Annotated in this window: 50 protein-coding genes, 2 tRNA genes and 3 rRNA genes (2 of these 55 cut by a window edge); 36 read left to right on the top strand and 19 right to left on the bottom strand. The window is 52.2% G+C overall.

What is annotated here, in order from left to right; translation table 11 throughout:
- The 3 genes in view from HVZ39_RS20440 to mtnN are tightly spaced (at most 37 nt apart) and all read right to left on the bottom strand, a layout consistent with a single transcriptional unit that may run on beyond the window.
- On the bottom strand, positions 1 to 352 hold the 5' portion of the coding sequence (locus HVZ39_RS20440) for a TRIC cation channel family protein (protein WP_046275349.1). The gene continues 272 nt to the left of window position 1, outside the view; only the first 352 of its 624 coding nucleotides appear in the window; it begins with the start codon at positions 350 to 352; its stop codon lies beyond the left edge, outside the window.
- 37 nt (positions 353 to 389) lie between these two features.
- Positions 390 to 1,190, bottom strand: a complete 801-nt coding sequence (btuF, locus tag HVZ39_RS20435; protein WP_016155723.1) for a vitamin B12 ABC transporter substrate-binding protein BtuF — start codon at positions 1,188 to 1,190, stop codon at positions 390 to 392.
- Positions 1,183 to 1,881, bottom strand: coding sequence for a 5'-methylthioadenosine/S-adenosylhomocysteine nucleosidase (gene mtnN / locus HVZ39_RS20430; RefSeq protein WP_016151752.1), 699 nt, complete (start codon positions 1,879 to 1,881; stop codon positions 1,183 to 1,185). Before mtnN ends, btuF begins: the two co-directional genes overlap by 8 nt.
- A gap of 83 nt (positions 1,882 to 1,964) precedes the next feature.
- Here mtnN and dgt point away from each other — a divergent pair, with 83 nt between their 5' ends.
- The 3 genes from dgt (at position 1,965) to cdaR (ending at position 6,351) form a co-directional block, all read left to right on the top strand.
- A complete protein-coding gene (gene dgt, locus HVZ39_RS20425) occupies positions 1,965 to 3,482 on the top strand; it encodes a dGTPase (RefSeq protein WP_181632900.1) in 1,518 nt (505 codons plus the stop codon).
- Positions 3,483 to 3,611: 129 nt separating this feature from the next.
- The gene (gene degP / locus HVZ39_RS20420) at positions 3,612 to 5,045 is read left to right on the top strand and encodes a serine endoprotease DegP (protein ID WP_016151754.1); all 1,434 of its coding nucleotides are present in this window, start codon (positions 3,612 to 3,614) and stop codon (positions 5,043 to 5,045) included.
- 148 nt (positions 5,046 to 5,193) lie between these two features.
- A complete protein-coding gene (cdaR, locus tag HVZ39_RS20415) occupies positions 5,194 to 6,351 on the top strand; it encodes a DNA-binding transcriptional regulator CdaR (protein WP_016151755.1) in 1,158 nt (385 codons plus the stop codon).
- Between the two features lie 42 nt (positions 6,352 to 6,393).
- On the opposite strand, the gene HVZ39_RS20410 is transcribed toward cdaR, so the two are convergent.
- From HVZ39_RS20410 to map, 4 genes are all read right to left on the bottom strand, one after another.
- Positions 6,394 to 6,780: a DUF3461 family protein gene (locus HVZ39_RS20410; protein ID WP_003018562.1), complete on the bottom strand. Its 387-nt coding sequence runs from the start codon at positions 6,778 to 6,780 to the stop codon at positions 6,394 to 6,396.
- A 109-nt stretch (positions 6,781 to 6,889) separates the two neighbouring features.
- Positions 6,890 to 7,714 carry a 2,3,4,5-tetrahydropyridine-2,6-dicarboxylate N-succinyltransferase gene (gene dapD / locus HVZ39_RS20405; protein WP_003829186.1) on the bottom strand — a complete coding sequence of 275 codons (825 nt, stop codon included), beginning with the start codon at positions 7,712 to 7,714 and terminating at the stop codon, positions 6,890 to 6,892.
- Between the two features lie 31 nt (positions 7,715 to 7,745).
- On the bottom strand, positions 7,746 to 10,418 hold the full coding sequence (gene glnD, locus HVZ39_RS20400) for a bifunctional uridylyltransferase/uridylyl-removing protein GlnD (RefSeq protein WP_094760747.1): 2,673 nt from the start codon (positions 10,416 to 10,418) through the stop codon (positions 7,746 to 7,748).
- 114 nt (positions 10,419 to 10,532) lie between these two features.
- Positions 10,533 to 11,327: a type I methionyl aminopeptidase gene (map, locus tag HVZ39_RS20395; RefSeq protein ID WP_016151757.1), complete on the bottom strand. Its 795-nt coding sequence runs from the start codon at positions 11,325 to 11,327 to the stop codon at positions 10,533 to 10,535.
- A 449-nt stretch (positions 11,328 to 11,776) separates the two neighbouring features.
- Between map and rpsB the strand changes: the two genes are divergently transcribed.
- The 20 genes from rpsB (at position 11,777) to tilS (ending at position 35,476) form a co-directional block, all read left to right on the top strand.
- Positions 11,777 to 12,502, top strand: coding sequence for a 30S ribosomal protein S2 (gene rpsB / locus HVZ39_RS20390; RefSeq protein ID WP_016151758.1), 726 nt, complete (start codon positions 11,777 to 11,779; stop codon positions 12,500 to 12,502).
- 134 nt (positions 12,503 to 12,636) lie between these two features.
- Positions 12,637 to 13,488: a translation elongation factor Ts gene (gene tsf / locus HVZ39_RS20385; protein WP_016151759.1), complete on the top strand. Its 852-nt coding sequence runs from the start codon at positions 12,637 to 12,639 to the stop codon at positions 13,486 to 13,488.
- A gap of 145 nt (positions 13,489 to 13,633) precedes the next feature.
- Positions 13,634 to 14,359 (top strand): UMP kinase, encoded by a 726-nt coding sequence (pyrH, locus tag HVZ39_RS20380; protein WP_005132114.1) that lies wholly within the window; start codon positions 13,634 to 13,636, stop codon positions 14,357 to 14,359.
- Between the two features lie 139 nt (positions 14,360 to 14,498).
- Entirely contained in the window at positions 14,499 to 15,056 is a 558-nt protein-coding gene (gene frr / locus HVZ39_RS20375; protein WP_016151760.1) for a ribosome recycling factor, read from the top strand.
- 218 nt (positions 15,057 to 15,274) lie between these two features.
- Positions 15,275 to 16,471 carry a 1-deoxy-D-xylulose-5-phosphate reductoisomerase gene (gene ispC / locus HVZ39_RS20370; protein ID WP_181632899.1) on the top strand — a complete coding sequence of 399 codons (1,197 nt, stop codon included), beginning with the start codon at positions 15,275 to 15,277 and terminating at the stop codon, positions 16,469 to 16,471.
- 312 nt (positions 16,472 to 16,783) lie between these two features.
- Positions 16,784 to 17,542, top strand: coding sequence for a (2E,6E)-farnesyl-diphosphate-specific ditrans,polycis-undecaprenyl-diphosphate synthase (ispU, locus tag HVZ39_RS20365; RefSeq protein WP_003018543.1), 759 nt, complete (start codon positions 16,784 to 16,786; stop codon positions 17,540 to 17,542).
- A 12-nt stretch (positions 17,543 to 17,554) separates the two neighbouring features.
- Entirely contained in the window at positions 17,555 to 18,412 is an 858-nt protein-coding gene (gene cdsA, locus HVZ39_RS20360; RefSeq protein ID WP_016151762.1) for a phosphatidate cytidylyltransferase, read from the top strand.
- An 11-nt stretch (positions 18,413 to 18,423) separates the two neighbouring features.
- A complete protein-coding gene (gene rseP / locus HVZ39_RS20355; protein ID WP_016151763.1) occupies positions 18,424 to 19,776 on the top strand; it encodes a sigma E protease regulator RseP in 1,353 nt (450 codons plus the stop codon).
- Between the two features lie 29 nt (positions 19,777 to 19,805).
- The gene (gene bamA / locus HVZ39_RS20350) at positions 19,806 to 22,220 is read left to right on the top strand and encodes an outer membrane protein assembly factor BamA (protein WP_151222945.1); all 2,415 of its coding nucleotides are present in this window, start codon (positions 19,806 to 19,808) and stop codon (positions 22,218 to 22,220) included.
- 122 nt (positions 22,221 to 22,342) lie between these two features.
- Positions 22,343 to 22,828: a molecular chaperone Skp gene (gene skp, locus HVZ39_RS20345; protein ID WP_016151765.1), complete on the top strand. Its 486-nt coding sequence runs from the start codon at positions 22,343 to 22,345 to the stop codon at positions 22,826 to 22,828.
- Positions 22,829 to 22,831: 3 nt separating this feature from the next.
- Positions 22,832 to 23,857: a UDP-3-O-(3-hydroxymyristoyl)glucosamine N-acyltransferase gene (gene lpxD / locus HVZ39_RS20340; protein WP_046275342.1), complete on the top strand. Its 1,026-nt coding sequence runs from the start codon at positions 22,832 to 22,834 to the stop codon at positions 23,855 to 23,857.
- Between the two features lie 103 nt (positions 23,858 to 23,960).
- Positions 23,961 to 24,416, top strand: a complete 456-nt coding sequence (gene fabZ, locus HVZ39_RS20335; RefSeq protein WP_003018528.1) for a 3-hydroxyacyl-ACP dehydratase FabZ — start codon at positions 23,961 to 23,963, stop codon at positions 24,414 to 24,416.
- Positions 24,417 to 24,419: 3 nt separating this feature from the next.
- A complete protein-coding gene (gene lpxA, locus HVZ39_RS20330; RefSeq protein ID WP_003018525.1) occupies positions 24,420 to 25,208 on the top strand; it encodes an acyl-ACP--UDP-N-acetylglucosamine O-acyltransferase in 789 nt (262 codons plus the stop codon).
- The gene (gene lpxB, locus HVZ39_RS20325; protein WP_003829168.1) at positions 25,208 to 26,356 is read left to right on the top strand and encodes a lipid-A-disaccharide synthase; all 1,149 of its coding nucleotides are present in this window, start codon (positions 25,208 to 25,210) and stop codon (positions 26,354 to 26,356) included. Before lpxA ends, lpxB begins: the two co-directional genes overlap by 1 nt.
- Complete coding sequence (gene rnhB, locus HVZ39_RS20320; protein ID WP_019078405.1) at positions 26,353 to 26,949, top strand: ribonuclease HII; 597 nt, start codon at positions 26,353 to 26,355, stop codon at positions 26,947 to 26,949. Before lpxB ends, rnhB begins: the two co-directional genes overlap by 4 nt.
- 24 nt (positions 26,950 to 26,973) lie before the next feature.
- Positions 26,974 to 30,456: a DNA polymerase III subunit alpha gene (dnaE, locus tag HVZ39_RS20315; RefSeq protein WP_016151769.1), complete on the top strand. Its 3,483-nt coding sequence runs from the start codon at positions 26,974 to 26,976 to the stop codon at positions 30,454 to 30,456.
- 12 nt (positions 30,457 to 30,468) lie between these two features.
- On the top strand, positions 30,469 to 31,428 hold the full coding sequence (gene accA, locus HVZ39_RS20310; RefSeq protein ID WP_003018513.1) for an acetyl-CoA carboxylase carboxyl transferase subunit alpha: 960 nt from the start codon (positions 30,469 to 30,471) through the stop codon (positions 31,426 to 31,428).
- Positions 31,429 to 31,527: 99 nt separating this feature from the next.
- A complete protein-coding gene (gene ldcC, locus HVZ39_RS20305; protein ID WP_016151770.1) occupies positions 31,528 to 33,666 on the top strand; it encodes a lysine decarboxylase LdcC in 2,139 nt (712 codons plus the stop codon).
- 66 nt (positions 33,667 to 33,732) lie between these two features.
- Entirely contained in the window at positions 33,733 to 34,122 is a 390-nt protein-coding gene (locus HVZ39_RS20300) for a VOC family protein (protein WP_016151771.1), read from the top strand.
- A 61-nt stretch (positions 34,123 to 34,183) separates the two neighbouring features.
- Entirely contained in the window at positions 34,184 to 35,476 is a 1,293-nt protein-coding gene (gene tilS, locus HVZ39_RS20295; RefSeq protein ID WP_181632898.1) for a tRNA lysidine(34) synthetase TilS, read from the top strand.
- A 54-nt stretch (positions 35,477 to 35,530) separates the two neighbouring features.
- Here tilS and rof read toward each other — a convergent pair whose 3' ends face one another.
- Together rof and HVZ39_RS20285 are read right to left on the bottom strand one after the other, a co-directional pair.
- Complete coding sequence (rof, locus tag HVZ39_RS20290; protein ID WP_016151773.1) at positions 35,531 to 35,791, bottom strand: Rho-binding antiterminator; 261 nt, start codon at positions 35,789 to 35,791, stop codon at positions 35,531 to 35,533.
- Complete coding sequence (locus HVZ39_RS20285) at positions 35,778 to 35,978, bottom strand: YaeP family protein (RefSeq protein WP_003018499.1); 201 nt, start codon at positions 35,976 to 35,978, stop codon at positions 35,778 to 35,780. The genes rof and HVZ39_RS20285 overlap by 14 nt, the downstream gene beginning before the upstream one ends.
- Before the next feature lie 188 nt (positions 35,979 to 36,166).
- Here HVZ39_RS20285 and HVZ39_RS20280 point away from each other — a divergent pair, with 188 nt between their 5' ends.
- Genes HVZ39_RS20280 through nlpE form a run of 3 tightly spaced genes read left to right on the top strand, consistent with a single transcriptional unit; the run spans position 36,167 to position 37,863 of the window.
- Positions 36,167 to 36,712 (top strand): YaeQ family protein, encoded by a 546-nt coding sequence (locus tag HVZ39_RS20280; RefSeq protein WP_046275338.1) that lies wholly within the window; start codon positions 36,167 to 36,169, stop codon positions 36,710 to 36,712.
- Positions 36,709 to 37,131 carry an alternative ribosome rescue aminoacyl-tRNA hydrolase ArfB gene (gene arfB, locus HVZ39_RS20275; RefSeq protein WP_016151775.1) on the top strand — a complete coding sequence of 141 codons (423 nt, stop codon included), beginning with the start codon at positions 36,709 to 36,711 and terminating at the stop codon, positions 37,129 to 37,131. The genes HVZ39_RS20280 and arfB overlap by 4 nt, the downstream gene beginning before the upstream one ends.
- Before the next feature lie 30 nt (positions 37,132 to 37,161).
- Positions 37,162 to 37,863, top strand: a complete 702-nt coding sequence (nlpE, locus tag HVZ39_RS20270) for an envelope stress response activation lipoprotein NlpE (protein ID WP_087121852.1) — start codon at positions 37,162 to 37,164, stop codon at positions 37,861 to 37,863.
- Positions 37,864 to 37,910: 47 nt separating this feature from the next.
- On the opposite strand, the gene HVZ39_RS20265 is transcribed toward nlpE, so the two are convergent.
- From HVZ39_RS20265 to metN, 7 genes are all read right to left on the bottom strand, one after another.
- Positions 37,911 to 38,735 carry a YaeF family permuted papain-like enzyme gene (locus tag HVZ39_RS20265; protein WP_181632897.1) on the bottom strand — a complete coding sequence of 275 codons (825 nt, stop codon included), beginning with the start codon at positions 38,733 to 38,735 and terminating at the stop codon, positions 37,911 to 37,913.
- Between the two features lie 52 nt (positions 38,736 to 38,787).
- Positions 38,788 to 40,506, bottom strand: coding sequence for a proline--tRNA ligase (gene proS, locus HVZ39_RS20260; RefSeq protein WP_016151778.1), 1,719 nt, complete (start codon positions 40,504 to 40,506; stop codon positions 38,788 to 38,790).
- Positions 40,507 to 40,619: 113 nt separating this feature from the next.
- Positions 40,620 to 41,327, bottom strand: coding sequence for a tRNA (N6-threonylcarbamoyladenosine(37)-N6)-methyltransferase TrmO (tsaA, locus tag HVZ39_RS20255; protein ID WP_016155737.1), 708 nt, complete (start codon positions 41,325 to 41,327; stop codon positions 40,620 to 40,622).
- Entirely contained in the window at positions 41,324 to 41,728 is a 405-nt protein-coding gene (rcsF, locus tag HVZ39_RS20250; RefSeq protein WP_016151780.1) for an Rcs stress response system protein RcsF, read from the bottom strand. The genes tsaA and rcsF overlap by 4 nt, the downstream gene beginning before the upstream one ends.
- Before the next feature lie 116 nt (positions 41,729 to 41,844).
- Positions 41,845 to 42,660 carry a methionine ABC transporter substrate-binding lipoprotein MetQ gene (gene metQ / locus HVZ39_RS20245; protein ID WP_047417107.1) on the bottom strand — a complete coding sequence of 272 codons (816 nt, stop codon included), beginning with the start codon at positions 42,658 to 42,660 and terminating at the stop codon, positions 41,845 to 41,847.
- Between the two features lie 44 nt (positions 42,661 to 42,704).
- Positions 42,705 to 43,358 (bottom strand): methionine ABC transporter permease MetI, encoded by a 654-nt coding sequence (locus HVZ39_RS20240; RefSeq protein ID WP_016151781.1) that lies wholly within the window; start codon positions 43,356 to 43,358, stop codon positions 42,705 to 42,707.
- Entirely contained in the window at positions 43,351 to 44,382 is a 1,032-nt protein-coding gene (metN, locus tag HVZ39_RS20235) for a methionine ABC transporter ATP-binding protein MetN (RefSeq protein ID WP_016151782.1), read from the bottom strand. The genes HVZ39_RS20240 and metN overlap by 8 nt, the downstream gene beginning before the upstream one ends.
- A 189-nt stretch (positions 44,383 to 44,571) precedes the next feature.
- Between metN and gmhB the strand changes: the two genes are divergently transcribed.
- The 7 genes from gmhB to dkgB all read left to right on the top strand — a co-directional run bounded on the left by gmhB (position 44,572) and on the right by dkgB (position 51,646).
- Positions 44,572 to 45,138, top strand: coding sequence for a D-glycero-beta-D-manno-heptose 1,7-bisphosphate 7-phosphatase (gene gmhB / locus HVZ39_RS20230; protein ID WP_016151783.1), 567 nt, complete (start codon positions 44,572 to 44,574; stop codon positions 45,136 to 45,138).
- A gap of 364 nt (positions 45,139 to 45,502) precedes the next feature.
- A 16S ribosomal RNA gene (locus HVZ39_RS20225) occupies positions 45,503 to 47,044 on the top strand.
- 85 nt (positions 47,045 to 47,129) lie between these two features.
- A tRNA-Glu gene (locus tag HVZ39_RS20220) sits at positions 47,130 to 47,205 on the top strand.
- A gap of 220 nt (positions 47,206 to 47,425) precedes the next feature.
- Positions 47,426 to 50,332 (top strand): 23S ribosomal RNA (locus HVZ39_RS20215).
- 98 nt (positions 50,333 to 50,430) lie between these two features.
- Positions 50,431 to 50,546: ribosomal RNA gene (rrf, locus tag HVZ39_RS20210) — 5S ribosomal RNA — on the top strand.
- The 16S, 23S and 5S rRNA genes sit together here with 2 tRNA genes alongside, the layout of an rRNA operon.
- Positions 50,547 to 50,601: 55 nt before the next feature.
- Positions 50,602 to 50,678 (top strand) — tRNA-Asp (locus tag HVZ39_RS20205).
- A gap of 164 nt (positions 50,679 to 50,842) precedes the next feature.
- A complete protein-coding gene (dkgB, locus tag HVZ39_RS20200; protein WP_181632896.1) occupies positions 50,843 to 51,646 on the top strand; it encodes a 2,5-didehydrogluconate reductase DkgB in 804 nt (267 codons plus the stop codon).
- A gap of 20 nt (positions 51,647 to 51,666) precedes the next feature.
- On the opposite strand, the gene yafC is transcribed toward dkgB, so the two are convergent.
- Complete coding sequence (gene yafC, locus HVZ39_RS20195; RefSeq protein WP_047357608.1) at positions 51,667 to 52,581, bottom strand: DNA-binding transcriptional regulator YafC; 915 nt, start codon at positions 52,579 to 52,581, stop codon at positions 51,667 to 51,669.
- 104 nt (positions 52,582 to 52,685) lie between these two features.
- On the opposite strand from yafC, the gene HVZ39_RS20190 reads away from it, so the two are divergent.
- The 3 genes from HVZ39_RS20190 (at position 52,686) to HVZ39_RS20180 (ending at position 55,640) form a co-directional block, all read left to right on the top strand.
- A complete protein-coding gene (locus HVZ39_RS20190) occupies positions 52,686 to 53,861 on the top strand; it encodes an MFS transporter (RefSeq protein WP_029139414.1) in 1,176 nt (391 codons plus the stop codon).
- Between the two features lie 131 nt (positions 53,862 to 53,992).
- Entirely contained in the window at positions 53,993 to 54,793 is an 801-nt protein-coding gene (locus tag HVZ39_RS20185; RefSeq protein WP_029139415.1) for an endonuclease/exonuclease/phosphatase family protein, read from the top strand.
- Between the two features lie 76 nt (positions 54,794 to 54,869).
- Positions 54,870 to 55,640, top strand: coding sequence for a class I SAM-dependent methyltransferase (locus tag HVZ39_RS20180; RefSeq protein ID WP_049271174.1), 771 nt, complete (start codon positions 54,870 to 54,872; stop codon positions 55,638 to 55,640).
- 49 nt (positions 55,641 to 55,689) lie between these two features.
- Here HVZ39_RS20180 and mltD read toward each other — a convergent pair whose 3' ends face one another.
- On the bottom strand, positions 55,690 to 57,048 hold the full coding sequence (mltD, locus tag HVZ39_RS20175) for a murein transglycosylase D (RefSeq protein WP_029139416.1): 1,359 nt from the start codon (positions 57,046 to 57,048) through the stop codon (positions 55,690 to 55,692).
- 71 nt (positions 57,049 to 57,119) lie between these two features.
- On the bottom strand, positions 57,120 to 57,671 hold the 3' portion of the coding sequence (gloB, locus tag HVZ39_RS20170; RefSeq protein WP_181632895.1) for a hydroxyacylglutathione hydrolase. 204 nt of this gene lie beyond the right edge of the window; only the last 552 of its 756 coding nucleotides appear in the window; the start codon falls outside the window, past its right edge; it ends in the stop codon at positions 57,120 to 57,122.

The raw sequence follows: 57,671 nt of genomic DNA, 5'->3' as shown, positions 1-57,671 counted from the left end.
CCAGGGGGCCCGTCCCGGCGAGAAATGCTTTATTGACGCCAATCCCCACGAACACCGCCAGGCCAACGGCATCCAGCACTGGAAGGATCCACTTCGGTAAACGTCGTGGCTGACGTATCAGCAGGATTGTCAGCATGCTGGTGATCATGGCCACCACCAGATCGGTGGGATCCTTAACCCAAAATACCGGCCCATGATCCAGCGCCATATCGCGGATCGTTCCGCCGCCAACGGCGGTAACCACCCCGAGGACCAGGACGCCAAACGGGTCCATACGCAATTTTCCGGCCAGTAAGACGCCAGAGATAGCAAATACCGCGGTGCCGACAATATCCAGCCAATAGACGAGCATTTTTAAATCCTCACAACAGACCTGGTGGGGGCAGGCGCTAATTTATCTGTGAAAGCGCATTACAGAGTTGTTTTGCGGCGAGGATAATACGCGGGCTCGCGCGTTCGAACCAGTCACTATTAAGTGTAATAATGGGTATTTTTAGCTGGTTTCCCCAGTATTGTTCAATTTTCAGAGTTTCGCCTGGCCCTCCGGTTGCAACAATAGCCTGGGGCGCTCGTGCCAGGACCTGCTCACGGCTAACCTGCGGCCAGGGGACCCGACTGCCGGCAAAGATGTTTTCTCCACCGCATACCTCAAGAACTTCGTGCTGAATGGAGCCTTTTCCACTAGTAAACAGAGGATTTGCGCCAAACTGGAGAAACACGCGTTTTTTCGGTTTGTTGGCATACCGAGATTTTAGTAAAGCATAGTCATCAAGCATGGTTTGCGCCGCCTGTTTAGCCTGCTCAGGCTTTGGGCTCCACGCTGCCAGCTGGCGGAGCGCATCGGCGACCTGCTCGATGGTTACGGCGTCCACCCAGATGACCTTAATTCCCAGGGCGGTCAGCTGATTCACCTGCCGCTCAGCATTTCCCCCGCGCCAGGCGACGACTAAATCCGGTTTAAGCGCCACAATGCGTTCAAGGTTCATACCTTGCCAGGTGGAAACCTCCTCGATATTTTTGGCCGCTGGCGGGTAGTTTGAGTAGCTACTGACGCCTACGGGTGTAATGCCGGCGGCAAAGGCGAGTTCGGTATTGGCAGGAGAAAGCGTCACAACACGCGGTGCGGCGTACAGGAACGCCGGAAGAGTGAATAGCAGGGCGACCAGCGCCCTGGAGAGTAATTTAGCCATGCGCCAGTTTCTGTACCAGCGTTTCAACCATCAGGCTTGACTGTTTCGCGGCAACAACCAGGAACTCGTCAAAGCTGAGATGGGACTGCTGATCGGCGACGTCAGAGATGGCGCGAACCACGACAAACGGCACATTGAAGTTATGGCAAACGTGCGCAATCGCGGTCGCTTCCATCTCAACGGCAATGGCCTGCGGGAAGTTATGCTTAATTTTAGCCAGACCCACGGAGCCATTAATGAAGGCATCGCCGCTGACGATAAGTCCGCGAACGGCGTTCAGATTGAGTTGTGCAATGCAGGATTCTGCTGCAGCAATCAGCGCAGGATCGGCTTTAAAACCAGCCGGGCAGCCCGGTAACTGACCAAATTCATAGCCAAAGGCGGTGACGTCGGCATCGTGATAGCGCGCTTCGTCAGAAACCACAATATCGCCGACTTTCAGCGTAGAGGCCAGGCCGCCCGCGGAACCGGTGTTAATGATGGCATCCGGCTTGCAGCGTTCAAGCAGCAGCGTAGCGCCCAGCGCCGCCGCCACTTTACCGATACCTGATTTCAGTAGCGCAACCTCTGTACCGTTCAGTTGGCCGGTGTAAATTTCACAACCGCCGAGAGAGAGGGTCTGACGGTTTTCGATTTTGTCACGCAGCAGCGTAACTTCTTCTTCCATTGCACCAATGATGCCGATTTTCATAGATTTACTCGCGATAAGCCAGATTTGAGGGCATAGTCTATCATGCGCTTAAGGGGTAGCGCATTTCTCAGGCGGGAGAGGATATGGTACAGATCGATTTCCGAAAAAAAATAAACTGGCATCGTCGTTACCGTTCGCCGCAGGGCGTGAAGACGGAGCATGAGATCCTGCGTATTTTCGAAAGCGATCGTGGACGTATTATCAATTCTCCGGCTATTCGCCGACTGCAACAAAAAACCCAGGTTTTTCCGCTGGAGCGTAACGCGGCGGTGCGCACGCGCCTGACGCACTCGATGGAAGTTCAGCAAGTTGGGCGCTATATCGCTAAAGAGATCCTCAGCCGACTGAAAGAACTAAAACTGCTGGAGCAGTATGGTCTGGATGAACTGACGGGACCGTTTGAGAGTATTGTCGAAATGTCGTGCCTGATGCATGACATCGGCAATCCGCCGTTTGGTCATTTTGGTGAAGCGGCGATTAATGACTGGTTCCGCCAGCGGCTGTATCCCGCCGACGCGGAAAGTCAGCCCCTCAGCGATGACCGCTGCCTGGTGGCGGCGTTACGTTTGCGCGAAGGCGAAGAGTCGCTGAATGATATTCGCCGTAAGGTGCGCCAGGACCTGTGCCATTTTGAAGGTAATGCCCAGGGGATTCGTCTGGTGCATACTTTGATGCGTATGAATCTTACCTGGGCCCAGGTTGGTGGTATTTTAAAATATACCCGTCCGGCGTGGTGGCGTGGAAGTACGCCTACGACGCATGACTATTTAATGAAGAAACCGGGCTATTACCTTTCTGAAGAACCGTATATTGAACGGTTACGTAAAGAATTATCATTAGCGCCCTACAGTCGCTTTCCATTAACCTGGATAATGGAGGCTGCCGATGATATCTCTTATTGCGTGGCCGACCTGGAAGATGCCGTTGAGAAAAGAATCTTTAGCGTCGAACAACTTTATCACCATCTGCATGAGGCGTGGGGGCATCACGAAAAAGGTTCCCTGTTTAGTCAGGTTGTTGAGAATGCCTGGGAGAAATCACGTTCAAATACATTAAGCCGGAGCACGGAAGATCAGTTCTTTATGTATTTACGCGTCAATACGCTGAATAAACTGGTGCCGTATGCAGCCCAGCGGTTTATTGATAATTTTCCGCAGGTTTTTGACGGCAGCTTTAATCACGCGCTGTTAGAAGATGCCAGTAGCTTTAGTCAGTTGCTGGGGGTCTATAAAAATGTGGCGGTAAAACACGTATTTAGTCATCCGGACGTTGAGCAGTTGGAATTGCAGGGGTATCGGGTGATCAGCGGGTTGCTGGAGATCTATCAGCCTTTATTAAAAATGTCCCAGTCAGATTTTACTGAGCTGGTCGACAATGAAAGAGTTAAACGTTTTCCTATCGAATCACGATTATTTCAGAAGTTGTCTACTCGCCATCGTCTTGCTTATGTCGAGGCGGTTAGTAAAATATCAACGGGTTGCGCTGAGTTTTCGGTAATGGAATATTATTATCGCTGCCGGCTGATTCAGGATTATATCAGCGGGATGACCGATCTGTATGCCTGGGATGAATATCGTCGCTTGATGGCCGTAGAACAATAAATACTCATTTGTAAAGACGGCCAATAAAATTTTACTTTTTCCTTAAACTCAATTCTGGAACTTAGCGCTATAAAACGACTCTGACGTATACAGCAATTTTGCGTTACCTGTTAATCGAGAACGAAACACATGAAAAAAACCACATTAGCAATGAGTGCACTGGCTCTGAGTTTAGGTTTGGCGTTGTCCCCCCTGTCTGCCACAGCGGCTGAGACGTCGTCTTCAGCAATGACCGCCCAACAGATGCCAAGCCTGGCCCCGATGCTCGAAAAAGTGATGCCATCGGTGGTAAGTATTAACGTCGAGGGGAGCACGACGGTAAATACGCCGCGTATGCCGCGTAATTTCCAGCAGTTCTTCGGTGATAATTCACCATTCTGCCAGGACGGTTCACCGTTCCAGAGTTCACCGTTCTGCCAGGGCGGCGCGCCGGGCGCTGACAACGGCGGCGGCCAGCAGCAGAAATTTATGGCGCTGGGTTCCGGCGTAATTATTGATGCCGCGAAAGGGTATGTCGTGACCAACAACCACGTGGTAGATAACGCCACGGTGATTAAGGTTCAGTTGAGCGATGGCCGTAAATTTGATGCGAAGATCGTGGGTAAAGATCCGCGCTCCGATATCGCGCTGATCCAAATTCAGGATCCGAAAAACCTGACGGCGATTAAGCTGGCTGATTCCGACGCGCTGCGTGTGGGTGATTACACCGTAGCAATTGGTAACCCGTTTGGCCTCGGTGAGACCGTGACCTCCGGTATTGTTTCTGCGCTGGGCCGTAGCGGCCTGAACGCGGAAAACTACGAAAACTTTATTCAGACGGATGCCGCGATCAACCGGGGTAACTCCGGTGGCGCACTGGTTAACCTGAACGGTGAGCTGATCGGTATTAACACCGCGATCCTTGCGCCGGACGGCGGCAACATCGGTATCGGCTTTGCAATCCCGAGCAACATGGTGAAAAACCTGACGTCGCAGATGGTTGAGTTTGGTCAGGTTAAACGCGGTGAGCTGGGTATTATGGGTACCGAGCTGAGCTCTGAGCTGGCGAAAGCGATGAAAGTTGATGCTCAGCGTGGCGCATTTGTCAGCCAGGTGATGCCGAACTCTTCCGCAGCGAAAGCAGGTATTAAAGCCGGGGATGTGATTACCTCCCTGAACGGTAAACCGATCAGCAGCTTCGCCGCCCTGCGTGCGCAGGTGGGTACGATGCCGGTAGGCAGCAAAATTAACCTTGGCCTGTTGCGTGACGGTAAGCCGGTCACTGTGAATCTGGAACTGCAGCAGAGCAGCCAGACTCAGGTTGATTCCAGCTCTATCTTCAAAGGCATTGAAGGGGCTGATATGAGCAACAAAGGCCAGGACAAAGGGGTCGTGGTCAGCGAGGTGAAAGCGAATTCTCCGGCTGCACGGATTGGCCTGAAGAAAGGGGATGTGATTATCGGTGCGAACCAGCAGCCGGTGAAAAATATCGCCGAACTTCGCAAAATCCTCGACAGCAAACCGGCTGTACTGGCGCTGAACATTCAGCGTGGTGACAGCTCCATCTATCTGTTGATGCAGTAATCTCCCTCAACCCCTTCCTGCACAGGAAGGGGTTTCTTTTTGTGATACTTCCCACAACTCCATACTTCTCCCTCTCGCTTTGTGCAGTTGCACAATGCCGCCGCTTATTATCTTCCCTATGCTTGAGCTCTGCTCACAGGAGGGGTTTATGGCTGGCTGGCATCTTGATACCAAAATGGCGCAGGATATCGTAGCGCGAACCATGCGCATCATTGATACCAATATCAACGTAATGGATGCCCGCGGGCGGATCATTGGCAGCGGCGATCGCGAACGAATTGGTGAATTGCACGAAGGCGCGCTGCTGGTGCTTTCGCAAGGTCGGGTGGTCGATATTGACGATGCGGTAGCCCGGCATTTACACGGTGTGCGTCAGGGGATAAACCTGCCGCTGCGTCTGGAAGGCGAAATCGTTGGCGTTATCGGTCTTACTGGCGAGCCGGAACATCTGCGCAAGTATGGCGAACTGGTGTGCATGACCGCCGAAATGATGCTGGAACAATCGCGTCTGATGCATCTGTTAGCGCAGGATAGCCGTCTGCGTGAAGAGCTGGTGATGAACCTGATTCAGGCTGAAGAGAATACCCCGGCGCTGATGGAATGGGCACAGCGATTGGGCATTGATTTGAACCAGCCGCGCGTGGTGGCGGTAGTGGAGGTCGACAGCGGTCAGCTTGGCGTTGATAGTGCGATGGCGGAGCTACAGCAATTGCAGAACGCGTTGACTACACCCGAACGTAATAATCTGATTGCGATTGTTTCTCTGACCGAGATGGTGGTGCTGAAACCAGCGCTCAATCAGTTTGGTCGCTGGGACGCTGAAGATCATCGCAAGCGCGTTGAGCAACTGATTGCCCGCATGAAAGAGAATGGACAACTGCGTTTTCGCGTGTCGCTGGGCAACTATTTTACCGGGCCAGGCAGCATTGCCCGTTCGTATCGTACGGCGCGCACCACCATGATGGTCGGCAAGCAGCGGATGCCGGAAAGCCGGAGCTATTTCTATCAGGACTTGATGCTGCCGGTGCTGCTGGACAGCCTGCGCGGCGGCTGGCAGGCCAATGAGCTAGCGCGCCCGCTGGTAAGGCTGAAAGCGATGGATAACAACGGTTTGCTGCGTCGAACATTATCGGCATGGTTTCGACATAACGTTCAGCCGCTGGCGACCTCAAAAGCATTGTTTATTCACCGCAATACGCTGGAGTATCGCCTGAACCGTATTTCAGAGCTGACCGGGCTGGATCTGGGGAATTTTGACGATCGACTGCTGCTGTATGTGGCGTTGCAGCTGGATGAGCAGCATTGATTAATTGCCTGATAAGCGTAGCGCTATCAGGCAACAATCGACTTATTTGCGCGTCAGTTTTTCCAGATCGGCTTCAATCTCGCTGATCTTGTTGGTCACGACGCTTTCCAGATGACGTAAATCATCGAGGATCTTGCGTTTAAGATCGACTTCGCTGCGATCTCGCTGGCAGATCTGATCCAGTTCGTCGATCACGTAGCGCAGGTTGGGACTGATCTCCTGCACTTCTTTGTAACCCTGGCCGACGCCATCGGCGACAACCGTTTTACGCTGACGGGGATATTTGAACTTCACGCTCTTGGCAAAAAACTCGCCTTTATCCTTCTGGAAATAGATTTTCAGGATATCGTTGTTGGCTTCTTGCCGCAGGCTGTAACGATCGATCTCTTCAGGATTAGTAATGCCCAGACTTTTCAGATTGTCATACATAGCGGTACCCTTAAGCTCACTATAACCATTGAATAATTAACGAAAAGCCTTGTTTATGCCACTCGCAGATGTAAAAAAAGCGGGCTAAGCCCGCTTTTTCAAATCGCTGTTAGTCGATGGTGCGTAACAGTTCGTTGATTCCCACTTTGCCACGCGTTTTGGCATCGACTTTCTTCACAATCACCGCGCAGTACAGGCTGTATTTGCCATCTTTCGACGGCAGGTTGCCGGAGACGACCACGGAGCCCGCCGGAACGCGGCCGTAATGCACTTCGCCGGTTTCGCGATCGTAAATACGGGTGCTCTGGCCGATATACACACCCATAGAGATGACGGAGCCTTCTTCGACGATCACGCCTTCAACCACTTCAGAGCGCGCGCCGATGAAGCAGTTGTCTTCGATGATGGTCGGGTTAGCCTGCAACGGTTCCAGTACGCCACCAATACCAACGCCACCGGACAGGTGTACGTTCTTACCGATTTGCGCACAGGAACCCACGGTCGCCCAGGTATCAACCATCGTACCTTCATCAACATAAGCGCCGATGTTCACGTAAGACGGCATCAGCACGGTGTTACGGGCGATAAACGCGCCCTGACGCACTGCCGCAGGCGGAACCACGCGGAAACCTTCTTTCTGGAAGCGCGCTTCGTCGTAGTTGGCGAATTTCATCGGCACTTTATCGAAGTAACGGCTTTCCGCACCCTCGATAACCTGATTATCGTTAATACGGAAAGAGAGCAGGACCGCCTTTTTCAGCCACTGATGCGTGACCCACTGACCCTCAATCTTTTCTGCGACGCGCAGTGCACCGGAATCCAGTAAAGAAATAACCTGATTCACCGCTTCGCGGGTTACGGTATCTACATTTGCCGGAGTAATGTCGGCACGGCGCTCGAAAGCGGACTCAATAACGTTCTGTAACTGCTGCATTGTTAAACTCTTTCCATAATAAATAAAAACATTACCCTTTATCGTTTGGATTGAGGGCCTCTGTCAACCGTTGATGCACTTCCTGCTGCAGCTCATTATTAAGGGCGCGCCGGTCGGCGGTGGCGATTATGAATAAATCTTCTACTCGCTCGCCAATAGTTGTAATTCGGGCGCCATGCAGCGAAATTCCCAGATCGGCAAAAATCTGCCCGACCCGCGCCAGCAGTCCTGGCTGGTCGAGAGCGATAAGCTCAAGAAATGATTTTCGGTCGGTATGGGTCGGCAGAAAAGTGACCTCGGTATCGACGGTAAAGTGACGTAATTTTGCCGGCTGGCGACGCGGTTGCGGCGGCTGCCAGCTACGCTGGGTGATCGCCTGTTCCAGCCCAAAACGGATCGCTTCGTGTCGGTCTGACGACAGCGGGCTACCGTCTGGTTCCAGCACAATGAACGTATCCATCGCCATCCCATCGCGGGTGGTGAAAATCTGCGCATCGTGGACGCTAAGGTTGCGCCTGTCCAGTTCGGCGCAGACGGCAGCAAACAGGTAAGGGCGGTCAGGGCTCCAGATGAAAATTTCCGTCCCGCCTCGCGTGGCCTGCGGGCTGAGCAGGATCAGCGGCTTGCTGAGATCGTGTTGCAGCAGATGACGTGCATGCCAGGCCAACTGATTTGGACTGTGACGTACAAAATAGTTGGCGCGACAGCGCGACCAGATATGGTGTAGCGCTTCTTCATCAATGTTGTCCATGCGCAGTAGCGCCAGCGCCTGAAGCTGATGATGACGTACGCGCTCACGCATATCCGGCGTGTTTTGCATCCCGCGACGTAACTGTTTTTCCGTCGCGAAGTACAGCTCGCGCAGCAGGCTTTGCTTCCAGCTATTCCACAGCGTTTCGTTGGTGGCGCAAATATCTGCGACGGTCAGGCACACCAAAAAGCGCAGACGATGTTCCGTTTGCACCTCTTCGGCGAATTGCTTAATGACTTCGGGATCCTGAATATCGCGGCGCTGAGCGGTAACCGACATCAGCAAATGCTGGCGCACCAGCCACACGATCAGTTGCGTTTCGCGGGAGTTCAGACCGTGCAGTTCGGCGAATTTGAACACATCCTGGGCGCCGAGAACCGAGTGATCGCCGCCGCGACCTTTGGCGATATCGTGGAACAGCGCGGCAATCAGAATCAGCTCCGGCTGTCGTAGACGCGGCCACAGATCCACGCACAGCGGATGGCGCTGACGGGTCTCTTCGTTAGCAAAACTTTCCAGCTTGAGCATTACGCGAATGGTGTGTTCATCCACCGTATAGGCATGAAACAGGTCAAACTGCATTTGGCCGACAATATGCGACCATTGCGGCATATAGGCCCACAACACGCTGTGGCGATGCATAGGCAGCAGGCCGCGACTCACCGCGCCCGGATGGCGCAACATACTGAGAAACAGCGAACGCGCCTCCGGGATGTAGCACAGCGGCTGCGTTAAATGACGGCGGGCATGACGTAAATGGCGCAGCGTAGTGGAGTAAATTCCGCTGATCGCGCTATTACGCACCATGATGTAAAACATCCGCAATATCGCTTCGGGTTTGCGAATAAACAGGTCGTCGTCGCGCAGATCAATCAACGTGCCGCGCAGTTGAAAGTCGTCATCAATCGGACGTGGTTTTTCATCGGCGGGCAGGGCGAGGATCGCCTCGTCGAACAGTTGCAACAGCATGTGGTTCAGTTCGCTGACCCGTCGTGTGACGCGGAAATAGTCTTTCATCATCCGCTCGATAGGCTCGTTGCCTTCACCGCCGTAGTTCAGGCGTTGCGCCACGCTGAGCTGACGATCAAACAGCAGACGGTTGTCGTAACGACTAACGACCAGATGCAGGGCAAAGCGAATGCGCCACAGGATATGCAAACATTCATTCAGCTCGGCACGTTCTGCCTGCGTCAAAAAGCCGAAACCGACCATTTCATCCAGTGAGGTGGCGCCAAAATGGCGGCGGGCCACCCATTGCAGGGTATGAATATCGCGCAGGCCGCCGGGGCTACTTTTGATATCCGGCTCCAGGTTGTAGCTGGTGCCGTGATAGCGCTGGTGGCGCTGATTCTGCTCTTCAACTTTGGCTGCGTAAAACTTATCGGATGGCCAGAAACCTTCGCTAAAAATATGCTTTTGTAGCTCAAGAAACAGCGCCACATCACCAATCAGCAGGCGTGTTTCAATCAGGTTGGTGGCGACGGTTAAATCTGACAATCCTTCCAGCAGACACTCTTCCAGCGTGCGCACGCTGTGCCCAACCTCGAGCCTCACGTCCCATAGCAGCGTTAACAGTTCGCCAACTTTTTCGGCCTGCGCGTCTGGTAGCTTTTTACGACTCAGGATCAGCAGGTCAATATCGGAAAGCGGATGCAGTTCGCCGCGCCCGTAACCGCCAACGGCAACCAGCGCCAGGTCGGCAATTTGACCGAAACCGGCTTCAATCCACAGACGTTGCAGTAACTGGTCAATAAACTCGGTGCGGGCTTCAATCAGCTGTTCTGCGGAAATCCCGCTGTCAAACGCGTCACCTAACCAGTGCTGGAAAGTGTCGATATGCGCTTTAATGCCGGGGCAGTTGAGATCGTGCTGTGGCCAGGTTCCGGGGTTCTGCGGTTGGCCTGGCAGGGTGGGGAGGGCAGTATTTGCGTGTTGTTCAGGAAGAGTATTCATTATGCGCCACCCATTAAAAAAGCCGGATGACGGCGTGAACGCCTTATCCGGCCTACGAAGTAGTACAATTTGTAGGCCTGATAAGATGCGGGTGCATCGCCATCAGGCAAAACATTATTCGTCGTGTGTGATGATCGCCGGGATGGTGTCATCCTTGCGTAATGTCAGAATTTCACAGCCTTTTTCCGTCACCACAATAGTATGCTCGTACTGAGCAGACAAGCTCCGATCTTTAGTTTTCACCGTCCATCCGTCTTTCATGGTGCGGATGCGGTAATCACCGGCATTCAGCATGGGCTCTACGGTGAAGGTCATGCCCGGCTGCAGTACCACACCGCCGTCGTCTGCATCGTAGTGCAGAACCTGCGGCTCTTCATGGAAGCCGCGACCGATGCCGTGACCGCAATATTCACGGACCACAGAGAAGCCTTCGCCTTCCGCGTATTTTTGAATCGCAGCGCCCAGCGTGCGCAGGCGAATACCCGGTTTTACCATCCGCAGCGCCAGATACAGGCTTTCCTGCGTGACGCGGCACAAACGCTCGCCCAGAATGGTTGGTTTGCCGACGATGAACATTTTCGAGGTATCACCGTGGAACTCGTCTTTAATCACGGTTACGTCGATGTTGACGATATCGCCGTCTTTCAGGAGCTTGGCGTCGTCCGGGATCCCATGGCACACCACTTCATTAATAGAGATGCACACGGACTTCGGATAACCGTGATAGCCCAGGCAGGCGGAAATGGCCTGCTGCTCATTCACGATGTAGTCATTACAGATGCGATCCAGTTCGCCGGTGCTGACGCCTGGCTTAACAAACGGTTCGATCATCTCCAGTACATCGGCGGCCAGACGGCCAGCGACGCGCATTTTTTCGATTTCTTCAGGGGTCTTGATTGAGATAGCCATGAATTCTGTCCATCAGTGCCGATGATATCGGCAATAATTGTTTAAGTGGTGCCAATGGTATCAGTCCGGCATACATGCTGCCAAATTGAGAATCATTCTGAACTTCGCCTTTCGTGCCACAGGTGTGTTGGCTGTATTTGTTCACTCCAGCCGCTTACTGCATGTAGGCTCCCGGAGATGCAAAAATTGGCTGCCTCCCTGTAACACGAAATTCATCGTTCATTCAGCACGCACCGCCAACAATTATTGGTGTCGGTAGCGTATTTGTGGTATAAAGCGCGCCGGACTTCCGATCCATTTGAAGACTACACACGATGGACGGGAGCGACAAATCTCACTTTGTGTAACAACACACACGTATCGGCACATATTCCGGGGTGCCCTTTGGGGTCGGTAATATGGGATGCGTGGAGGCTTAACCCCAACTTTTATATATAGAGGTTTTAATCATGGCAACTGTTTCCATGCGCGACATGCTCAAGGCTGGTGTTCACTTCGGTCACCAGACCCGTTACTGGAACCCGAAAATGAAGCCGTTCATCTTCGGTGCGCGTAACAAAGTTCACATCATCAACCTTGAGAAAACTGTACCGATGTTCAACGAAGCTCTGGCTGAACTGAACAAGATCTCTGCTCGTAAAGGTAAAATCCTTTTCGTTGGTACTAAACGCGCTGCAAGCGAAGCGGTGAAAGAAGCTGCTAACAACTGCGACCAGTTCTTCGTGAACCATCGCTGGTTGGGCGGCATGCTGACTAACTGGAAAACCGTTCGTCAGTCCATCAAACGTCTGAAAGATCTGGAAACTCAGTCTCAGGACGGTACTTTCGAAAAGCTGACCAAGAAAGAAGCGCTGATGCGTACTCGTGAGCTTGAGAAACTGGAAAACAGCCTGGGCGGTATCAAAGACATGGGCGGTCTGCCGGACGCTCTGTTCGTAATCGATGCTGACCACGAGCACATTGCTATCAAAGAAGCAAACAACCTGGGTATCCCAGTATTTGCTATCGTTGATACCAACTCTGATCCGGACGGTGTTGACTTCGTTATCCCGGGTAACGACGACGCAATCCGTGCTGTGACCCTGTACCTGGGCGCTGTAGCTACTACCGTTCGTGAAGGCCGTTCTCAGGATCTGGCTTCCCAGGCGGAAGAAAGCTTCGTAGAAGCTGAATAATAAGGCACGCTCGTTCGAGCCCCCTTATAAACCAGGTAGTATCACGTTTGGTTAGGGGCCCTTTAGGCCCCTTTTTCACTTTTAAATCTGTGCGGTTTCATGCCGGGCAGATCAAATCTTCCGAGGATTTTAGAATGGCTGAAATTACCGCATCCCTGGTAAAAGAGCTGCGTGAGCGTACTGGCGCAGGCATGATGGATTGCAAAAAAGCACTGACTGAAGCTAATGGCGACATCGAGCTGGCAATCGAAAACATGCGTAAGTCCGGCGCAATCAAAGCGGCGAAAAAAGCAGGCAACGTTGCTGCTGACGGCGTAATCAAAACCAAAATCGACGGCAACATCGCTTTCATTCTGGAAGTTAACTGCCAGACTGACTTCGTTGCTAAAGATGCTGGTTTCCAGGCATTTGCTGACAAAGTACTGGACGCTGCCGTTGCTGGCAAAATCACTGACGTTGAAGTTCTGAAAGCGCAGTTCGAAGAAGAACGCGTTGCTCTGGTTGCTAAAATCGGTGAGAACATCAACATCCGTCGCGTTGCTTCCCTGGAAGGCGAAGTTCTGGGTAACTACCAGCACGGTGCTCGTATCGGTGTTCTGGTTGCTGCAACTGGCGCTGACGAAGAGCTGGTTAAACAGCTGGCAATGCACGTTGCTGCAAGCAAACCAGAATTCGTTAAGCCGGAAGACGTTTCTGCTGAAGTGGTAGAGAAAGAATACCAGGTTCAGCTGGACATCGCGATGCAGTCTGGTAAGCCGAAAGAAATCGCAGAGAAAATGGTTGAAGGCCGCATGAAGAAATTCACCGGCGAAGTTTCTCTGACTGGTCAGCCTTTCGTTATGGATCCGAGCAAATCTGTTGGTCAGCTGCTGAAAGAGCACAACGCTGATGTAACAGGCTTCATCCGCTTTGAAGTGGGTGAAGGTATCGAGAAAGTTGAGACTGACTTTGCAGCAGAAGTTGCTGCGATGTCCAAGCAGTCTTAATTTTTAAAGGAGCCGCCTGAGGGCGGCTTCTTTTTGTGTCTGGCTTGTAAATTCAGCGAACCGCTATAGTGGTCATGCTGAAAAGCGACATACAATGTCGCCGGTATTAATTCATCTCATTCGTTGACAGTCTCAGGAAAGAAACATGGCTACCAATGCAAAACCCGTCTACAAACGTATTCTGCTTAAGTTAAGTGGCGAAGCTCTGCAAGGTTCAGAAGGCTTCGGTATTGATGCAAGCATCCTTGACCGTATGGCTCAGGAAATCAAAGAGCTGGTTGAGCTGGGTATCCAGGTTGGCGTAGTGATTGGTGGTGGTAACCTGTTCCGTGGCGCTGGTCTGGCGAAAGCAGGGATGAACCGCGTTGTGGGCGACCACATGGGCATGTTAGCCACCGTCATGAACGGTCTGGCGATGCGCGATGCGCTTCACCGCGCCTATGTGAACGCTCGCTTGATGTCCGCAATTCCTCTGAATGGCGTGTGTGATAACTACAGCTGGGCGGAAGCAATCAGCCTGCTGCGTAACAACCGCGTTGTTATTTTGTCTGCGGGTACTGGCAATCCGTTCTTCACTACCGACTCTGCGGCTTGCCTGCGTGGTATTGAAATTGAAGCGGATGTGGTACTGAAAGCCACCAAAGTCGATGGCGTATTTACGGCTGACCCGGCTAAAGATCCAACGGCGACTATGTACGAACAGTTGACCTATGCTGAAGTACTGGATAAAGAGCTGAAAGTGATGGATCTTGCGGCGTTTACACTGGCTCGTGACCACAAATTACCGATTCGTGTCTTTAACATGAACAAACCGGGTGCGCTGCGCCGTGTTGTTATGGGTGAAAAAGAAGGCACGTTAATCACGGAATAATTCCCGTTGCGGCTAAATGCAGGTAATATTCCGCTTTAATGTCGCGGGATACGTCCCTCAAAATTAATCAAGACTATACTTGTCACATCTTGCGTGGTGGGTATGGTCTGACTGAAACAAGCTTTCAAGGATTCGTAACGTGATCAACGATATCAGAAAAGATGCTGAAGTACGCATGGACAAATGCGTCGAAGCGTTCAAAAACCAAATCAGCAAAATTCGCACGGGCCGTGCTTCTCCTAGCCTGCTGGATGGTATTGTCGTGGAATATTACGGCACACCGACCCCGCTGCGCCAGCTGGCAAGCGTAACGGTTGAAGATTCCCGTACCCTGAAAATCAACGTGTTTGACCGTTCTATGGGGCCAGCCGTTGAGAAAGCAATTATGGCTTCCGACCTCGGTCTGAATCCAAGTTCTGCGGGTTCCGACATCCGCGTTCCGCTGCCGCCGCTGACTGAAGAACGTCGTAAAGATCTGACCAAGATCGTGCGTGGCGAAGCTGAAGGCGCGCGCGTTGCCGTACGTAACGTACGCCGCGATGCCAACGACAAAGTGAAAGCGTTGTTGAAAGAAAAAGAGATCAGCGAAGATGACGATCGCCGTTCTCAGGACGACGTACAGAAACTGACTGACGCAGCTATCAAGAAAGTTGATGCGGCGCTGGCAGAGAAAGAAACGGAACTGATGCAGTTCTGATTCGCCTGTACGCTAAAAACGCCGCTTAGAAGGCCTGAGAAGGCTGGATGGCGGCGTTTTGCTTTTTTCTGTCTATATACTCTAAATATTCGAGTTGCAGGAAGGCGGCGACGCAGGGCATCCCCGGAAGCGTATACCCGTGCGTGGCAGGGGTGAACGAGGAGAGCCAACGTACATGCAACTTGAAGTATGACGAGTAAAATTCTTCTGGATGTCTGATGAAGCAATTAACCATCCTGGGATCAACCGGTTCCATTGGTTGCAGTACGCTGGATGTAGTACGCCATAACCCGGAAAAATTTCGCGTTGCTGCGTTGGTGGCGGGTAAAAATGTCGTCCGTATGGTTGAGCAATGTCTGGAATTTTCTCCTCGCTATGCGGTAATGGACGATGAAAAAAGCGCTACGTTGGTAAAAGCAGCTCTGCTGGAGCAGGGCAGTCGTACTGAGGTTATGAGCGGGCAGCAGGCTGCCTGTGATATGGCTGCGCTGGATGATGTTGATCAGGTTATGGCGGCGATTGTCGGCGCGGCGGGCTTGCTACCGACGCTGGCGGCAATCCGCGCGGGCAAAAGCATTTTGCTGGCGAATAAAGAGTCTCTGGTGACCTGCGGGCGTCTGTTTATGGACGACGTGCAACGCCACAAAGCACAGCTTTTGCCGGTAGATAGCGAACATAACGCGATTTTTCAGAGTTTACCGCAACCTATCCAACACAATCTGGGATACGCTGACCTTGAGCAAAATGGCGTCATTTCAGTTTTGCTTACCGGGTCTGGTGGCCCTTTCCGTGAAACGCCATTGCGCGATCTGGTTTCTATGACCCCCGATCAGGCATGTCGTCATCCGAATTGGTCGATGGGACGAAAAATCTCTGTCGATTCAGCCACCATGATGAATAAAGGTCTGGAATACATTGAAGCGCGTTGGTTATTTAATGCCAATGCAAGCCAGATGGAAGTGCTGATTCACCCGCAGTCGGTTATTCATTCGATGGTGCGTTATCAGGATGGTAGCGTTCTGGCGCAGTTGGGGGAACCTGATATGCGTACACCTATTGCTCATACGATGGCATGGCCAGAACGAGTGACGTCCGGCGTTAAGCCTGTCGACTTTTGCAAGCTCAGTGCGTTGACGTTTTCCGCACCTGATTACCAGCGTTATCCATGCCTGAAACTGGCGATGGACGCGTTTGAGCAAGGGCAGGCGGCGACGACCGCTTTGAACGCAGCGAATGAAATTACCGTTGCCGCATTCCTGGCGCAGCAGATCCGATTTACCGATATTGCTGACCTGAATTTATCCGTACTGGATAAGATGGATTTGCAGGAGCCACAGAGCGTTGATGACGTGCTGAAGGTTGATGCTATCGCGCGGGAAGTCGCCAGAAAAGAAGTGATGCGACGCTCAAGCTGATGATAATCCCTCCACGGAGAATCGCGCTATTTGTTAGCGTTGGGCTTCAGTGATATAGTCTGCGCCACTCGATCGCGGGTATTTGTTTTTTTTCGGTCGGGTAAGCCGTGGTTTGACACGGCTTTTTTGTGGATGCACAAAATCATTCAGGTTGCATCAAGGTGGCAAGTGGATGAGTCCCCTGGAGCATACAAAGAGTATGTGACTTGGGCGAAGATCACAGCCGACGAAGGAGCAGCCTGAAGGATGAAGCGCAAAAGGCTTCAGTATTCCTGAGTACCGTATAATCCTTTCAGGGACTAAAAACGCGTTATGTTGTCTGCAACTAAACCATTAAGCGAAAATTTGCCAGCACATGGTTGTCGCCATGTAGCAATTATCATGGATGGCAATGGCCGCTGGGCGAAAAAGCAAGGGAAGATTCGCGCCTTTGGACATAAGGCCGGAGCAAAGTCCGTCCGCCGGGCTGTCTCTTTTGCTGCCAATAACGGTATTGATGCGTTAACGCTGTATGCCTTTAGCAGTGAGAACTGGAACCGACCTGCGCAGGAAGTGAGCGCGTTAATGGAGCTGTTTGTGTGGGCGCTTGATAGCGAAGTGAAAAACCTGCACCGCCATAACGTACGTCTGCGTATTATCGGGGATATCAGTCGATTTAACTCACGTTTGCAAGAACGGATTCGCAAATCAGAAGCGATTACCGCCCAGAATACCGGGTTGACGCTTAATATTGCAGCGAATTACGGTGGACGGTGGGATATAGTCCAGGGAGTCAGACAACTGGCACAACAGGTGCAGGATGGTCTGCTGCGTCCAGAGCAAATCGATGAAGAGATGCTGGGGCAGCAAATTTGTATGCATGAACTGGCTCCTGTGGATTTAGTGATAAGGACTGGGGGAGAGCATCGAATTAGTAATTTTCTGTTGTGGCAAATTGCCTATGCCGAACTTTACTTTACGGATGTTCTCTGGCCCGATTTCGATGAACAAGACTTTGAAGGTGCGCTGCATGCCTTTGCTAATCGTGAGCGTCGTTTCGGCGGCACCGAGCCCGGTGATGAAAAAGCCTGATGGGGGTCGCTTTTGCTGAAGTATCGCCTGATTTCTGCTTTTGTTTTAATACCCGTTGTCATCGCGGCGCTGTTTTTGCTGCCGCCGGTGGGGTTCGCCATTGTTACGCTGGCCGTCTGTATGCTGGCCGCCTGGGAATGGGGACAGTTAAGCGGTTTTACCACGCGTACCCAGCGAGTCTGGCTGGCTGTTTTGTGCGGGCTATTGCTGGCACTGATGCTATTTTTGTTGCCGGAATACCATCGCAATATTCATCAGCCGCTGGTTGAAGTATCGCTGTGGGCGTCGCTGGGCTGGTGGGTCGTGGCGCTGTTACTGGTGCTGTTTTATCCCGGCTCTGCGTCGGTCTGGCGTAATTCCAAAACATTACGCATAATTTTCGGCGTGTTAACCATAGTCCCTTTCTTTTGGGGAATGCTGGCGCTACGTGCATGGCACTATGATGAGAATCATTATAGTGGCGCGCTATGGCTGCTGTATGTCATGATCCTCGTCTGGGGAGCGGACTCGGGTGCCTATATGTTTGGTAAGTTGTTTGGCAAACACAAGCTGGCGCCGAAGGTTTCTCCTGGTAAAACCTGGCAGGGTTTTATTGGCGGACTCGCCACTGCGGCCGTGATCTCATGGGGTTATGGCATGTGGGCGAATCTTGAGGTTGCGCCTGTCACCTTGCTTATTTGCTCTATCGTTGCAGCCCTGGCCTCCGTGCTGGGTGACCTGACCGAGAGTATGTTTAAGCGTGAAGCAGGTATTAAGGACAGTGGTCACTTAATACCAGGACACGGCGGTATTTTGGATCGTATTGATAGCCTGACGGCTGCGGTACCGGTCTTTGCCTGCCTGTTGTTACTGGTATTCAGGACGCTCTAACGGATGGTCTTATGCTGAGTATTCTCTGGAATCTGGCTGCATTCATCGTTGCACTTGGTGTGCTTATCACCGTGCATGAGTTTGGTCATTTCTGGGTTGCACGGCGCTGCGGAGTCCGCGTCGAACGCTTTTCCATTGGCTTTGGAAAAGCGCTTTGGCGGCGTACCGATAAATCAGGTACGGAATACGTCATCGCCCTGATTCCCCTCGGCGGTTACGTCAAGATGCTGGATGAGCGCGCTGAACCGGTCGCACCGGAGCTGCGCCATTACGCTTTCAACAATAAAACGGTTGGACAACGCGCAGCCATCATTGCCGCAGGTCCGATTGCTAACTTCCTTTTTGCTATTTTCGCGTATTGGCTGGTGTTTATCATCGGTGTCCCTGGCGTTCGTCCGGTTGTTGGTGAAATAACACCCAACTCGATTGCCGCACAGGCGCAAATTCAGCCGGGTACGGAACTAAAAGCGGTTGATGGTATCGAAACCCCTGATTGGGATGCCGTGCGATTACAACTGGTATCCAAAATTGGCGATGAACATACGACTCTCAGCGTGGCGCAGTTTGGCAGCAACCAGCGGCAGGACAAAACGCTGGATTTACGCCATTGGGCATTTGAGCCAGACAAAGAGGATCCTGTTTCCAGTTTAGGGATTCGCCCGCGCGGTCCGCAGATTGAATCGGTGCTGTCAGAAGTGCAGGTAAACTCCGCTGCAAGTAAGGCGGGTTTGCAAGCTGGCGACAGGATCGTTAAAGTCAATGGTCAGCCGCTGACGCAATGGATGACGTTCGTGACGCTGGTGCGCGATAATCCGGATAAGCCGTTAGCGCTAGATATTGAAAGACAAGGAAGTTCCTTGTCTTTAACGTTAACCCCAGATTCAAAACAGGTTAACGGGAAGGCAGAGGGTTTTGCGGGCGTGGTGCCTAAAGTTATTCCTCTGCCTGATGAGTATAAGACTGTACGCCAGTATGGGCCATTCAGCGCCATCCTCGAAGCCTCGGATAAAACGTGGCAGTTGATGAAGCTGACGGTCAGTATGCTGGGAAAATTGATTACCGGTGATGTAAAACTGAACAACCTCAGTGGGCCGATTTCTATCGCCCAGGGGGCTGGGATGTCAGCGGAGTTCGGGGTTATTTATTACCTGATGTTCCTTGCGCTTATCAGCGTGAACTTAGGGATAATCAACCTGTTTCCGTTGCCCGTTCTTGACGGGGGGCATCTGCTGTTCCTGGCGATTGAAAAGCTGAAGGGCGGTCCGGTATCCGAGCGGGTTCAAGACTTTAGTTATCGCATTGGCTCTATCTTGCTGGTGTTGTTAATGGGGCTTGCACTTTTCAATGATTTCTCTCGGTTGTAAGAGAGTGTTAGGAAGAACGCATAATAACGATGGCGATGAAAAAGTTGCTCATAGCGTCGCTGCTGTTTAGCAGCGCCACCGTATACGGTGCTGAAGGGTTCGTAGTGAAGGACATTCATTTCGAAGGCCTACAGCGAGTCGCCGTTGGTGCGGCTCTCCTCAGTATGCCGGTGCGCACAGGCGACACGGTTAATGATGAAGACATCAGTAATACCATTCGTGCTCTGTTCGCCACCGGTAACTTTGAGGATGTCCGCGTCCTGCGCGATGGTGATACCCTTCTGGTTCAGGTAAAAGAACGTCCGACGATTGCCAGCATCACTTTCTCCGGTAACAAATCGGTGAAAGATGACATGCTCAAGCAAAACCTCGAGGCTTCTGGTGTGCGTGTTGGCGAGTCTCTGGATCGCACCACGCTAGCCGATATCGAAAAAGGGCTGGAAGATTTCTACTATAGCGTCGGTAAGTACAGCGCCAGTGTGAAAGCGGTGGTAACGCCGTTGCCGCGTAACCGCGTTGACCTCAAGCTGGTCTTCCAGGAAGGCGTTTCGGCGAAGATCCAACAGATCAATATCGTCGGCAACCATGCTTTCTCGACCGACGAACTGATCTCTCACTTCCAACTGCGTGATGAAGTGCCGTGGTGGAACGTGGTGGGCGATCGTAAATACCAGAAACAGAAACTGGCGGGCGATCTTGAAACCTTGCGCAGCTACTATCTGGATCGCGGTTATGCTCGCTTCAATATCGATTCCACCCAGGTTAGCCTGACGCCGGATAAAAAAGGTATCTACATTACCGTTAACATCACTGAAGGCGATCAATACAAGCTTTCAGGGGTACAGGTGAGCGGTAACCTGGCTGGGCACTCCGCCGAAATTGAGACCCTGACCAAAATCGAGCCAGGCGAACTCTATAACGGCACCAAAGTGACCAAAATGGAAGATGATATCAAGAAGCTTCTGGGTCGCTATGGCTATGCCTATCCGCGCGTACAGTCGCAACCTGAAATCAACGACGCCGACAAAACCGTTAAATTACGCGTAAACGTGGATGCAGGTAACCGTTTCTACGTGCGTAAGATTCGTTTTGAAGGTAACGACACCTCTAAAGATTCCGTTCTGCGTCGCGAAATGCGCCAGATGGAAGGTGCCTGGTTGGGTAGTGATCTGGTCGATCAGGGTAAAGAGCGTCTGAACCGTCTGGGTTACTTTGAAACTGTCGATACCGATACTCAGCGTGTACCGGGTAGGCCGGATCAGGTTGATGTGGTCTATAAGGTTAAAGAGCGTAACACCGGTAGCTTTAACTTCGGCGTTGGTTACGGTACTGAAAGCGGCGTGAGCTTCCAGGCTGGCGTTCAGCAAGATAACTGGTTAGGTACCGGTTATTCAGTCGGGATCAACGGCACCAAAAACGACTATCAGACCTATACTGAGTTGTCTGTCACCAACCCATATTTCACCGTTGATGGGGTGAGCCTTGGTGGTCGCGTTTTCTACAATGACTTTAAAGCGGATGATGCAGACCTGTCCGACTATACCAACAAAAGTTATGGTACTGACGCAACGCTCGGCTTCCCGATCAACGAATACAACACCTTACGTGCGGGTGTGGGTTATGTGCATAACTCCTTGTCTAACATGGATCCACAGGTTGCAATGCAACGTTATCTGGTTTCAATGGGTAAGGATCCTGACGCTGATAGCTTTAAATCAGACGATTTCACCTTCAACTATGGGTGGACATATAACAAGCTGGACCGTGGGTACTTCCCAACGGAAGGTACGCGTGTCAACCTGAACGGTAAAGTAACCATTCCGGGTTCTGACAACGAATACTACAAAGCGACGTTGGATACCGCGACCTATGTGCCGATCGATGACGATCACAAATGGGTTGTTCTGGGTCGCACGAAGTGGGGCTATGGTGACGGCATCGGCAGCAAAGAGATGCCGTTCTACGAGAACTTCTATGCCGGTGGTTCCAGCACCGTGCGTGGTTTCCAGTCCAACACCATCGGTCCAAAGGCTGTCTATTTACCGGCTAATCGTTATAACAACGATAGCGATTACGATAACGAATGTGACGCTACCAATACTTCACCGTGTAAATCGGATGATGCGGTAGGCGGTAACGCCATGGCTGTCGCCAGCCTGGAATTTATTACCCCGACGCCGTTTATCAGCGACAAGTATGCCAACTCGGTCCGTACCTCATTCTTCTGGGATATGGGTACCGTTTGGGATACGAACTGGGATTCAGCTAAGTACTCTGGTTATCCGGACTACAGCGATCCGAACAATATCCGTATGTCAGCGGGTATCGCTTTACAATGGATGTCCCCATTGGGGCCGTTGGTTTTCTCCTACGCCCAGCCGTTCAAGAAGTACGATGGAGACAAAGCGGAACAGTTCCAGTTTAACATTGGTAAAACCTGGTAATTGTTCTTCGCAAAGGAATGTAGTGGTAGTGTAGCGATGACTTTAGGCGATCTTGCATGGGATCGCCTGGCCACGCAAAGAACTGTACCTTCGGGTGCAAATGGGATGGTAAGGAGTTAATTGTGAAAAAGTGGTTATTAGCTGCAGGTCTCGGTTTAGCGATGGCAACGTCCGCACAGGCTGCTGACAAAATTGCAATCGTCAACATGGGTAGCTTGTTCCAACAGGTTGCACAGAAGACGGGCGTTTCTGCTACGCTGGAAAACGAGTTCAAAGGCCGTGCCAGCGAACTGCAGCGTATGGAATCTGATCTGCAATCTAAAATGCAGCGTCTGCAATCCATGAAAGCGGGTAGCGATCGTACCAAGCTGGAAAAAGACGTCATGGCTCAGCGTCAGACTTTCTCTCAGAAAGCTCAGGCTTTTGAGCAGGATCGTGCGCGTCGTTCCAACGAAGAACGTGGCAAACTGGTTACTCGTATCCAGACAGCTGTGAAATCTGTTGCTAACAGTCAGAGCATCGATCTGGTTGTTGACGCAAACACCGTTGCATACAACAGCAGCGATGTAAAAGACATCACCGCTGACGTACTGAAACAGGTTAAATAAGTAATGCCTTCAATTCGACTGGCTGATTTAGCAGAGCAGTTGGATGCAGAATTACACGGTGATGGCGATATCGTCATCACCGGCGTAGCGTCCATGCAATCTGCGCAAACTGGCAATATCACGTTCATGGTGAATCCTAAGTACCGTGAACACTTAGGCGTATGCCAGGCCTCTGCCGTTGTGATGACGCAGGACGATCTTCCTTTTGCTAAGAGTGCAGCGCTGGTAGTGAAGAATCCCTACCTGACCTATGCACGTATGGCGCAAATCTTAGATACCACGCCGCAGCCCGCACAAAACATTGCACCGAGTGCAGTGATCGATGCGACGGCGAAGCTGGGTAATAATGTTTCTGTGGGCGCAAATGCGGTCATTGAGTCTGGCGTAGAACTGGGCGATAACGTCGTTATCGGCGCAGGCTGCTTCGTCGGAAAAAATACTAAAATCGGCGCAGGTTCACGCTTGTGGGCGAATGTGACGATTTACCACGACATTCAGATCGGTGAGAATTGCCTGATCCAGTCCAGCACTGTCGTCGGATCTGATGGATTTGGTTACGCGAACGATCGCGGTAACTGGGTGAAGATCCCGCAGCTTGGTCGCGTGATTATCGGCGATCGCGTCGAGATCGGCGCTTGTACCACCATTGACCGTGGTGCGCTGGACGATACTGTGATCGGTAATGGTGTTATCATTGATAACCAGTGCCAGATTGCGCATAACGTTGTGATTGGCGACAATACGGCGGTAGCCGGTGGCGTCATTATGGCGGGTAGCCTGAAGATTGGCCGTTACTGCATGATTGGCGGCGCCAGCGTGATCAATGGGCATATGGAAATATGCGATAAAGTCACGGTTACTGGCATGGGTATGGTGATGCGTCCTATCACCGAATCTGGCGTCTATTCCTCAGGCATTCCGCTACAGCCCAATAAGGTATGGCGTAAAACAGCTGCACTGGTGATGAATATTGATGATATGAGCAAGCGTCTCAAAGCGATTGAGCGCAAGGTTAATCAACAAGACTAAAGCACCGTTTTTGCATGTCTGACTTTTCGGCCTGTCCCATTCATACGATTGCGACAGGCCGTGTTATTATTGCCTTTTAGTATATTTTGACAGGAAGAGTATTTTGACTACTAACACTCATACTCTGCATATTGAAGAGATTTTAGAACTTCTGCCGCACCGTTTTCCGTTTCTGCTGGTTGACCGCGTGCTGGATTTTGAAGAAGGTCGCTTTCTGCGCGCAGTGAAAAATGTATCTGTTAACGAGCCTTTCTTCCAGGGCCACTTCCCGGGTAAACCTATTTTCCCTGGCGTACTGATTCTGGAAGCAATGGCGCAGGCCACTGGTATCCTCGCGTTTAAAAGCGTAGGGAAACTGGAACCAGGTGAACTGTACTATTTTGCGGGTATTGACGAAGCGCGCTTTAAGCGTCCTGTCGTGCCAGGCGATCAGATGATCATGGAAGTGACTTTCGAGAAAACGCGCCGCGGCCTGACCCGTTTTAAAGGGGTTGCGCTGGTCGACGGTAAAGTTGTGTGCGAAGCAACGATGATGTGTGCCCGTAGCCGGGAGGCCTGATACGTGATTGATAAATCCGCCTTTATTCACCCAACTGCCATTGTGGAAGAAGGCGCCAGCATTGGCGCTAACGCTCACATTGGCCCATTTTGTATTGTTGGACCCCATGTTGAAATTGGTGAGGGTACCGTACTGAAGTCTCACGTTGTCGTGAATGGCCATACAAAAATTGGTCGCGATAACGAGATCTATCAGTTTGCCTCCATCGGTGAAGTTAACCAGGATCTGAAATATGCTGGCGAACCGACCCGCGTGGAAATTGGCGATCGCAACCGCATCCGCGAAAGCGTCACCATTCATCGTGGCACAGTGCAGGGCGGTGGAGTGACGAAGGTGGGCAGCGATAACTTACTGATGATTAATGCGCACGTCGCGCATGATTGTACGGTAGGCAACCGCTGTATTCTGGCGAATAACGCCACGCTTGCCGGGCATGTGTCGCTGGATGATTTTGTTATCATCGGCGGCATGACTGCGGTGCATCAGTTCTGCATCATCGGCGCGCATGTGATGGTTGGCGGCTGTTCTGGCGTTGCTCAGGACGTGCCTCCGTACGTTATCGCCCAGGGCAACCACGCAACGCCATTTGGTGTCAATATCGAAGGTCTGAAGCGTCGTGGATTCACCCGCGAAGCGATTACCGCGATTCGTAATGCCTACAAAGCGTTGTACCGTAGCGGTAAAACGCTGGAAGAAGTGAAACCGGAAATCGCGGAACTGGCGAAACAGTACCCTGAAGTTCAGGCTTTCAGCGACTTCTTTGAGCGCTCAACGCGTGGTCTGATTCGTTAATGACTGAGCAGCGTCCTTTAACGATTGCCCTCGTCGCCGGAGAAACCTCCGGCGATATTCTTGGTGCAGGGTTAATTCGTGCACTCAAGGCTCGCGTTCCCAATGCGCGTTTTGTTGGCGTGGCGGGTCCGCTGATGCAGGCCGAAGGCTGTGAAGCCTGGTACGAAATGGAAGAGCTGGCGGTAATGGGCATTGTTGAAGTGCTCGGACGCCTGCGCCGGTTACTGCATATTCGCGCCGATCTCACTCGCCGATTTACAGACTTAAAGCCGGATGTTTTCGTCGGTATTGATGCGCCTGATTTCAATATTACCCTCGAAGGTAACTTAAAAAAGCAGGGCATTAAAACCATTCATTACGTCAGCCCCTCTGTGTGGGCCTGGCGACAGAAACGCGTTTTCAAAATAGGCAGATCCACCAATATGGTGCTGGCCTTTCTGCCTTTCGAAAAAGCGTTTTATGACAAATTTAACGTCCCGTGCCGCTTTATCGGTCATACCATGGCAGATGCCATGCCGTTGGACCCGGATAAAAACGCGGCTCGTGATGTTCTGGGTATTCCCCATGACGCTCACTGCCTGGCGCTATTGCCAGGAAGTCGTGGCGCAGAAGTTGAGATGCTTAGCGCCGATTTTCTGAAAACGGCGCAGTTGTTACGCCAGCATTATCCAGATCTCGAAGTGGTAGTGCCGTTGGTGAATGCCAAACGTCGCGAGCAGTTTGAGCGCATTAAAGCTGAAGTTGCGCCGGAGCTTTCCGTACATCTGCTTAATGGGATGGGACGTGAAGCGATGGTTGCCAGCGATGCCGCACTGCTGGCTTCCGGCACCGCTGCGCTGGAATGTATGCTGGCAAAATGCCCGATGGTGGTTGGCTATCGTATGAAACCTTTCACCTTCTGGCTGGCAAAGCGTCTGGTGAAGACCGATTACGTTTCGCTACCTAACCTGCTGGCGGGAAGAGAACTGGTTAAAGAGCTGTTGCAGGAAGAGTGCGAACCGCAGGCGCTGTCGCAAGCGCTGTTGCCGTTGCTGGCGAATGGCAAAACCAGTCATGCGATGCACGACACATTCCGTGAACTGCATCAGCAGATCCGTTGCAACGCTGATGAGCAGGCGGCGGATGCGGTCCTGGAGTTAGCGCAATGATTGAATTTGTATATCCGCATACGCATTTAGTGGCGGGTGTAGATGAAGTTGGACGTGGTCCTTTGGTCGGCGCGGTCGTCACTGCCGCCGTCATTCTGGATCCGGCTCGCCCTATTATCGGTCTTAACGACTCAAAAAAACTGTCGGAAAAACGTCGCCTGGCGCTATTCGATGAGATTAAAGAAAAAGCGTTAAGCTGGAGCCTGGGGCGTGCGGAACCACATGAAATCGACGAGTTGAATATTTTACATGCCACTATGCTGGCCATGCAGCGTGCGGTTGCGGGTCTGCATATAGCGCCGGAATACGTACTGATCGACGGCAATCGTTGCCCGGCATTACCGGTGCCATCGCTGGCGGTGGTAAAAGGTGATAGCCGTGTGGCGGAGATTAGCGCGGCGTCGATACTGGCAAAAGTCACTCGCGATGCTGAAATGGCGGCCCTGGATACGGTGTTCCCGCAGTATGGCTTTGCACAGCACAAAGGCTATCCAACCGCTTTTCATCTGGAAAAGTTGGCAATGCATGGCGCAACAGAGCACCATCGCCGTAGTTTTGGCCCCGTCAAACGCGCACTGGGACTCACGTCCTGATTCTTGTGTCGAAGGAATCTGAAGATGTCTGAACCTCGTTTCGTCCACCTGCGGGTGCACAGCGACTACTCCATGATCGATGGGCTGGCGAAAACCGGGCCGCTGGTGAAAAAGGCGGCCGCGTTAGGCATGCCTGCGCTGGCGATCACCGATTTTACCAACCTGTGTGGTCTGGTGAAGTTTTACGGAGCGGGTCACGGTGCGGGTATCAAGCCGATAGTTGGCGCAGATTTTCATGTCCGTAGCGAGCTGCTGGGCGATGAACTCACGCAGCTCACCGTGCTGGCCGCAAACAATACTGGCTATCAGAACCTGACGTTGTTGATATCGAAAGCCTATCAGCGTGGTTATGGCGCAGAAGGGCCGGTCATCGACCGGGATTGGCTGGCCGAGTTAAAAGAAGGTTTGATTTTGCTCTCCGGCGGCCGCATGGGCGACGTTGGGCGCAGCCTGCTGCGCGGTAATAGCGCACTGGTTGATGAGTGCGTAGCGTTTTACGAAGAACATTTTCCAAATTGTTATTTCCTCGAGCTTATCCGCACCGGCAGGCAAGATGAAGAAAATTATCTGCATGCAGCGGTAGAGCTGGCGGAAAGGCGTGGTCTTCCGGTGGTGGCGACTAACGATGTTCGTTTCCTTGAAACCGGTGATTTTGACGCGCATGAAATCCGCGTGGCAATCCATGACGGGTTCACCCTTGACGACCCGAAACGCCCACGTAATTATTCGCCGCAGCAGTACATGCGTAGCGAAGATGAGATGTGCGAGCTGTTTTCCGATATTCCGGAAGCGCTGCAAAACACCGTTGAGATAGCTAAGCGCTGTAACGTGACGGTACGTCTGGGTGAGTATTTCCTGCCACAGTTCCCGACCGGTGATATGACCACCGAGGATTTCCTCGTGGCGAAATCGCGCGAAGGTCTGGAAGAGCGTCTGGCGTTTTTGTTCCCGGACCCTGAAGTTCGCGCCCAGAAGCGCCCGCCTTATGACGAACGTCTGGAAGTTGAACTGAAAGTTATCAACCAGATGGGATTTCCTGGCTACTTCCTGATCGTGATGGAATTTATCCAGTGGTCGAAAGATAACGGCGTACCGGTAGGTCCAGGACGCGGTTCCGGTGCGGGCTCGCTTGTCGCCTATGCGCTGAAAATTACCGACCTGGATCCGCTGGAATTTGACCTGCTGTTCGAACGATTCCTGAACCCGGAACGTGTCTCAATGCCCGACTTCGACGTTGACTTCTGTATGGAGAAACGCGACCGGGTAATTGAACACGTGGCGGAAATGTACGGTCGTGATGCGGTTTCGCAGATTATTACCTTCGGTACGATGGCGGCCAAAGCGGTTATCCGCGACGTGGGGCGCGTGCTGGGACACCCGTACGGCTTCGTTGACCGTATTTCGAAACTGGTGCCGCCCGATCCGGGCATGACGCTGGCAAAAGCCTTTGAAGCCGAACCCCAACTGCCGGAAATCTATGAGGCAGATGAAGAGGTTAAAGCGCTGATCGATATGGCGCGTAAGCTGGAAGGCGTCACGCGTAACGCCGGTAAACACGCCGGTGGTGTAGTTATCGCGCCGACCAAAATTACCGATTTTGCGCCGCTGTACTGCGATGAACAGGGGCTGCACCCGGTTACTCAGTTTGATAAGAACGACGTGGAATATGCCGGCCTTGTGAAGTTCGACTTCCTCGGCCTGCGTACGCTCACCATCATCAACTGGGCGCTGGAAATGATTAACGCGCGCCGTGAAAAGAACGGCGAGCCGCCGCTGGATATCGCCGCTATCCCGCTGGATGACAAGAAAAGCTTCGACATGCTGCAACGTTCGGAGACCACGGCGGTCTTCCAGCTAGAATCCCGCGGCATGAAAGATCTTATCAAACGTCTGCAGCCTGACTGCTTCGAAGATATGATCGCCCTGGTGGCCCTGTTCCGTCCAGGTCCGCTACAGTCGGGGATGGTAGATAACTTTATCGACCGTAAGCATGGTCGCGAAGAGATTTCCTACCCGGACGTACAATGGCAGCATGAGTGTCTGAAACCGGTACTGGAGCCGACCTACGGCATTATCCTGTATCAGGAACAGGTTATGCAGATTGCCCAGGAGCTGTCCGGATATACCCTTGGCGGTGCGGACATGTTGCGTCGTGCGATGGGTAAGAAAAAGCCGGAAGAGATGGCTAAGCAGCGCGGCACCTTTGAAGAAGGGGCGAAAAAGCGCGGCGTCGACGGCGAACTGGCGATGAAAATCTTTGACCTGGTGGAGAAATTCGCCGGTTACGGATTTAACAAATCGCACTCCGCTGCCTATGCGCTGGTCTCTTACCAGACGCTATGGCTGAAGGCGCATTACCCCGCCGAGTTTATGGCGGCGGTAATGACCGCCGATATGGATAACACCGAGAAAGTGGTCGGGCTGGTGGATGAATGCTGGCGTATGGGGCTCAAAATCCTGCCGCCGGATATCAACTCCGGGCTTTATCATTTTCACGTGAATGATGATGGCGAAATTGTCTATGGCATCGGCGCGATAAAAGGCGTGGGTGAAGGGCCAATTGAAGCTATTATTGAGGCGCGCAACGAAGGCGGTTACTTCCGCGAGCTGTTTGATCTCTGTGCGCGCACGGACATCAAAAAACTCAACCGCCGGGTGCTGGAAAAGTTAATCATGTCCGGGGCGTTTGACCGCCTTGGTCCGCATCGTGCGGCGCTGATGAATTCGCTCAACGATGCGCTAAAAGCCGCCGATCAGCATGCGAAAGCCGAGGCAACGGGTCAGGCGGACATGTTTGGCGTGCTGGCTGAAGAGCCGGAACAAATTGAACAGTCTTATGCTAACTGTACACCGTGGCCGGAGCAGGTGGTATTAGAAGGGGAACGTGAAACGTTAGGGCTTTACCTGACGGGACACCCCATCAACCAGTATTTAAAAGAAATTGAGCGCTATGTTGGAGGCCACAGGCTGAAAGACATGCATCCGACAGAACGTGGTAAAGTCACCACGGCTGCGGGGCTCGTCATTGCTGCGCGGGTAATGGTCACCAAGCGCGGCAATCGTATCGGCATCTGTACCCTGGATGACCGTTCCGGGCGTCTGGAAGTTATGTTGTTTACCGACGCCCTGGATAAATACCAGCAATTGCTGGAAAAAGACCGCATACTTATCGTCAGCGGACAGGTCAGCTTTGATGACTTCAGTGGCGGGCTTAAAATGATGGCCCGTGAAGTCATGGATATTGACGAAGCCCGGGAAAAATATGCTCGCGGGCTTGCTATCTCGCTGACGGACAGGCAAATTGATGACCAGCTTTTAAACCGACTCCGTCAGTCTCTGGAACCCCACCGCTCGGGGACAATTCCAGTACATCTCTACTATCAGAGGGCGGATGCACGTGCGCGATTGCGTTTTGGCGCAACGTGGCGTGTCTCTCCGAGCGATCGTTTGCTAAACGATCTCCGTGGCCTTATTGGTTCGGAGCAGGTGGAACTGGAGTTTGACTAATACAGGAATACTATGAGTCTGAATTTCCTTGATTTTGAACAGCCGATTGCAGAGCTGGAAGCAAAAATCGATTCTCTGACTGCGGTTAGCCGTCAGGATGAGAAACTGGATATTAACATCGATGAAGAAGTGCATCGTCTGCGTGAAAAAAGCGTAGAGCTGACGCGTAAAATCTTCGCCGATCTTGGCGCATGGCAGGTAGCCCAACTGGCGCGCCATCCACAGCGTCCGTACACCCTGGATTATGTCCGCCTGGCATTTGATGAATTTGATGAGCTGGCGGGCGATCGTGCCTATGCGGATGATAAAGCTATTGTCGGCGGCATCGCGCGTCTGGATGGCCGTCCGGTGATGATCATTGGTCATCAGAAAGGCCGTGAGACCAAAGAAAAAATTCGTCGTAATTTCGGCATGCCGGCACCGGAAGGCTATCGCAAAGCGCTGCGTCTGATGGAAATGGCCGAGCGTTTCAATATGCCGATCATTACCTTCATCGACACCCCAGGGGCTTATCCGGGCGTGGGCGCGGAAGAACGTGGTCAGTCTGAAGCGATTGCGCGCAACCTGCGTGAAATGTCGCGTCTGAGCGTACCGGTAATCTGCACCGTTATTGGTGAAGGTGGTTCCGGCGGCGCGCTGGCGATCGGCGTAGGCGATAAAGTGAATATGCTGCAATACAGCACCTATTCCGTTATCTCCCCGGAAGGCTGTGCCTCCATTCTGTGGAAAAGCGCCGACAAAGCGCCGCTGGCCGCAGAAGCGATGGGGATTATCGCGCCGCGTCTGAAAGAGCTGAAGCTTATCGACTCTATCATCCCGGAACCGCTGGGCGGCGCGCACCGCAACCCGGAAGTGATGGCTGCGTCCCTGAAAGCACAGCTGCTGGCCGATCTCGCCGATCTCGACGTGTTAAGCAAAGATGATTTGAAAAACCGTCGTTACCAGCGTCTGATGAGCTACGGTTACGCGTAAACTGCATTAATTCTGAAAAGGGCCACAACGCTGTGGCCCTTTTTTTTACCTGTGGTTTCACCAGGCTATGATTAACTAAGGTTTTTCCAGGAGGAACGCATGAATATCATTGCCATCATGGGACCGCATGGCGTCTTTTATAAAGATGAGCCCATCAAGGAACTTGAGCGTGCGCTGCAACAGCAGGGGTTTCAGATTATCTGGCCGCAGAATAGCGTCGACCTGCTTAAGTTTATCGAACATAACCCACGAATTTGCGGTGTCATTTTTGACTGGGATGAATACAGCCTGGATCTGTGCAGTGACATCAACCAGCTCAACGAGTATCTCCCGCTCTACGCCTTTATTAATACCCATTCGACGATGGATGTCAGCGCACACGACCTGCGCATGGCGCTGTGGTTTTTTGAGTATGCGCTGGGCCAGTCTGAAGATATTGCAACCCGCATCCGTCAGTACACCAGCGAATACCTCGATAACATCACCCCTCCTTTCACCAAGGCGCTGTTTACCTATGTGAAGGAAGGAAAGTACACCTTCTGCACGCCCGGACATATGGCGGGAACGGCGTATCAGAAAAGCCCGGTCGGCTGCCTGTTCTATGATTTCTTTGGCGGCAATACGCTGAAGGCCGACGTGTCTATTTCCGTGACTGAACTGGGTTCGCTGCTGGATCATACCGGCCCGCATCTGGAAGCGGAGGAGTATATCGCGCGCACCTTTGGCGCCGAGCAGAGCTATATGGTGACCAACGGCACCTCGACGTCGAACAAGATTGTCGGCATGTATGCCGCGCCTTCAGGCAGTACGCTACTGATTGATCGCAACTGTCATAAGTCGCTGGCGCATTTGCTCATGATGAGCGATGTGGTGCCAATCTGGCTGAAGCCTACGCGCAATGCGCTGGGGATCCTCGGCGGTATACCTCGTCGGGAATTCACCCGCGCAAGCATTGAACGCAAGGTAGAAGAGACCCCTCAGGCACTATGGCCGGTACACGCGGTGATCACCAACTCCACCTATGACGGCCTGTTGTATAACACTAACTGGATCAAGCAAACCCTGGATGTGCCCTCCATTCATTTTGATTCTGCCTGGGTGCCGTATACCCATTTTCACCCGATCTATCAGGGGAAAAGTGGGATGAGCGGCGAACGGGTGCCGGGGAAAGTGATTTTTGAAACCCAGTCAACCCACAAGATGCTGGCGGCACTATCACAGGCTTCTCTGATCCACATTAAGGGCGACTACGACGAAGAGACGTTCAACGAAGCCTTTATGATGCACACTTCCACTTCCCCGAGCTACCCGATTGTTGCGTCGATAGAAACGGCGGCGGCAATGCTGCGTGGCAATTCAGGCAAGCGGTTAATCAATCGTTCAGTGGAGCGGGCGCTGCATTTCCGTAAAGAAGTGCAGCGGCTACGCGAAGAGTCGGATGGCTGGTTCTTTGATATCTGGCAGCCGGAAAGGGTAGATGAGGCGGAGTGCTGGCCGGTAGCGCCTGGTGAAGACTGGCACGGATTTGTTGATGCTGACGCCGACCATATGTTCCTCGACCCGGTGAAGGTCACCATTCTTACGCCGGGAATGGATGAACAGGGAAATATGAGTGAAGAGGGGATCCCTGCGGCGCTGGTGGCGAAATTCCTTGATGAGCGCGGTGTCGTTGTCGAGAAAACGGGACCGTATAATCTGTTGTTCCTGTTCAGTATTGGCATTGATAAAACCCGGGCGATGGGGCTACTGCGCGGCCTGACGGAATTTAAACGCTCGTACGATCTGAATTTACGCGTGAAAAATATGCTGCCGGATCTGTATGCCGAGGATCCCGATTTCTATCGTAATATGCGTATTCAGGATCTGGCGCAGGGGATCCATAAGCTGATCCGCCAGCACGATCTCTCCGGGCTGATGCTGCGGGCATTTGATACCTTACCGGAAATGAAAATGACCCCGCACCAGGCCTGGCAGCGGCAGATCAAAGGTGAGGTCGAAACGGTGGCGCTCGATCAACTGGTGGGGCGCATTTCTGCCAATATGATTCTGCCTTATCCTCCCGGTGTGCCGCTCTTGATGCCCGGGGAAATGATCACGGCCAAAAGTCGGGCTGTACTCGATTTTCTGCTGATGTTGTGTTCAGTGGGCCATCACTATCCTGGATTTGAAACCGATATCCATGGCGCTAAACTGGGTGAAGATGGCGTGTATCGCGTGCGAGTCCTAAAAATGGCATGACGACTTGCGTGAACCCATTACGCACGAGTAACGTGCTGGCAGAAAAACGAAAGAGGCGATGACGCTATGCTGGGATTAAAACAGGTTCACCATATTGCCATTATTGCGACGGACTACGCGGCGAGTAAGGCATTTTACTGTGATGTGCTGGGCTTTACGCTAATCAGCGAAGCCTACCGGGAAGAACGTGACTCGTGGAAGGGTGATCTGGCATTGAACGGTCAGTATGTGATTGAGCTTTTTTCTTTTCCATTTCCGCCTTGCCGTCCGAGCCGACCGGAAGCCTGCGGTTTACGCCATCTGGCGTTCAGCGTAGATGACGTGGAAAAAGCGATCGCGCATCTGGAAGCTCACCACGTGAAGTGCGAATCCGTGCGTATCGATCCGTTTACCGGCAAACGCTTTACGTTTTTTAACGATCCGGACGGATTACCGCTCGAACTGTACGAGCTGTAAGTCTTATCATTGTGGCATTAGCCTGGCAATGTGCCGGGCAATGCCCTTGTAAGTAACCATCATGACGACACTCACGCTGAACACTTCACTGCTAAATTCTCAATCGATTCTGGTCGCCTTTAGCGGCGGGCTGGACTCCACCGTGCTGCTGCATCAGCTGGTACTGTGGCGAGCGCAAAATCCTGAGGTTGCCTTGCGCGCAATCCATATTCATCACGGATTAAGCCCGCAGGCAGACAGTTGGGTACAACACTGTGAGTCGGTATGCGCACAGTGGCAGGTGCCGCTGGTGGTTGAACGGGTCCATCTTGAGGATGATGGTCTGGGCATCGAAGCTCAGGCGCGACGCGCGCGCTATCAGGCATTTGCGCAGACCTTACTACCGGGTGAAGTGCTGATGACCGCCCAGCATCTCGACGACCAGTGTGAAACCTTTCTACTGGCGCTTAAGCGCGGCAGTGGTCCTGCCGGGCTTTCCGCCATGGGCGAAAGCTCACCATTTGCCGGAACCCAACTGATTCGACCGCTGCTGGCGCAAACGCGAGAGGCGCTTGAAGCATGGGCGCGACAGCATGAATTATGCTGGATCGAAGATGAAAGTAATCAGGATGATGCCTACGATCGCAATTTTCTCAGATTGCGCGTTACCCCCTTGCTCCAACAACGATGGCCGCACTTCGCGCAAGCCGCAGCCCGCAGCGCCGCGCTGTGCGCCGAGCAGGAGAGTTTACTGGATGAACTGCTGGCCAATGATTTAGCCGACTGCGTGACTGCCCAAGGCACACTGTTACTGGCACCGTTAATGATGATGAGTGGCGTGCGACGTGCCGCTCTGCTTCGTCGCTGGTTGGCTGGGGTAAATGCGCCGATGCCTTCCCGGGACGGGCTGGAACGTATCTGGCACGAAGTGGCGTTGGCGCGAGAAGATGCTTCCCCCTGTTTTCGTCTAGGAGAATATGAGGTCCGTCGCTATCAGTCACAGCTATGGTGGGTTAAATCGGTCGACGGGCAAAGCGAAACCGTCATCCCGTGGTCATGTCGGGAAACGCCGTTGACGCTGCCTGCCGGGTTAGGCTCGGTGCAGCTAATCTCTGCTGGCGAATTGCGCATGCCGCAAGCAGGTGAAGCCGTCAGTATTCGTTTTAAAGCGCCAGGCGTATTGCATATTGTCGGGCGTAACGGTGGACGTAAATTAAAGAAAATCTGGCAGGAGCAGGGGATCCCGCCCTGGCGACGAGATACCACGCCGTTGTTGTTTTACGGTGAAACGTTGATAGCGGCTGCGGGTGTTTTTGTGACGCGTGAGGGTGCGGCGGTAGATGAAGAAGGTATGAGTCTGATTTGGCATGCCTGATGTCGGTGCGATTATCAGGCCTGGTCATTTAGGCCTGATAAGGCGCAAGAAAAGCTAAGATTCGCTGACGACCACGGTACCGATTTGCGGGTGGCTGAAGCTGGCAATTTTATCGAGACGAAGCTCCCGGATTTCACCTGCGACATCTGCGACCAGATACTCCACGTTTTTGCGTGAAACCAGGTCATTCGCTTTCGCCTGCAAAACTTCGCCATCTTTTAGCGCCAGCGTCAGTAACAAATGGTTCTGGCAGGCGAGTTCAAGATTGTCGTAATCATCACAATTGATGGGTTGATACGTTTCATTCATTGACATAATCGCTCACCAGTAAGTTGGCGGCAGCATAGGCCGCTTTTTCCCTGACCGACTCTGGAAGGGCGCTGTCTGCCGCCACTTCATTAAGCACCTTCAATACGCAACCCAGCGCATCCGGGATATACCCTAAGTCTCCGCTGGCGATTTCCGCGTACCGCTTGCGTATTAACTCACAATATTTTTCCACATGCCCTCCTGTCAGCACTCTGACTTAACCGTGGATGCAAGTCTAAGCCTACGAAGATAAACTCTGTTTAGCAAGGTGACTATACCATACTCATTCAAGCAATATCAGCGCCTTGATTGAGGAGCTGTTAGCAGCCTTTTGCCGCAGTTTTCGCTACAATGAGCGCCTGATTCGAAAGGAGTTCTCTCATGGCGCTTAAAGCGACAATTTATAAAGCCGTCGTCAACGTAGCGGATCTCGACCGCAACCAGTTCCTTGACGCGGCCTTGACGCTGGCGCGTCATCCCTCTGAAACCCAGGAGCGCATGATGCTGCGCCTGCTGGCCTGGATTAAATATGCCGATGAACGGCTGCAGTTCACGCGTGGCCTGAGTGCTGAAGACGAGCCTGAAGCATGGCTGCGTAACGACCATCTGGGCATCGATCTCTGGATTGAACTGGGTCTGCCGGATGAGCGTCGTATTAAAAAAGCCTGTACCCAGTCTGGTGAGGTTGCTCTGTTTACTTACAACAGCCGTGCGGCCCAGATCTGGTGGCAGCAAAACCAGAACAAGTGTGCGCAGTTTAAAAATCTCACCGTGTGGTATCTGGATGATGAACAGCTGGCGCAACTGAGTGATTTTGCTGGTCGTACAATGGCGCTGCAGGCAACTATCCAGGATGGCGCTATCTGGCTGTCTGATTCTCAGAACAATCTGGAAATTCATCTGACCGCGTGGCAGCCGCGTTCATGATTGTTATCTCCCGAAACGTCTCTATCCCTGACAGTGAGCTGGAAATCACGGCGATTCGGGCACAGGGCGCGGGCGGTCAGCACGTTAACAAGACCTCCACGGCTATCCATTTGCGCTTTGACATTCGGGCCTCAGGCCTGCCAGAGTATTACAAGGAACGTCTGCTGGCCGCCAGCCATCATCTGATTAGCAGCGATGGCGTTATTATCATTAAGGCGCAGGAATACCGTAGCCAGGAGTTAAATCGGGAAGCGGCAATCTCCCGACTGGTGGCGGTGATAAAAGAATTAACCGCGGTGCAAAAAAGCCGACAGGCAACACGTCCTACGCGCGCCTCGAAAGAGCGCAGGTTGTCATCGAAGGCGCAAAAATCCACAGTGAAAGCACTGCGTGGGAGAGTTCGTCGAACGCAAGACTGACGAGCGGGAATAAAAAATTATAAGGAATTCATAGTGAAAACAGCAATATTGTCCGTGGTCGCTGCATGCACGCTTTTTTCCTTGATCGGCTGTAACAACCGTACTGAAGTCGATGTACTACAGCCGACGCGGGCGGCAGAATTAAAACCGATGCAGCAAAGCTGGCGTGGCATTTTGCCTTGCGCGGACTGCGAAGGAATTGAAACCTCTCTGTTCCTGGAAAAAGACGGCACATGGGTGATGAACGAACGCTATCAGGGCGTGCGGGATGAACCGTCCTCCTTTGCTTCTTATGGTACATGGGCGCGCACTGCCGATAAGCTGGTGCTGACTGACAGCAAAGGTGAAAAGTCGTACTACCGGGCAAAAGGTGAAGCGCTGGAGATGCTCGATCGTGAAGGTAACCCGATTGAGTCACAGTTCAACTACACGCTTGAGCCAGTTTCCGCGAGCTTACCGGTGACGCCAATGCCGATGCGGGGGATGTACTTCTATATGGCTGACGCGGCAACCTTCACTGATTGTGCGACGGGTAAAAGAGTCTCTGTCGCGAACAATGCACAACTGGAGCGAGATTATCTGACTGCGCGTGGTGCAACGGATAAGGCAGTTCTGCTTACTGTGGAAGGGCACTTCACGATGGAAGAAAATCCTGATACGGGCACGCCAGTGAAAACCTTAAGAGCGGATAAAGAAATTAAGTTTATCCCTGGCCAGAGTTGCGATGATTAATTTGCAGCTTATAAAAACTGTTCGGCGATCGCTCGGACAGTTTTTTCTTATCGGATCAATCCAACAAAACGGCTGGTTTTGATATAAATCCCTAACTTCAGGTGGCCGATATACTGTAGCTGCGTTTCAGACTTAAACGCGGAAATGTCACCTTCGCGCATATGCATCAGGTCGGAAGGGCTAATCCAACCCGGCTGCGCCATTGTTAGCGGGTGCCCGGCTGTGGCAAACGCATCGGTTACGAATTCGGAGCAAAACCACGCCTTCTTTTCTCCTTCGCTGGTATTGTTCAACTGTGCTTTTGCCAGCCCGCTGACGCATTGCTGGCGAAAATCCTCTGAGAAAGGATTCAATGAACATATTTGCCGGGTCACCATAAACGGAATAAATTCGACGATGCCGCGATAGTTATAGCCACTGTCTTTGATTTTATAAGCAAATGCTTTGATTTCTGCGGCCTGCTGCGGCGTAAGATCCGGCACTCTCAAGGCAAAAAGTTTATCGCTATGCTTCATGGCCTGTTTCAGCGTCACGATTTGTACGCCAGCCCCGGTCGCTTCGGCAACTTCATTATCGCCAAGGTAAACGGCGACATGGCTGACAGAAGAGGTGCTGAACGCGCGAATACCAAATGAGGTCACCCCAAGACTAGAGTAAAACAGCAGGTCGCCCGGCCTGAGGTCGGTATCCGTAATTTCATACAGCGCTTGATCGGTAAATGAGCTTTGATGCTGGAGTTTTACCTCCCATTTCTTTGCCTGGGCATCAACAGCCGTTGCTGATGAATTTTGCTGACTGACGTCAATCGTGCAGGCTGAAAGCAGAAGACCGAAGGGGAGGAGCAGGCAGTAATACGCCGTTGGTTTAGCCATTTTATACAATCCATGTAAAAAAGGCCCTGATCCTCAGGGCCTTGTGCTGGTATTAGCCTTTAATAGCTTTGACCAGGTAGTCGACGATGTCGCCGGTTTTAATCAGCTCTTTCTCGCCGTTACGACGGTATTTGTATTCGATATCGTCGTTGTCGAGGTTACGGTCGCCCAGCACGATGGTATGCGGAATACCGATGAGCTCCATATCAGCAAACATCACGCCTGGACGCTCTTTACGATCGTCCATCAGCACTTCAATACCCTGCGCGCGCAGCTCCGCGTACAGCTTTTCAGCCAGCTCCTGCACACGGTAGGATTTGTGCATGTTCATCGGCAGAATAGCAACCTGGAACGGGGCAATGGCGTCTGGCCATACAATGCCGCGATCGTCGTAGTTCTGTTCAATCGCAGCAGCCACAACGCGAGTGACCCCGATACCGTAGCAGCCCATGGTCAGCGTCTGGTTACGACCATCTTCTCCCTGAACGGCGGCTTTCATCGCTTCAGAGTACTTGGTACCCAACTGGAAGATGTGGCCCACTTCGATACCGCGTTTGATCATCAGCGTACCTTTGCCATCCGGGCTTGGATCGCCGGCGACCACGTTACGAATGTCAGCCACTTCCGGGGTGGCCACATCGCGATCCCAGTTGATACCGAAATAGTGTTTACCGTCGATGTTGGCACCGGCAGCAAAATCGCTCATTACCGCAACGGTACGGTCGATAACCACCGGAATAGGCATGTTCACCGGACCCAGAGATCCTGGACCTGCTTTAACCAGCGCACGAATTTCTTCTTCGGTGGCGAAGGTCAGCGGGCTGGCAACCTGCGGCAGTTTTTCCGCCTTGACTTCGTTCAGCTCGTGATCGCCACGAACCAGCAGCGCAACCAGCGGGTAGCTGCTGCCTTCAACCGCTTTCACCAGCAGGGTTTTCACGGTTTTCTCGATAGGCAGGTTGAATTGTTCAACCAGCTCGGCGATGGTCTTAGCGTTCGGCGTATCAACCAGCGTCATTTCCTGTGTTGCAGCGGCGCGCGGTTCTTTCGGTGCAACAGCTTCGGCAAACTCGATGTTTGCCGCATAGTCGGAAGAGTCAGAGAAGATCACATCGTCTTCACCGCTCTGCGCCAGCACCTGGAATTCGTGAGAGGCGCTGCCGCCGATAGAACCGGTATCCGCTTGTACCGCACGGAAATCCAGCCCCATACGGCTGAAGATTTTGCTGTACGCAGCGTACATCGCGTCGTAGGTTTCCTGCAGAGATTCCTGAGAGGTGTGGAAAGAGTAGGCATCTTTCATCAGGAATTCGCGGGAACGCATCACGCCGAAGCGCGGACGCACTTCGTCACGGAATTTGGTCTGGATCTGATAGAAGTTCAGCGGCAGCTGTTTGTAAGAGCTCAGCTCATTACGGATCAGGTCGGTGATCACTTCTTCATGCGTTGGGCCGAGTACGAACGAACGATCGCCACGGTCAGCAATACGCAGCAGTTCCGGGCCGTATTGTTCCCAACGGCCGCTCTCTTCCCACAGTTCAGAAGGCTGAACGACCGGCATCAACACCTCGATCGCACCGGCGTTGTTCATCTCTTCACGCACGATGTTTTCGACTTTTTTCAGGACGCGCACGCCGGTCGGCAGCCAGGTATATAACCCGGAGGCCAGCTTGCGGATCATCCCGGCGCGCAGCATCAGCTGGTGGCTGATGACCTCGGCGTCGGCAGGTGTCTCCTTCAGAGTGGAGAGCAGATATTGGCTAGTACGCATGTTGTTACGGTTCCAGTTGAACGATCGAACAGGCTCAAAATGAGCCTGGCACAAAACAAAAGTGGTTTAGTTTACCAGCGAGAAGGGGATGTCAAAAGAGTACGCGATGCAAATTAGCGGGCTTCCAGAGCAAAGACCTCAAATCCTGACGGCGTCACGCGCCAGCGGACGTTAAAGTCCAGCAACCAGACGGCATAGGTTTTACCTTCTTCCTCGTTTTTACGGTAGGCAGGACGCGGATCCTGCGCTAGCACTTCGGCAATAAACTGACGAAGATGCGGGTAACGCTGTTCGAGCTTTGGGAGTTGCTCAGCGAGCTCTTCACTGAACGTCACGTCTACACTGGCCTGCGGCGCGTCCTGAGCATAGCTGGCGCGAGCATCAGGCAGCGATTCGGCAAACGGCAAATACGGTTTTATATCCACTACCGGTGTGCCATCAACAAGATCCAGCCCGCCGAGCTCAAGGATTACGTGCTCTTTATGGCAACGGATGCCCCGCAGCTCAACCAACGACATGCCAACAGGGTTCGGACGAAACGTTGAACGCGTGGCAAAGACGCCCATTCTGGCATTGCCGCCAAGACGGGGAGGGCGCACGGTTGGACGCCATCCACCTTCCATTGTCTGGTGAAAAACAAAAATCACCCACAAATGGCTGAAGGCTTCCAGGCCGCGAACGGCATCGGCCTGGTTATAAGGTGCGAGCAAATGCAGTTCACCGTTGGCACTTTTCACCAGACCCGGCTGGCGTGGAACGGCGAACTTTTCTTTATAAGGTGAGCGGATAACGCCTATTTGCTCGAACTGAAAATGGCTCATTTCGCCGAAATGTTCAGTGCAGAACCGATGCAAACCGCCTGGCGATAGCAACCCGGCGTTCCGCTGGTTACTTCGCAACTGTGCAGCAATACCGCATTTGCTTTCATTTTAGATGCGTTAATCTGCATGCGTTTGCGTGCGGTTGGAATGCTCGGTGGAGAATCCTGGTTGGATGCCTGGCAGGATTCGCCGCTGACTTCGCCGAGATCGCGGAACGGTTTGCCAACTAAATCTTCAGCGTTAGTAATGATTCTTACCGGCGCCGCGCGCGGTGCTTTGGGTTTTTCCGGCTCCGCTTTAGGCGGGGTAGCGGTGCTTTGAACGGGTTCAACAGGGGATCTGCTTAACATAGAACAGCCGCTCAGCATGAGTGCTACTAAACAGATCGGTAAAGCACGCATAATATTTCCTCAATGAATGATCTAAACGTCAGATATTGAATCAGGTGCTTGCATAAATGACAAGACGGGCAAGCGCCCGTCCTGATGATATTACAGATTCTGGAAACAGCCTAAAATTACCAGCCCTTAACAGCACCGCCGTTGAAGACTTTGTTTGCTGCTTCGTACACTTCGTCAGACTGGTATGCCTGAACGAATTTCTTCACATTCTCAGCATCTTTATTGTCTTCACGAGTCACGATCAGGTTTACGTACGGAGAATCTTTATCTTCAACAAAGATACCGTCTTTAGCCGGGGTCAGGCCGATCTGGCTGGCGTAGGTCGTGTTGATGACCGCCAGTGCGATTTGCGCATCGTCCAGGGAACGCGGCAGCTGCGGCGCTTCCAGTTCAACCAGCTTCAGGTTTTTCGGGTTTTCAATCACGTCCAGCGCGGTCGGCAGCAGACCAACACCCTCTTTCAGTTTGATTAAGCCCACTTTTTGCAGCAGCAGCAGGGAGCGGCCAAGGTTAGTCGGATCGTTTGGAATCGCGACCTGAGAACCTTCTTGCAACTCATCCAGTGATTTGATTTTTTTAGAGTAGCCCGCAATCGGGTAAACAAAAGTATTACCTGCAGCAACCAGTTTGTAGCCGCGATCTTTGATCTGTTGATCCAGGTACGGTTTGTGCTGGAAGGCGTTAGCATCAATATCGCCTTTGCTCAGTGCTTCGTTAGGCAGGACGTAATCGTTAAACGTGACCAGCTCAACGTCCAGACCGTATTTTTCTTTAGCCACTTTCTGCGCGACTTCTGCGACCTGCTGCTCTGCGCCAACAATAACGCCCACTTTGATGTGGTTAGGATCTTTTTCATCCTGACCGCAACCCACAAGTGCCAGAGAACCGATCAGGGCTCCAACTGCCGCAAAGGTTTTGAATTTGAACGCCATGCTTATTTCCTTTTCTTAATGAGTTTTTAGTGTTGTGTGCAACGTTATTTGTGCGTGACAGCCCGGACGATGCGATCGCCGGATAACTGAATTAAATAAACCAGAATGACGAGCAATACCAGCACTGTATTCATGACGGTAGCGTTGTAGCCAATATAACCGTACTGATAACCAATCTGGCCAAGGCCACCGGCACCGACGGCACCGCCCATCGCGGAATACCCCACCAGCGTGATAAGGGTGATGGTGGCCGCATTGACCAGTCCAGGCAGTGCTTCTGGAAGTAATACCTTACGTACAATTTGCAGCGGCGTGGCGCCCATTGCACGGGAGGCTTCAATCAGCCCGGTCGGGATTTCGAGCAGCGCGTTTTCCACCATACGGGCGATAAACGGCGCGGCGCCGACGGTCAGCGGGACGATAGCGGCCTGCAGCCCAATAGAGGTGCCAACGATCATGCGGGTGAACGGAATCATCCACACCAGCAAGATAATGAACGGGATGGAACGGAAAATATTCACCAGTGCAGAGAGCGTGCGGTAGAGCTTCGCGTTCTCAATGATTTGCCCCGGCCGCGTTACGTACAGCAACACGCCAACCGGCAGGCCAATCACAAAACCAAAAAAACCGGACACAAAGGTCATTGCCAGCGTTTCCCATACGCCGCGAACCAGCAGCCACATCATCGGCTCAGACATAACCCAGTACCTCTACTTTTACATGGTGTTCCTGCAACCAGTTAATGGCTGCTTGTGTATCTTCCTGTGTGCCGTGCATTTCAGTCAGCATGATGCCGAACTTCACGCCGCCGGCGTAATCCATCTGCGCGCTAATAATGTTGTTATTCACGTTAAAGCGACGGGCCGTCTCAGAAAGTAATGGCGCATCAACCGAATGACCGGTGAATTCCATGCGCAGCATTGGCACGCTGTCGGCTTCTGGCTTTGCTTTTAAACGTTCCAGATAATCTTCCGGGATATCCAGGTGTAGCGTGGACTGGATAAATTTCTGTGCCAGCGGCGTTTTCGGGTGGGAGAACACTTCGCTGACGGTGTCCTGCTCAATCAGCTCACCATTACTGATGACCGCCACGCAGTCACAAATGCGTTTTACAACGTCCATCTCATGGGTAATCAGCAGAATGGTGAGTCCCAAACGACGGTTAATGTCTTTCAATAATTCCAGAATCGAGCGGGTTGTTGCCGGATCAAGTGCGCTGGTGGCTTCATCACACAGCAACACTTTTGGATTGCTGGCCAGCGCACGCGCAATCGCCACTCGCTGTTTTTGTCCGCCGGAAAGGTTGGCCGGGTAGCTGTCGTGCTTGTCGCCAAGGCCGACTAAATCCAGCAGTTCTGTTACACGGCGTTTGATCTCTTCCTTTGGCGTGTTATCCAGTTCCAGCGGCAGCGCGACGTTGCCAAACACGGTACGGGAAGAGAGCAGGTTAAAGTGTTGGAAAATCATGCCGATTTGACGGCGAGCTTTGGTCAGCTCGGATTCAGAAAGCGTCGTCAGCTCCTGACCGCCAACCTGAACACTGCCTTCGGTTGGGCGTTCAAGTAAGTTAACGCAGCGAATGAGCGTACTTTTACCGGCACCGGAGGCGCCAATGACGCCATAAATCTGCCCGGCAGGAACGTGCAGGCTGACTTTATTTAGCGCCTGAATGGTGCGAGTCCCCTGCTGGAACACTTTGGTGATATTCGAAAGTTTAATCATTGGTTATTTATTATCGTAATTAAGTTAGCCGTGGCATTTTCGTCTGTCTGGGACGGTCGAAGCCGTCAACAAGATGGATGTTAAGGCATCCAGACGTCTAAATCAATCTAGCTTTGCACGATGAGCACTTTCTTGCCCGCCGAAACATGCGATACTAGAGCCACATGCCTTATTCAGGAGCTATAAAAGGTGGCAAAATCTGTACCCGCAATTTTTCTCGACCGCGACGGCACCATTAATGTGGACCACGGTTACGTACATGAGATTGACGAGTTCGAGTTTATCGACGGCGTTATTGATGCCATGCGTGAACTTAAAAATATGGGTTACGCGCTCATTATCGTGACAAACCAGTCTGGTATCGCTCGTGGCAAATTTACTGAGGCACAGTTTGAAACGTTGACCGAATGGATGGACTGGTCGCTGGCCGATCGCGACGTTGATTTGGATGGTATCTACTATTGCCCGCATCATCCGCAGGGCACAGTAGAAGAGTATCGTCAGGTCTGCGACTGTCGTAAACCGCATCCTGGAATGTTGATCTCCGCCCGAGACTTCCTGCATATCGATATGGCCGCTTCCTATATGGTAGGCGACAAGATAGAAGATATGCAGGCAGCAGCAGCGGCGAATGTTGGAACGAAGGTTCTGGTGCGCACGGGTAAACCTGTTACGCCGGAAGCAGAAAATGCGGCAGATTTGGTCATAAACAGTCTGGCAGACCTGCCAATGGCGATAAAAAAGCAGCAAAAGTAAGCGCAATGGATAAAAGGTGAGCGGTTGAAACAAAAATGCATTTTTCCGCTTGTCTTCCTGAGTCGACTCCCTATAATGCGCCTCCATCGACACGGCGGATGTGAATCACTTCACACAAACAGCCGGTTCGGTTGAAGAGAAAAACCTGAAAATGAGGGTTGACTCTGAAAGAGGAAAGCGTAATATACGCCACCTCGCGACAGAACGCTAAAGCGCGTCGCAACTGCTCTTTAACAATTTATCAGACAATCTGTGTGGGCACTCGAAGATACGGATTCTTAACGTCGCAAGACGAAAAATGAATACCAAGTCTCTGAGTGAACACGTAATTCATTACGAAGTTTAATTCACGAGCATCAAACTTAAATTGAAGAGTTTGATCATGGCTCAGATTGAACGCTGGCGGCAGGCCTAACACATGCAAGTCGAACGGTAGCACAGAGGAGCTTGCTCCTTGGGTGACGAGTGGCGGACGGGTGAGTAATGTCTGGGAAACTGCCCGATGGAGGGGGATAACTACTGGAAACGGTAGCTAATACCGCATAACGTCGCAAGACCAAAGAGGGGGACCTTCGGGCCTCTTGCCATCGGATGTGCCCAGATGGGATTAGCTAGTAGGTGGGGTAACGGCTCACCTAGGCGACGATCCCTAGCTGGTCTGAGAGGATGACCAGCCACACTGGAACTGAGACACGGTCCAGACTCCTACGGGAGGCAGCAGTGGGGAATATTGCACAATGGGCGCAAGCCTGATGCAGCCATGCCGCGTGTATGAAGAAGGCCTTCGGGTTGTAAAGTACTTTCAGCGAGGAGGAAGGTGTTGTGGTTAATAACCGCAGCAATTGACGTTACTCGCAGAAGAAGCACCGGCTAACTCCGTGCCAGCAGCCGCGGTAATACGGAGGGTGCAAGCGTTAATCGGAATTACTGGGCGTAAAGCGCACGCAGGCGGTCTGTCAAGTCGGATGTGAAATCCCCGGGCTCAACCTGGGAACTGCATCCGAAACTGGCAGGCTAGAGTCTTGTAGAGGGGGGTAGAATTCCAGGTGTAGCGGTGAAATGCGTAGAGATCTGGAGGAATACCGGTGGCGAAGGCGGCCCCCTGGACAAAGACTGACGCTCAGGTGCGAAAGCGTGGGGAGCAAACAGGATTAGATACCCTGGTAGTCCACGCCGTAAACGATGTCGACTTGGAGGTTGTGCCCTTGAGGCGTGGCTTCCGGAGCTAACGCGTTAAGTCGACCGCCTGGGGAGTACGGCCGCAAGGTTAAAACTCAAATGAATTGACGGGGGCCCGCACAAGCGGTGGAGCATGTGGTTTAATTCGATGCAACGCGAAGAACCTTACCTACTCTTGACATCCAGAGAACTTAGCAGAGATGCTTTGGTGCCTTCGGGAACTCTGAGACAGGTGCTGCATGGCTGTCGTCAGCTCGTGTTGTGAAATGTTGGGTTAAGTCCCGCAACGAGCGCAACCCTTATCCTTTGTTGCCAGCGGTTCGGCCGGGAACTCAAAGGAGACTGCCAGTGATAAACTGGAGGAAGGTGGGGATGACGTCAAGTCATCATGGCCCTTACGAGTAGGGCTACACACGTGCTACAATGGCATATACAAAGAGAAGCGACCTCGCGAGAGCAAGCGGACCTCATAAAGTATGTCGTAGTCCGGATTGGAGTCTGCAACTCGACTCCATGAAGTCGGAATCGCTAGTAATCGTGGATCAGAATGCCACGGTGAATACGTTCCCGGGCCTTGTACACACCGCCCGTCACACCATGGGAGTGGGTTGCAAAAGAAGTAGGTAGCTTAACCTTCGGGAGGGCGCTTACCACTTTGTGATTCATGACTGGGGTGAAGTCGTAACAAGGTAACCGTAGGGGAACCTGCGGTTGGATCACCTCCTTACCTTAAAGAAACGTTCTTTGTAGTGCTCACACAGATTGTCTGATGAAAAGTAAATAGCAAGGCGTCTTGCGATTGAGACTTCAGTGTCCCCTTCGTCTAGAGGCCCAGGACACCGCCCTTTCACGGCGGTAACAGGGGTTCGAATCCCCTAGGGGACGCCACTTGCTGGTATGTGTGAGTGAAAGTCGCCGACCGAAGTATCTCAAAACAGACTTTCGAGTCTCGTTTGAGATATTTGCTCTTTAAAAATCTGGATCAAGCTGAAAATTGAAACGACACACTGTTTCATTTCTCCGTAAACAAGAAATGAAAAGCGGTGTGTTCGAGTCTCTCAAATTTTCGCAACACTGAAGTGTTTTACGAAACATCTTCGGGTTGTGAGGTTAAGCGACTAAGCGTACACGGTGGATGCCCTGGCAGTCAGAGGCGATGAAGGACGTGCTAATCTGCGATAAGCGTCGGTAAGGTGATATGAACCGTTATAACCGGCGATTTCCGAATGGGGAAACCCAGTGTGATTCGTCACACTATCATTGCGTGAATACATAGCGTAATGAAGCGAACCGGGGGAACTGAAACATCTAAGTACCCCGAGGAAAAGAAATCAACCGAGATTCCCCCAGTAGCGGCGAGCGAACGGGGAGCAGCCCAGAGTCTGAATCAGCATGTGTGGTAGTGGAACGGTCTGGAAAGTCCGACGGTACAGGGTGATAGTCCCGTACACAAAAGTGCATGTGTTGTGAACTCGAAGAGTAGGGCGGGACACGTGGTATCCTGTCTGAATATGGGGGGACCATCCTCCAAGGCTAAATACTCCTGACTGACCGATAGTGAACCAGTACCGTGAGGGAAAGGCGAAAAGAACCCCGGCGAGGGGAGTGAAAAAGAACCTGAAACCGTGTACGTACAAGCAGTGGGAGCCTCTTTATGGGGTGACTGCGTACCTTTTGTATAATGGGTCAGCGACTTATATTCTGTAGCAAGGTTAACCGAATAGGGGAGCCGAAGGGAAACCGAGTCTTAACTGGGCGTTAAGTTGCAGGGTATAGACCCGAAACCCGGTGATCTAGCCATGGGCAGGTTGAAGGTTGGGTAACACTAACTGGAGGACCGAACCGACTAATGTTGAAAAATTAGCGGATGACTTGTGGCTGGGGGTGAAAGGCCAATCAAACCGGGAGATAGCTGGTTCTCCCCGAAAGCTATTTAGGTAGCGCCTCGTGAACTCATCTTCGGGGGTAGAGCACTGTTTCGGCTAGGGGGTCATCCCGACTTACCAACCCGATGCAAACTGCGAATACCGAAGAATGTTATCACGGGAGACACACGGCGGGTGCTAACGTCCGTCGTGAAGAGGGAAACAACCCAGACCGCCAGCTAAGGTCCCAAAGTCATGGTTAAGTGGGAAACGATGTGGGAAGGCACAGACAGCCAGGATGTTGGCTTAGAAGCAGCCATCATTTAAAGAAAGCGTAATAGCTCACTGGTCGAGTCGGCCTGCGCGGAAGATGTAACGGGGCTAAACCATGCACCGAAGCTGCGGCAGCGACACTATGTGTTGTTGGGTAGGGGAGCGTTCTGTAAGCCGTTGAAGGTGTGCTGTGAGGCATGCTGGAGGTATCAGAAGTGCGAATGCTGACATAAGTAACGATAATGCGGGTGAAAAACCCGCACGCCGGAAGACCAAGGGTTCCTGTCCAACGTTAATCGGGGCAGGGTGAGTCGACCCCTAAGGCGAGGCCGAAAGGCGTAGTCGATGGGAAACAGGTTAATATTCCTGTACTTGGTGTTACTGCGAAGGGGGGACGGAGAAGGCTATGTTAGCCGGGCGACGGTTGTCCCGGTTTAAGCATGTAGGCGGAGATTCCAGGTAAATCCGGAGTCTTGTTAACGCTGAGGTGTGATGACGAGGCACTACGGTGCTGAAGTAACAAATGCCCTGCTTCCAGGAAAAGCCTCTAAGCATCAGGTAACACAAAATCGTACCCCAAACCGACACAGGTGGTCAGGTAGAGAATACCAAGGCGCTTGAGAGAACTCGGGTGAAGGAACTAGGCAAAATGGTGCCGTAACTTCGGGAGAAGGCACGCTGATATGTAGGTGAAGTGATTTACTCATGGAGCTGAAATCAGTCGAAGATACCAGCTGGCTGCAACTGTTTATTAAAAACACAGCACTGTGCAAACACGAAAGTGGACGTATACGGTGTGACGCCTGCCCGGTGCCGGAAGGTTAATTGATGGGGTTATCCGTAAGGAGAAGCTCTTGATCGAAGCCCCGGTAAACGGCGGCCGTAACTATAACGGTCCTAAGGTAGCGAAATTCCTTGTCGGGTAAGTTCCGACCTGCACGAATGGCGTAATGATGGCCAGGCTGTCTCCACCCGAGACTCAGTGAAATTGAACTCGCTGTGAAGATGCAGTGTACCCGCGGCAAGACGGAAAGACCCCGTGAACCTTTACTATAGCTTGACACTGAACACTGGTCCTTGATGTGTAGGATAGGTGGGAGGCTTTGAAGTGTGGACGCCAGTCTGCATGGAGCCAACCTTGAAATACCACCCTTTAATGGCTGGTGTTCTAACGTAGACCCGTGATCCGGGTTGCGGACAGTGTCTGGTGGGTAGTTTGACTGGGGCGGTCTCCTCCTAAAGAGTAACGGAGGAGCACGAAGGTTAGCTAATCCTGGTCGGACATCAGGAGGTTAGTGCAAAGGCATAAGCTAGCTTGACTGCGAGAGTGACGGCTCGAGCAGGTGCGAAAGCAGGTCTTAGTGATCCGGTGGTTCTGAATGGAAGGGCCATCGCTCAACGGATAAAAGGTACTCCGGGGATAACAGGCTGATACCGCCCAAGAGTTCATATCGACGGCGGTGTTTGGCACCTCGATGTCGGCTCATCACATCCTGGGGCTGAAGTAGGTCCCAAGGGTATGGCTGTTCGCCATTTAAAGTGGTACGCGAGCTGGGTTTAGAACGTCGTGAGACAGTTCGGTCCCTATCTGCCGTGGGCGCTGGAGAATTGAGGGGGGCTGCTCCTAGTACGAGAGGACCGGAGTGGACGCATCACTGGTGTTCGGGTTGTCATGCCAATGGCATTGCCCGGTAGCTAAATGCGGAAGAGATAAGTGCTGAAAGCATCTAAGCACGAAACTTGCCCCGAGATGAGTTCTCCCTGACCCTTTAAGGGTCCTGAAGGAACGTTGAAGACGACGACGTTGATAGGTCGGGTGTGTAAGCGTAGCGATACGTTGAGCTAACCGATACTAATGAACCGTGAGGCTTAACCTTACAACGCCGAAGATGTTTTGGCGAAAGAGACATCGAAATTCAGCTTGATTACAGATTACATCGACAGACCCGAGAGGTGTGTTGATAGACAGAATTTGCCTGGCGGCTGTAGCGCGGTGGTCCCACCTGACCCCATGCCGAACTCAGAAGTGAAACGCCGTAGCGCCGATGGTAGTGTGGGGTCTCCCCATGCGAGAGTAGGGAACTGCCAGGCATCAAATTGCAGTAAACCGGGATGAATAATCCGGGTAGTGACAAAGAAATTCGGTGGAGCGGTAGTTCAGTTGGTTAGAATACCTGCCTGTCACGCAGGGGGTCGCGGGTTCGAGTCCCGTCCGTTCCGCCACTTATTAAGAGCCCTGAGCTAACGCTCAGGGCTTTTTCTTTTCCAGTGATTTAATTATTGCTGAATCCGCAAAAATCCTCTGCATTTTTCACTCTTTTTCGGCAAAGAACTGATGGTCATAATCCTCTCAGTTAACGAACATAGTGATTAAAAAGAGGAATTCTATGACTATCCCTGCATTCGGTTTAGGTACGTTTCGCCTGAAAGACGACGTGGTTATCGCTTCTGTCAAAACGGCGCTTGAGCTGGGCTACCGTGCTGTCGACACTGCGCAAATCTATGAAAATGAAGCGGCTGTTGGTCAGGCGATTGCCGAAAGTGGCGTACCGCGTAACGAGTTGTACATCACCACCAAGATCTGGATTGAAAATCTCAGCAAAGACAAACTGATCCCAAGTCTGAAAGAAAGTCTGAAGAAACTGCGTACGGATTATGTTGATTTGACGCTGATCCACTGGCCATCTCCGGGCGATGCGGTATCCGTTGAAGAGTTTATGCAGGCGCTGCTTGAAGCGAAAGAGCAGGGGCTGACTCGCGAAATAGGTGTCTCAAACTTCACTATTCCGCTGATGGAAAAAGCCATTGCTACAGTCGGTGCAGACAATATCGCGACCAACCAGATTGAGCTGTCTCCGTATCTGCAGAGTCGTAAGGTGGTTGACTGGGCTAAAGCGCACGGTATCCACATCACCTCTTACATGACGCTGGCTTACGGTAAGGCGCTAAAAGATGAAGTGATTGCACGCATTGCCGCTAAACATAACGCGACTCCGGCGCAGGTTATTCTGGCATGGGCAATGGATGAAGGTTACTCCGTGATCCCTTCATCTACCAAGCGTGAAAACCTGGCAAGCAACCTGCTGGCGCAGGACCTGCATTTGGATACTGAAGATAAAAAAGCGATCGCGGCACTGGACTGCAACGATCGTCTGGTCAGCCCGGAAGGCCTGGCCCCTGATTGGGATTAATTGCCCGACCCTCTGTACCTTTAACCCTCTTTCACAGCTCCTTCGGGAGCTGTTCTTATATATTCACTTAAAAAGTCTATAAATGCCCGAATGCGTGTACTGACCGCACGATCGCTGTAGTAAACGGCGCTGAAAGGCATTTCTACTGGCAGACGTTTATCGGCCAGCAGCTCCACCAGTTCTCCCCGCGCGATCTCTTTATCAATCATATAATCTGAAAGACATGCGATACCATTGCCGCTCAGGCAAAGCTGTTTTAACGTTTCCCCGCTGTTGGAAGAAATCCCACATTCGACTTCATGGAGCTGTCCGTCGCTACGGGCAATCGGCCAGGTATTGAGTGAAACGGGTTCGGAAAACCCCAGACACAGATGCTGCTTTAACTGTTCGACGGTCTCGGGCTTGCCAAAACGGGCAATATAGTCCGGTGAGGCAATAATCTTACGATAGCTGGTAAACAACGGACGCGCACGCAGGCTTGAGTCAGTCAGCGTACCTGCTCGTATCGCGACATCCACTTTTCGTTCAATAAGATTGATGAACGTTTCTGAGGAGACAAGAGACAATGTCATCTCAGGATATCGCTCACGGAACGGTCTGATTAGCGGCATCAGGAAATGCAGCATCACTGGCGTTGCCGCGTCGATACGCAGCAGGCCGCGCGGGGTATTGCGCGACTCCATGATTTCCGTTTCTGCTGCTGCCATCTCTTGCAGTATCTGCTGCACACGCCTGAAGTAGCGTTCTCCTTCTTCAGTCAGGCTTAGCTGTCGGGTAGTTCGATTAAGCAGACTCACACCCAATTTCATCTCCAGCTTTTTTACTGCCCGACTGACTGCGGAATTAGCCTGACCGAGTTGTTCTGCCGCCCGGCTGAAACTGCCGCTTTCCACAACGGCCACAAAAATCGCAAGTTCTTCAGAGGTTGCTTTCATTTTTGCACCTGACGCAAAATTATATTGAGATTTTGAATATTTTTGTTATTAAAACATCCCGGCATACTGCGTGTCATCTGATTACTGATGTTACGGAGTTATTTATGCCTCTCGCATTATTTGCACTAACAATAAGTGCCTTCGCTATTGGCACGACTGAGTTTGTGATTGTTGGCCTGGTGCCGACCATCGCTCAACAACTGGCAATCTCGTTACCTTCAGCCGGGATGCTGGTTTCAATCTATGCGCTGGGTGTGGCGATTGGCGCACCGGTACTGACCGCTCTGACCGGAAGCCTGCCACGTAAAAAGTTGCTTGTCGCGCTGATGGTCCTGTTTACGGCGGGGAATTTACTGGCATGGCAGGCACCCGGGTATATGACACTTATTGTCGCCCGTCTGCTGACGGGGCTGGCTCACGGCGTATTCTTCTCGATTGGTTCCACTATCGCGACAAGTCTGGTACCAAAAGAAAAAGCGGCTTCCGCCATCGCTATTATGTTCGGTGGCTTAACGGTGGCGCTGGTCACGGGCGTGCCGCTGGGTACGTTTATCGGCCAGCACTTTGGCTGGCGTGAGACGTTCCTGGCAGTATCAATGTTAGGCGTGATTGCGCTGATTAGTAGCCAACTGCTGATCCCGGCTAACATTCCTGGTCGAGCGGCCGCCAGTATTCGCGACCAGGTGAAAGTGCTGACTCATCCTCGTCTGTTGCTGATTTACGCCATTACGGCATTGGGCTACGGTGGTGTGTTCACGGCTTTCACCTTCCTGGCACCGATGATGCAGGATCTGGCGGGCTTCTCCCCGGCAGCGGTAAGCTGGATCTTACTGGGGTACGGCGTATCAGTCGCTATCGGCAATATCTGGGGCGGTAAGCTGGCGGATAAGCATGGTGCGGTTCCTGCATTGAAATTCATTTTCGCCGCGCTGTTTGTTCTGCTGATGGTCTTCCAACTGACGGCTTCCACGCAGTACGCCGCGCTGGCTACCATTCTGGTGATGGGGATCTTTGCCTTCGGTAACGTACCAGGGTTGCAGGTCTACGTGGTACAGAAAGCGGAACAATTTACGCCCAATGCTGTTGATGTGGCGTCAGGGCTGAACATTGCAGCGTTTAATATTGGTATTGCACTGGGTTCCGTGATTGGCGGACAAACGGTCGAGCATTATGGGTTGGCGCAGACGCCGTGGATTGGCGCCCTTATTGTCCTAGTGGCTTTCCTGCTGATGGGGCTGAGCGGCCGTCTTGATAAGCCCACGCACGTTGCTCTGGGGTAAATCATTGATGTAAGCGCCAACTTACAAAACAAACTGCAATTGTTCGTTGAAAGTGAGTGCTAAAATCCCTATAACAGAAGAACCAGTCCGGCTGCGGACTGGTTGACGTTACAGAGGTTTGAAAGTCTAAAGTGCGAAAAAACACCTATGCCATGCGTTATGTTGCCGGACAACCCGCCGAGCGGATTTTACCGCCGGGCTCGTTTGCGCATATTGGCCAGGCATTACCCGCAGGCGTACCGTTGAGCAGTGAAGATCGCATTCGCGTGCTGGTATGGAATATTTTTAAACAGCAGCGAGCTGAGTGGCAGTCGGTGCTGAAGAATTTTGGCAAAGACGCGCATCTGGTGTTATTGCAGGAAGCGCAAACCACACCAGAACTGGTGCAGTTTGCGACCACTAACTATCTCGCTGCCGACCAGGTTCCCGCCTTTGTGCTGCCTCAGCACCCCTCTGGCGTTATGACACTCTCCTCCGCCCATCCAGTTTACTGCTGCCCATTGCGCGAGCGTGAGCCTATTTTACGGCTGGCGAAATCGGCGTTGGTGACGGTGTACCCGTTGCCTGACACTCGGTTGTTAATGGTGGTGAATATCCACGCGGTTAACTTTAGCCTTGGCGTTGATGTCTATAGTAAGCAGTTACTTCCCATTGGCGATCAGATTGCTCATCACAGCGGTCCGGTGATTATGGCCGGCGATTTTAATGCCTGGAGCCGTCGACGGATGAATGCGCTGTACCGCTTTGCGCGTGAAATGTCGCTGCGCCAGGTGCGCTTTACCGATGATCAGCGCCGCCGCGCGTTTGGTCGTCCTCTCGATTTTGTGTTCTATCGCGGTCTGAACGTGAGTGAGGCCTCTGTGCTGGTCACCCGCGCCTCCGACCACAACCCGCTACTCGTTGAATTCAGTCCCGGCAAACCTGAACAATAACGGTGTGTCAGGTCTGCCGTAGGGCAGGCCTGTGATGGTTGCCCTTCATATTTCACAACAACCGAAGGACAACACAATGACAACACGCTCTCATCATGACAACGTCGAAAAACAGTTTGGCTCTCAGGCTAATGCCTACTTAACCAGTGCGGTGCACGCCTCTGGTCGTGACTTGCAACGTCTGGGGGAAAGGTTGCTGGCATTTCCGCAGGCCCGCGTGTTGGATATGGGATGCGGAGCGGGGCACGCCAGCTTTGTGGCCGCGCAATACGTAAAGCAGGTAGTGGCATATGATTTATCGTCGCAGATGCTTGACGTGGTCACTGAAGCGGCAAAGGACAGAGGTCTGGAGAATATCGCCACACGGCAGGGTTATGCTGAAAGCCTGCCGTTTGAAGATAACGTATTTGACGTGGTGATTAGCCGCTATTCCGCGCATCACTGGCATGATGTCGGGCGTGCGTTGCGAGAAGTGAACCGCGTTCTGAAGCCCGGCGGCGTGCTGATTGTGATGGATGTGATGTCGCCAGGCCATCCTGTACGTGACATCTGGTTGCAAACTGTGGAGGCGTTACGCGATACCTCGCACGTACGCAACTATTCCAGCGGAGAATGGCTGTCGTTAATCAATGACGCCAATCTGATTGCCGATACCTTGTTAACCGATCGTCTGCCGCTGGAGTTCAGTTCGTGGGTGGCGCGGATGCGCACGCCTGCAGCATTGAGCGACGCGATCCGTGTATACCAACAAAGTGCTTCTGCGGAAGTGAAAGCCTATTTTGCGTTACAGGAAGATGGCTCGTTTACCAGCGACACGATAATGGTTGAAGCACATAAAGCGGGATAAATAAAAAAGGCACTGGGGGGAAACCAGTGCCTTCATTTCTACAATGCTATCAGGAGTCCGGCATACCGCTGTTTTTCACAAACAACGTTAGCTGATCGCCTGGCTGCAGATTGTTCGTATCGCTGTTCCAGCGCATCACATCCTTGATGTTAACCCCGTGGCGTTTGGCAATGCTCGAGAGCGAGTCGCCTTTACGCACACGATAGGTGATGCTATCGCTGTTGTTCGCCAGTCGCTGTGCGCTGGTACCAGCGCCCACCGTCAGATTTTGGCCTACTTTCAGCGATGACCCGCGCAGATTATTCCACTGCTTAAGGTCATTGGTGCTCACGCCAAGACGTGAAGCGACACCAGAAAGCGTATCGCCAGAGCGAACTTTGTAGCTACGGCTGTTCAGCGGCGTGTTATCCGCAACCAACGTTGACTGCACGGCTGCAATTTCGCCTGAGGCCAGAGACTCACGCAGCTTCTCTGCATGCTTCTTTGGCACCATCACATATTGCGGACCGCTGGCACCCAACGTGGAGCCTTTCACGCCTGCATTGAAGGTTTTCAGCTTGCTGACGGAAATACCCGCCATATCGGCAACCTGAGCCATTTCAACCGGGCTACTCAGGCGAACACGTGCCAACGCGCGGCTTTCGTCTGTTGTTGGCAGACGCACGCCATAGCGTTTGCTGTTTTTGAGTATATCGCTCAATGCCAGCATTTTTGGCACATATAGCTTCGTTTCCTGAGGCAATGGCAACGACCAGAAGTCAGTGGGTTTACCACGGGCTTTGTTCGTTTTAATTGCCTTCATGACACGACCTTCACCGCTATTATAAGCAGCAACGGTCAGCAGCCAGTCGCCATCAAACATTTTGTTCAGACGCTGCATCATGTCCAGTGCGGCGGTGGTGGAAGCCACAACGTCGCGACGTGCATCATAATTGCGGGTCTGTTTTAAACCATAATTGCGCCCCGTGCTCGGAATGATCTGCCAAATACCTGCGGCATTGGCGCCAGACGTTGCGTGAGGATCAAAAGCGCTCTCCACTATGGGTAGTAGTACCAGTTCCATTGGCATGTTACGTTTCTTAACCTGCCCGGCTATCCAGTACATATACGGCTCTGCCCGTAAAGTTACATCGTGGAGATAGCTCTTATTGCGTAAATACTTCTGTTTCTGTTCGCGAATCCGGTTGTTTTCCGGAATTCCCATCTTTAGCTCGTCACCAATGAAAGCCCACAAATCTTGATCAGCAGCGATAGATGTTCCGTCGTCCATCCATCGCGCCTGACTTGTAAACTTTCCTGCTTCCCCTTGACCAGCTGCAGAAAGGCTCTGTGCGTGTTGTTGGACGTTACCAGTATTCTGGCACCCAACAAGCAGGACAGAGGCGAGTAATATCGCTTTTGCCTTCATGTGTGTGTCAATAGTTGCTTAAAAGACGACCGATCATAACGGCGAAGTTTTCAAAAGGCAACCCGCAATTGTCAGAACGTATCTTTCTTTGACCTTAACCAGGCAAAACGCTCTTCAGGTTGTTGCAATATTGTTTTTTTATTTATTTCATTAATTAAATCAATATCTTCTGTTCTTAAAAAAAGATTATTTCGTCGCTCATTTTTCAGAATTACGGGCAGTGTCATTTGTTTTTTTACGCGTAACTCATTAACTTTACGATAATATTCATTTATGAACGGATCGTGCGGAAGAATGCTTAAGGCAAACTTCATGTTTGCTAATGTGTACTCATGTGCGCAACAAATCAATGTATCGTCAGGAAGTGCGTTTAGTTTTTTAAGTGATTGATACATTTGAGATGCTGTGCCTTCAAAAAGCCGACCGCAGCCACCGGAGAAGAGCGTGTCGCCGCAAAACAGGTAAGGGTGGCTAAAGTAACAGATATGTCCTAAAGTGTGACCCGGCGTAGCAATTACCGTAAATTCATGCCCAAAAACGAGTGCAATATCGCCATCTTCGACTATATGCGTCGTTCCCTTATCTTGCGTTTCAGCCGGTCCGTATACCGCTATTTGTGGGAA

The organism is Citrobacter sp. RHB35-C21 (assembly GCF_013816515.1).
In the GTDB taxonomy this organism is placed as follows: domain Bacteria; phylum Pseudomonadota; class Gammaproteobacteria; order Enterobacterales; family Enterobacteriaceae; genus Citrobacter; species Citrobacter braakii.
This window is presented reverse-complemented; position numbering and strand designations above follow the sequence as displayed.

What these genes read in the sequence shown, in the direction of transcription:
- mltD (WP_029139416.1), bottom strand. Translation starts at nt 57,048, where the DNA reads ATGAAGGCAAAAGCGATATTACTCGCCTCTGTCCTGCTTGTTGGGTGC.
- tsf (WP_016151759.1), top strand. Translation starts at nt 12,637, where the DNA reads ATGGCTGAAATTACCGCATCCCTGGTAAAAGAGCTGCGTGAGCGTACT.
- lpxD (WP_046275342.1), top strand. Translation starts at nt 22,832, where the DNA reads ATGCCTTCAATTCGACTGGCTGATTTAGCAGAGCAGTTGGATGCAGAA.
- mtnN (WP_016151752.1), bottom strand. Translation starts at nt 1,881, where the DNA reads ATGAAAATCGGCATCATTGGTGCAATGGAAGAAGAAGTTACGCTGCTG.
- btuF (WP_016155723.1), bottom strand. Translation starts at nt 1,190, where the DNA reads ATGGCTAAATTACTCTCCAGGGCGCTGGTCGCCCTGCTATTCACTCTT.
- HVZ39_RS20280 (WP_046275338.1), top strand. Translation starts at nt 36,167, where the DNA reads ATGGCGCTTAAAGCGACAATTTATAAAGCCGTCGTCAACGTAGCGGAT.
- dnaE (WP_016151769.1), top strand. Translation starts at nt 26,974, where the DNA reads ATGTCTGAACCTCGTTTCGTCCACCTGCGGGTGCACAGCGACTACTCC.
- accA (WP_003018513.1), top strand. Translation starts at nt 30,469, where the DNA reads ATGAGTCTGAATTTCCTTGATTTTGAACAGCCGATTGCAGAGCTGGAA.
- bamA (WP_151222945.1), top strand. Translation starts at nt 19,806, where the DNA reads ATGGCGATGAAAAAGTTGCTCATAGCGTCGCTGCTGTTTAGCAGCGCC.
- rcsF (WP_016151780.1), bottom strand. Translation starts at nt 41,728, where the DNA reads ATGCGTGCTTTACCGATCTGTTTAGTAGCACTCATGCTGAGCGGCTGT.
- ispC (WP_181632899.1), top strand. Translation starts at nt 15,275, where the DNA reads ATGAAGCAATTAACCATCCTGGGATCAACCGGTTCCATTGGTTGCAGT.
- dkgB (WP_181632896.1), top strand. Translation starts at nt 50,843, where the DNA reads ATGACTATCCCTGCATTCGGTTTAGGTACGTTTCGCCTGAAAGACGAC.
- HVZ39_RS20410 (WP_003018562.1), bottom strand. Translation starts at nt 6,780, where the DNA reads ATGTATGACAATCTGAAAAGTCTGGGCATTACTAATCCTGAAGAGATC.
- rof (WP_016151773.1), bottom strand. Translation starts at nt 35,791, where the DNA reads ATGTCAATGAATGAAACGTATCAACCCATCAATTGTGATGATTACGAC.
- pyrH (WP_005132114.1), top strand. Translation starts at nt 13,634, where the DNA reads ATGGCTACCAATGCAAAACCCGTCTACAAACGTATTCTGCTTAAGTTA.
- cdaR (WP_016151755.1), top strand. Translation starts at nt 5,194, where the DNA reads ATGGCTGGCTGGCATCTTGATACCAAAATGGCGCAGGATATCGTAGCG.
- HVZ39_RS20265 (WP_181632897.1), bottom strand. Translation starts at nt 38,735, where the DNA reads ATGGCTAAACCAACGGCGTATTACTGCCTGCTCCTCCCCTTCGGTCTT.
- rseP (WP_016151763.1), top strand. Translation starts at nt 18,424, where the DNA reads ATGCTGAGTATTCTCTGGAATCTGGCTGCATTCATCGTTGCACTTGGT.
- metQ (WP_047417107.1), bottom strand. Translation starts at nt 42,660, where the DNA reads ATGGCGTTCAAATTCAAAACCTTTGCGGCAGTTGGAGCCCTGATCGGT.
- yafC (WP_047357608.1), bottom strand. Translation starts at nt 52,581, where the DNA reads ATGAAAGCAACCTCTGAAGAACTTGCGATTTTTGTGGCCGTTGTGGAA.
- tsaA (WP_016155737.1), bottom strand. Translation starts at nt 41,327, where the DNA reads ATGAGCCATTTTCAGTTCGAGCAAATAGGCGTTATCCGCTCACCTTAT.
- rpsB (WP_016151758.1), top strand. Translation starts at nt 11,777, where the DNA reads ATGGCAACTGTTTCCATGCGCGACATGCTCAAGGCTGGTGTTCACTTC.
- arfB (WP_016151775.1), top strand. Translation starts at nt 36,709, where the DNA reads ATGATTGTTATCTCCCGAAACGTCTCTATCCCTGACAGTGAGCTGGAA.
- rnhB (WP_019078405.1), top strand. Translation starts at nt 26,353, where the DNA reads ATGATTGAATTTGTATATCCGCATACGCATTTAGTGGCGGGTGTAGAT.
- ldcC (WP_016151770.1), top strand. Translation starts at nt 31,528, where the DNA reads ATGAATATCATTGCCATCATGGGACCGCATGGCGTCTTTTATAAAGAT.
- degP (WP_016151754.1), top strand. Translation starts at nt 3,612, where the DNA reads ATGAAAAAAACCACATTAGCAATGAGTGCACTGGCTCTGAGTTTAGGT.
- HVZ39_RS20180 (WP_049271174.1), top strand. Translation starts at nt 54,870, where the DNA reads ATGACAACACGCTCTCATCATGACAACGTCGAAAAACAGTTTGGCTCT.
- dgt (WP_181632900.1), top strand. Translation starts at nt 1,965, where the DNA reads ATGGTACAGATCGATTTCCGAAAAAAAATAAACTGGCATCGTCGTTAC.
- HVZ39_RS20240 (WP_016151781.1), bottom strand. Translation starts at nt 43,358, where the DNA reads ATGTCTGAGCCGATGATGTGGCTGCTGGTTCGCGGCGTATGGGAAACG.
- HVZ39_RS20300 (WP_016151771.1), top strand. Translation starts at nt 33,733, where the DNA reads ATGCTGGGATTAAAACAGGTTCACCATATTGCCATTATTGCGACGGAC.
- lpxB (WP_003829168.1), top strand. Translation starts at nt 25,208, where the DNA reads ATGACTGAGCAGCGTCCTTTAACGATTGCCCTCGTCGCCGGAGAAACC.
- proS (WP_016151778.1), bottom strand. Translation starts at nt 40,506, where the DNA reads ATGCGTACTAGCCAATATCTGCTCTCCACTCTGAAGGAGACACCTGCC.
- ispU (WP_003018543.1), top strand. Translation starts at nt 16,784, where the DNA reads ATGTTGTCTGCAACTAAACCATTAAGCGAAAATTTGCCAGCACATGGT.
- map (WP_016151757.1), bottom strand. Translation starts at nt 11,327, where the DNA reads ATGGCTATCTCAATCAAGACCCCTGAAGAAATCGAAAAAATGCGCGTC.
- glnD (WP_094760747.1), bottom strand. Translation starts at nt 10,418, where the DNA reads ATGAATACTCTTCCTGAACAACACGCAAATACTGCCCTCCCCACCCTG.
- HVZ39_RS20190 (WP_029139414.1), top strand. Translation starts at nt 52,686, where the DNA reads ATGCCTCTCGCATTATTTGCACTAACAATAAGTGCCTTCGCTATTGGC.
- dapD (WP_003829186.1), bottom strand. Translation starts at nt 7,714, where the DNA reads ATGCAGCAGTTACAGAACGTTATTGAGTCCGCTTTCGAGCGCCGTGCC.
- metN (WP_016151782.1), bottom strand. Translation starts at nt 44,382, where the DNA reads ATGATTAAACTTTCGAATATCACCAAAGTGTTCCAGCAGGGGACTCGC.
- tilS (WP_181632898.1), top strand. Translation starts at nt 34,184, where the DNA reads ATGACGACACTCACGCTGAACACTTCACTGCTAAATTCTCAATCGATT.